The following is a 57,671-nucleotide window of genomic DNA, read 5'->3' as shown; positions in this document are numbered from 1 at the left end:
GGCTCAACGCGTGCAGCCACACCACATCACCACGCACCTCGACCCGGCGAACGTCCACTGAGGACAGGTGCGGGAACAACACCGGGACGCATCGGCAGCCATCAGCGCACGACGAGCCATGATCACAGACCTGACCCCGCTCCGCAGCCCCGGACCATCTCGATCACGAAATGTGGGCCAGAACCACCTCTGACTCCCCAAGCCACGCCGGGCTATTTTACGCTCAGGCGTGGATTCTGCCCCCCCGTTACCTTTTTGATCGTCCCCAGCCGGGGACTCCTTGGTCGCCCGGCCTGGTATGACTTACTGCCCCTGTCGTTCGGATGATCCGGGGGGTGTTGTCGCCAGGTCGGGTGGCGTCGGCGGACCGCTCATAGGGACCCGGCCGCCCCTGCCCGGGGTAGGTCTCTTCGTAACGTGGGTGCCGGCAGTCCGACGCTCAGACCGGCGACCGAGGCGATGCTGCGGTGAGGAGGCGGTGCGTGCACGGCGGGTACGGGGTGTTCCTCGGTCTGGACGTCGGCAAGGACGGTCATCACGCCGTCGGGCTGGCACCGGACGGCAAGCGGCTGCACGACGCGGCGCTGCCGAACACGGAGGCCAAACTGCGGGCGTGGTTCGGCAAACTCGGCCGGTACGGCACCGTGCTGGTGGTCGTCGACCAGCCCGCGTCGATCGGCGCGCTGCCGGTGGCGGTCGCCCGCGCCTGCGGGCACCAGGTCGCCTACCTGCCCGGTCTGGCGATGCGCCGCATCGCCGACCTGCACCCGGGCACGGCGAAGACCGACGCCCGCGACGCCTTCGCCATCGCCGACGCGGCCCGCACGCTGCCACACACGCTGCGCAGAGTCGACAGCGGCGACGAGGCCCTCGCCGAGTTGGAGGTGCTCGTCGGCTACGACGACGACCTCGCCGGCGAAGTCACCCGCGTCAGCAACCGCATTCGCGGGCTGCTCACCCAGATCCACCCAGCGTTGGAGCGGGTCCTCGGCCCGAAGGTCCAGCACCCGGCCGTGCTGGAGGTGCTCTCGCGCTGCGGCGGCCCGGCCGGGCTGCGCGCCGCTGGCCGGGCGAAGCTGGTCGAGATCGTCAAGCCACGCGCGCCACGCATGGGTGCCCGCCTGGTCGACCAGACGTTGGCCGCGCTCGACGAGCAGACCGTCGTCGTGCCCGGCACCGCCGCCGCGGAGAAGGTCCTGCCACGGCTGGCCGAGAGCCTGCGTGATCTGCTGCGCCAACGCGACCAGGTCGCGGCCGAGGTCGAGGGGATGCTCGATGACCACCCTCTTGCCGGGGTCCTGACCTCGATGCCCGGCATCGGCGTCAGGACCGCAGCCCGGATCCTCCTCGACGTCGGCGACGGCACCGCCTTCCCCACCTCCGGACACCTGGCCGCCTACGCAGGGCTGGCCCCGGTCACCCGCCGCTCCGGCAGCTCCATCCGCGGCGAGCACCCACCCAAGGGCGGCAACAAGCAGCTCAAACGCGCGTTCTTCCTGTCCGCGTTCGCCTCGCTTGCGCATCCACCCTCCCGGGCCTACTACGACCGCAAACGGGCCGAGGGCAAGAAACACAACGCCGCCCTCATCTGCCTGGCCCGCCGCCGCATCGACGTCCTCCACGCCATGCTCCGCACCCAAACCCCCTACCAGCCGAAACTGGCGGACGAACCCCGCCAAGCAGCTTGACAAAACCCATAGGGACACCCCCCCACGGAGAACTCACCCACCATCGGCTGCCGATAGCGTTCCTGGAAGCGCTCGCCCGCGGGTCGGGTTCACCGGGGATCACCCGGTTTCTCTTCTCGGAGACGGAGCGTAGCCGGTGACATCCTCACCCTGCCCAGCGACAACAGAGAGGACGCAGTCCTCTACCGGGAGACCTACCTCACCGACGAACCGGTCGAGGACCCATGGAACATGTCACGGCATCGCGAGATATTCGACAAGTACTGGCAAGCCGCGCTTGACCAAGCGGCGTTGACAGAGCACATCGCAGACCGCGCACAGTGATGCAGCGAGGCGGCGCCAACCTGGCCACGAAGGTGCCAGCGACGAGCAGGGCGTCGATGGACTCAGTTACAGCTCCGTCGCGACGGATGTCCTGACGCGCGATCCCGGCCACCGGGCGGGCTGAAGTCGGGAACGAAGACCCTGAAAGGGGAGTTAGGCGTCTCGGCGTATACGCGAGGCCGCTGGGCCCGGGAGAACGGCCCTCATCGAAGTCGTGCGCGCGAGCAGGGCCGTTCTCCTCTCACTTCGGCTCGTAGCCGGTCCGCTGCCATCTTTGAATCCGTCTCGTCCTCACTTGAGTCGGCATATCTGCGTGTGGCCCAGGTCTTGGAACCATCGGATGCAAAGGCGCGTTCGTACTCAACGCCATGCCAAGACGGGCATGGAACATGGTGTACCAACAATTAGATTCCCCGTCGGCGACGTGACGTCCTGTCAAACTTGAGCCAAGTTAATAAGCTCGCACACCTAAATTTCGTGCGCATCGTCCTCGGTGTCAAAGTCCAATACCGGGGTTCCAGTCATCGCGGTAGCGCTCGATCCGCCCTCGGCCCGTCCGATCACTTCTTCGATATGAGCGCTATACAACCAATTCAGCGTGCCTTCGCGCTGCAAGTCGCCGACTACTCGTACCAGCAGATCCTCGTCGTGGGCACGAACAGCGAGGTGGTAGTCGCTCGCCTGAAGCAGATGAACTCGGACCTTCTTCGGTATTGCGGATCCGACTGCCTCAACCCCCACTACTCCAGGTAAACCAGCGTCCTTCTTTGTCAGCAGATGGACACGGCCAATGACCACCGTCCGGGGTTGAGGTTCGGTGCTAACAAGCCGGGTGGCGGCCCTCTGGAGGACCGGTGTATCACGCCCGCTAAATACGAAGTCAATGTCAGATACAGTCAACCCCGCGCCCGATGGGTGCCACTCCACAAATATGTTCGCTTCTTCGGCATCCGTTGTCAGATTCACAAGGGCGTTCGCCAATTCGTACGACACCCCGCGCTCGACACCAGCGTCGAAGCCAGAGAACGATTGCGACGAGCGAAAGTGGTCTAGCGCTTCAACCGTTGCACCCAGGGCACTAACAATAGAGGCAGAAATTTCGTTGCCCTGCACATAGTCAACGCCAGGCAGGCCAATGGTGTGTTCCGAAGTCTGCCTTACCGGTATCGCTGTTTCCGAGGGCGCGTACGCGGTCACGACGTAACTGCCGGGTGCAGTTTGACCCATAAGTACCGCGTCAAGATACCGGCTGGCGAACTGGCCGTGCTTATTGCCAAAGTGGCGTGCCTTGGTAAGCAAGGCCTTAGCGCCGGCGACCAACGTAGCGCGAGCGGCCTGGATTAAAGCCTCGCCCTCACGCCACACAATTAGGCCAGACGGCGCGTCGCTCTCCTTGCGGAATCTGTATTCGTCCGTCACTGCAACACTGAGACGCGGAAGCAAGCGACCGCGCCACGTATCGAAATTTTCTCCGGCGATCTTGGCGAGCGCCTTGCGCATGAGTTCTTCGTACTCGGGGGCGCCTCTGTCGAGCGGAACAACCAGCGTTCGGGTGCCACCCGACGTATCGGACGGTGGCGAAAGCCTGTTGTAAATCGCTCGACGCCCACCTATCAACTGCCAACCCGCTTGCTCCAGCAACACCGTCAGACGCAGCGGGTCAACGTCGAGCGGCTGGACGCCGTCGCCGTTGACCCCAATCACAACTTTTCTCCTCTTTCGACCTTCTCAAGAATCTCGATGAGCGATTTCGCATTGAACACATTGGCCCGAGGAATCCGAAGGGTTGGCTTGGCGGCTTTCGGCACCTCTCGACCCTCAACGCTGATCCAATAGCAACAGTGATGCAATTTCATGAAATCATGCGAACAATCCGTCCAAAGCTCCTGCTTCGGATTAACGCTCATTACAATCAGTATATACTTGTCCCACCGGCGCACCATGGCGAGACGCTCAAAATACTCCCGCTTGTGAAACTGATAAGCGAACGTGGTTGGGGTGGACTCCGGCGCAATGCTTGTTGTGCTTTTGAGTTGCACCTTAATCTGAACTTCTTCACGAGGTAGCGCAAATGATCTCACGATTTCGAGATCCACTCCATACACATCTCGCGTAATGTTCTGAACCACGCATCCTGCGGTGGACGCGACGCCCTCAACGTAGGCAATCTGCAACTGTTCCATGCACGTTGTTAGCGTGCGGGGGTCGACGGCTTTCACGAGGTGGTTCGGTTCCTCGTCCGACATTGACGCCACCCACCACCTTCCGTCACGTGACCTCTCCATAGAGTAGCGGCGCCGGTGTCCGTCGCGTAGGCCCGAGAAGCTTGCAGGCTTCCACCCAAATGGATGGTCGGACTGTCTCACCGGCCGCCGGCAGCCGCCACGCAAACAAGCGCCACCAGCAGGAAGCCAGTAGCACTGGCTCGCCCGCGGGCTGGTTCAGCGCACACGATCCGACCGCGGGCCGTTCGTCCGGACCTCGGACGGGCCAGAGCGGTCGTGGCGCGCGCCGTGGAGGCGCCGTCCAGCGCGATGACGGTCGGATCGCAAGTAGCGCCGGCCACAAGATGGCGGTGCCTGTCGACCACGCCCCCACAGCTTGCGTTCGTAGTCTGGGCCCAACTGTCGCAACGCCAATGCAGTTCATGGCGCCGCTTCATGACCGGGAACCCGTAGACGAACCACAGTCCGGGCCGGCCCTCCACGGCCGATCCGGACTGCTCATGATTACCGAATTGGCTTCCCGCGCGGCGTGGCGATTACTATCGCGGGCCGCTGGATCCTTGACAGATGGTTTCGTCAGAGGCCGCTGGGGGCCTGCCGGCGCGGTTGCCGTTGCTGCGGGAGCACGCCGGACGTCGCGAGCGTGTCGTCGATGAGCACATGTTCCGGGTCGGGGACGATAGCGGACCGACGTTCCGGGTTCAGGTGTTCATCGCGTCCGGGTTGCGGCCGGTCGCGGTGGTGACCCAGCTCGACAACGAGGGGATGTCCCTGACGAACGGGGCCGAACGGTATGCCGCGGCTGTGTGGAAGCGGTATCTGCCGGCGGAGCTGCTGCCACCGATCTGGATTGCGCGGCAGCTAATGACCTACGGCACCTCCGAGATCCAGAAGGACCACGGGTTCAAGCATGTCGAGTTCGAGGTCACCGGCCATGGCGAGCTCGTCGCGCATTGGGGTCCCATCCTGAACGTCGACGAGATGAGCCAGCTGGTCGGCGGCCCAGTCGATTCCACACGCGGCGCCGGGTACATACGACGTGAACGGGAGGAAGACCCGACATACCGCTTCGTCCCGATGTCGGTCCTTTGGCTCGCCCGCCCTCGCCCTTTCCGGGAGAAGGCGTGCATGGCCACTGGTACACCGTGGTGGCGGCGGCTGGGCCGCCAGCTCGTGCGCCGCCGCACTGCCCAAACTTGTTGCTGGTATCACGGCGGGGACTGGCACAAGGTGTCGACGGTTGCGATCGACTTGGTCGACCGCGCCTACGTCGCCGGCGTGCCGCACGAGGACGTTGCGGACTTCGCGTTCGCGCAGGTCGACCGGTCATCGCTCACCGACTGGGAGGTGGAAGCCGTGTACTCGCTGCTGGCTTTCCCGATCGACCCGGGCCGCGGCCGCTGGCCACGCAACCGCGGATACGTCAACGGCCAGCACCGTGCCCAGGCCATGCTCGACGCCGGCGTCCGACGCACCCTGGTCGAACGGCTGGAGCAGACCTGAACGTGGACTCCGCTGACCTGAACCGGTCGATCGATTCGGGTCTTCGCTGACCGGTCGCGCTACGCCGGTCGGTCTAGCCGGACGTAGACGCCCGTTGCCCCGGGTGCAGTCGAACCGTGCGACGGGTTCGGTACCGGTGCCGACCGCGGCCCGCAGTTCGGCGGCGTTGGCAAGGGCGACGGGCCGCAGTTCGATGGTGTGCGGCCCGCAGGTGATGCTGTAGCCGGCGCGTTCGATTAGCAGGCCACCGGCGGGTGCCTCGGGGTCGGTGAGGGTTGCGATGAAGTCTTCGATCCGGTCGGCACGCACGGTCAGGCTCCGCCCGCGCCACGGTGACGATGTCGGTTTCTTGCCGAGCGGCTGCTCGACGTACACGCTGCCCTGGACCCGGATGCGGGCGGTCTACCGCCTGCTCGGCCTGACCCGCCGCTACGGAGACCAGGCGGTCAACGCCGCCTTGCGATAAGGCGCCGACCGCCCGACCCGTTCGCTCATCCGCGACCAGTTCAACGCCCATCTGGACGCTCGCCGCAGGCGACAGCATCGCGACACCACATCTGCCAACGGGCTCGGCTGGGTCAACGGTCGAGCGTACTGCTGTCATCGGTCCGCTGCACGTGGGCGCCGGTTACCGCATGTTCGCCTGCTCGTCGATGTCCCAGACCGCTTTCGAGACCTGACGTTCCATCGCTTCGAAGGCGTCTTCCAGGGCTGCGAACTCAGCGAACAACGCATGCTTGTCGTTCATGTTCTCCATCGCGGTCGCCCTTGCGATCCATGAGGCGACATCAGCCATCGTCAGCGGATAGTCGCGGCTCCGAAATACGGCATCGTCGAAGATCGCTTCTACGTCGTCGTCATCGACCTGCATCCACCGAATGGCATCGCCGGGGCGCATGCGGTTCATGCTGTTCTCCTCGATGTAACCAAGTCCGGATTCGATGTCTTCAAGACGTTCGAGCAGATGCGCGACCAGTGCCTCACGTACGGTCGCCAAATCGAGCCCAATGTCTTGCCGGAGCTGCCCGGCCGCTCGGTGGGGCAGGTCGAACGGGTCGTCGTGGCCACTGGAACCGTCTCGGAAACGTGAGAGTTCAGGACCGAATGGTCCGACAATGATCGAACCCGGGTTGTAGTGATCCAGCACCGTGCACGCGATGTCGAAATAGATCACTACCGCCGGATGGAGCACCTCGACGCGATGCTGGTCGCGGTGGTACGTCTCGTTCCGGTAGTCGTGCAGCTTCTTCAGCGCTGGCGCAACCTCGGCAGGCAGCAGGTGCCGCTCGACCAGGAAGTCAATCTTGTCACCGAACACGCGGTCGATCTTCTTGCGCTTGGCCGTCGGCGTCACCATCGGTGCCAGCCGCTGGATCTCAGTGGCGAGCTGGTCGCTGCTCGGCCCGCTGGTCGCGAACTGGCGCTGGATCGGGGTGCCGCTGTGCCGCCACGACTCCAGCCGGCGAAGCTGCTTTAGCTGATCGAAATGAAAACGCTCATGACGGAGTTCCGCTTCGACCATGCGGTGCATGATCAGTTCAACGGCACTGTCGAGGAGGATGAGCGCCAACCTGAGCTGGGGAATGCGTCCGATGACAATCAGGCGCTTGACCTCTTCAAACTGTACGATCACCAGCTCCAAGCGCTGCATCGTGGCCAGCCTCCCCGTGATCTCTGCCCGGCGGTCGAGCGTCCGCTCCTTCACGGTAAAGACCTGCACCGTCGCCGGCACTGGAGTTTCGGCCGGCAGTGTTACTGATGCCCAGACACCTCGGCGAACGGCTCAGGACGCGGCGATGGTGTCGAGCACGTACCGCGGGCCGGGGCGATCGCGGAGCGAGCCGTCAGATGGCCGTGGCGGGCCTGGATCCTGTGCCGGAACCTCGACGGCACGGTCCGTCACGTGGAGCGGACCCGGCGGTCCGGGCCAATGCCGAACGGGCGCCTCGGTCATGTTGGCGGAGGCCTATCCGAGCCGCCGGAGTCGTTGCCGTCCTTGCCTCGACTGCCAGCCGCAATCAAATCTCCTCGGCGCGCATCGCGAAGTCGAGGTCGCCGACGAACATCGCGATCCGTCCACGCCGGTCGATCAGCGCGTCGAACTCGGCGAGCGCCGGCCGGGCGTGCGGACCGACAGTGTGAAACGCCCGCCGGAGCGGCAGCGCGACGTCGCCGTAGGTAGGCCACGACCTCCGGTAGGTTCGACGCGACGCCAGCGAGGGCTTTCCGGTAGGGCTTCGGACCGGTCGATCGGCGGGGTCCGCCGGTGACCGGCCGGTGCACGACAAGGCCAACTACCGTGCACGCCGCCGCCCACAGCCGCAGCGGTCCGTCCAGACGCGCTGATCGGTACAAGGTCTTCTGCCCGTCGACCCAGGAACGAACGCATCCGCCTCACGTGGCACCAGGGATGATCACCGAAGTTCCAGCCGTCGGTTGGCTACAGAAACGAAGTCTCGCTCCCGCAGCCAATCGACAGATCACGCGATGTTGAGCACCTCTAGGACGTCAGCCGCTCCTGTGTCAGACACCTTGCGGCCGAAGTAGGTGTTCTGCGTCATGGAAACCTGGGCGTGCCCGAGCTGATCGGCGCCGGCGCGGGCCGACAGTCCGGCCTTGTCCATGAGCGTGGCGACGGTCTTGCGGAAGATGTGTGACGTGATGTCGGGGAGTCCGGCCCAGACAAAGGCGTCCTTGAGGTGATGGTCGACGTTCGACGGATCGCGGAGGGTTGCGACCGCGCTCGGGAAGACGAGCCGAAGCTCGCCCCAGGAAAGGTCGGACCTGGCCCAGCGCGCCTTCAGCAGTTGCTTGCACCAGGACGGGAGAACGAGCGTCCGGTATCCGGCATCCGTCTTCGGCTCCGGCTTGATGACAAGGCCTTGGCCCTTGATCCGGATGACTGTGCTCCGGACCTCGACGGTGCCCGCCTCCAGATCGATCGCATCCCAGACGAGCGCGAGGGCCTCACCGATCCGCAGACCCGTCGCCGCCATCACGTCGACCAGGTCGAGAAGGTCGCGCGAGATTGCCCGGTCGTCGTACGTCAACAGGGCCCGAAGTTGCTTGATCTCTTCGACAGCGAGCGCCTTCGCGACGCCCTTCTTCGGCTTGACGGAGATCGTGGCGGTCTCGCGTACCGGGTTCAGCTTCATCGCGTCGTGGCGGGCGGCGAACTTGCACACGTTCGAGAGAACGGTGCGCACGGTCTTGGTCAATGACGGGCCGTGGTTGTGCTTGACCGCGGTGAGGCACCGCTGGACGACTCCGATGGTCACCTCGCGGCAGCGCAGGCCGCCGAGGCTTGGGATGATCTGCTGGTCGAGGCGTTCCCGGTACACACGCTTCGTGCCGGGCGAAGCGTCCGACTCATCGAACTCCAACCACCACGCCTCGGCCACGACCTGGAGCTTGGTGTCGGGACTGATCTCGGCAGCGGTGTCCACCCACAGGCGGTCGCGGAGTGCTTCCTTCAGCGCCCGCCCGGCAGCCGCCTTCGATGTGGCCCATCGTTCGATTTGGCGTGTCACGCCGTCGTAGTCGCGGTACAGCGTTCGGGCTATGCAACGTTTGCCGCTGCCGTAGTACCGGATCTCCCCATGCGTGCCCAATGGAAGTGACGGCCTTGCCACCGGCGTAAGTTCCTATCCACCGGTCGTCGCCTGCCTTTGCGCACGTCACGACAACTGGATCACCCACATTTTACCCACATTAAACTGTGCAAAAAGCTGCACAATCATGAATGCCCGAGAGTCCGGCGAAATCACGTTTGGCCTGCTAGACAGCAGTGTCACGCGATCATGAAAGGCGCTGAAAACCACCGAAGATTAACCGGCAGGTTTTTGGTTCGAGTCCAAATGGGGGAGCTTTCACCAGGGCAAACGTCTCGTTGATCTATTGAGATCCGAGCAATTCCCATTTATCCGGGCGTCTCCTCGGCATGTCGTGCCTGTTGATCGTCGTGCGCGTGCTCGGCCACGGAGCGCGGTCCAATGCGTCGTGGATCACTCATCGACGGAACGCCGCGTCACCGGCGGTGACGACGGGTGTGCCCGGCATGAGACCGGCGAACGCAACAGCCGCCTCCGGTGAAGGAGATAGGCGTCGGTGATGGCCAGGTTCATGCCCTTGGCGCCCATGGTCGCCCTGGTCCCACGCCGGGGTGTGGCCGCACACCTGCACCGACCGGATGTGCCGACACAACGACGGCAGCCGCGCGCGTCGATATCGGCACTTCGGCCTAAGTGATTGCAAACTGTCATCACTTCTCCTAGGGTCAGGGGTGAGCAGTTGCAGATCGCCACCACTGGGAGGGCATGGTGCCGGGCCGGTTCGTGTACTGGATGAACGTGTCACTCGACCTCAAGATCGAGCGCGCGGCGGGCGAAGAAGGCGGCGGCGACTGGCTGCGCATCGGAGAACCGTTGCACCACGAGTTCAACGCCCGGGCCAGTGCGCTGACGCTCATGGTTCAGGGCCGAACGGTCTACGAGATCATGGAGACGTTCTGGCCGGCCGCCCGCGACGACGACACGCTGCCCGGCTACCTCCGTGAGTATGGCGAGATCTGGACGTCCAAGCCGAAGGTGCTCGTGTCACGCACCCGCACCGACGCACAGCACAACACCCGGATCGTCGGCCGCGACGGCGACGCGATCGGGGCGCTGGCGCGGCTCCGGGACGAGACCGACGGCGACATCGGGGTCGGCGGCGCCACGCTCGCCACGCAACTGCTCCGCGCGGGGCTGCTCGACGAGCTCCTGCTCTTCACCCACCCCGTCATCCTCGGTGCGGGCCGGCCACTGTTCGACGACACCGACAACACCGGCGAGCCCGCCGATGCCGAACTGGACCTGCTCGAGCATGGCTCCTTCGATCAGGGTGTCACCCTTCATCGATACGGGGTGCGGGCGCACACGACAGGAGAAGACACGTGACCGCCGGCGGCTTCTCGTCGAAACGGCTGGCGCGGGTGCGGGCGCTGCTCGAGCGTCACGTCGACACCGGTTTCGTTCCGGGCATGCTGGTGCTCCTCGCCCGCCACGGCGCGGTGCACGTCGAGGCGACCGGCAATCTCGCGTTCGAGGGTCCGGGGTCGAAGATACCGATGGCGACCGACACGATCTGTCGCCTGGGCTCGATGACGAAGCCGATCGTCGCGGCGTGTGCGATGACGCTGGTCGAGGATTGCACGCTGCGCCTCGACGATCCGGTCGACGAGCTCCTGCCGGAACTCGCGGACATGACCGTGCTCGCCGATCCCGACGGTCCGGTCGACGACACCGTTCCGGCGGCCCGTCCGATCACGCTGCGGGACCTGCTGACGTACACCGTCGGCACCGGCATTGTCCCGGCCGAGCCGGGAACGGTCCCGATCGCCGACGCGATGGGCGTGCTCTACGAGGCGTCGACGCCGCCCGACGAGTGGATGCGCCGGCTCGGCGCCCTTCCGCTCGTCCACCAGCCCGGCGAGCGCTGGATGTACGACACCGCCGCCACCGTCACCGGCGTGCTCATCGCCCGGGCCACCGGAAGATCCTTCGGGGACGCCCTACGCGAGCGGGTGTGCGATCCGCTCGGTATGAAGGACACCGCCTTCAGCGTCGCCGCCGGGAACCTCGACCGGTTGGCGACGGCCTACGAACGCGACAACGCCGCCACCGGTGAGCCCGTCGTCGAGGACGGTCCCGACGGGCGATGGAGCCGGCCGGCGGTGTTCGAACGGGGTGGCGGCATGCTCGTCTCGACCGCCGACGACTGGCTCGCCTTCGGTTCGGCCCTGCACGCGGGCGGCACCCACCGCGGCGGGCGGATCCTCTCCCGTCCGTCGGTGACGCTGATGACCAGCGACCACCTGTCCTCGGAGCTGAAAGCGGTCTCCGGGTTCTGGCCGGGCTATTTCGACGCCCTGGGCTGGGGTTTCGGGATGTCGGTCCGCACCCGCCGCACGCACCTCGGCCCCTCGGTCGGCGGCTACGGATGGCCCGGCTTCTACGGCACCGCCTGGTACAACGACCCCGCCGAGGACCTGACCGCGATCGTCATGATGCAGCGGGCCCACGCGGGCGACCAGCGGCTACCGATGTGGCACGACCTCTGGACCGCCGTCTACCAGTCGATCGACGACTGACAGAGCGAGCGGCGCGATCCCGAAAGAAACTTCGACGGGGTTTGTCGTATCGGGTCGGTTCTCTTCGTCGCCTTGACAGGAGACCGGCACAGAGCCGGTCGGCTTACCGCCGGAGGGCACCATGACCACCGTTCTGAACCCGACCCGCCCCGCCGTCAGCTCGCTGATCGTCACCGGAATCGCCGCAACCGCCGCAGCCGCCGTCGCCACCATGACCGTCGCCGCCACCGGCCACGCCGCCGGCATCAGCCTCGACCTGGCCGGCGAACCCATCCCCGTCACCGGCTTCGGCGTCCTGACCACCGTCTTCTCCCTCATCGGCCTCGTCCTCGCCGCCGTCCTGCGCCGCACCGCCACCAACCCCCGCCGCGCCTTCGTCCGCACCACCGTCGCCCTCACCGCGCTGTCGCTGGTGCCCGACGTCATCGTCGACGCCGCACCGCAGACCAAGGTGTTGCTGATGCTCACGCACCTGGTGGCCGCCGCCATTGTGATTCCGGCGGTCGCCCGCCGCCTGAACAGCACGCGTTGAGCGGGCGGCTGCCGGACTGGGCCCGCCGGATCGCTCAGTATCGCCCGCGCGGGCCCGATTGGTGCGGGTATGAAGGCTACCGGCGAGGGCCATCGGTTGACCCGCCCGTTGGCGCTCGCCGGTGGCCTGGTCGTGCTGTCGGCGGTGTGGTTCGCCGTCGGGCTGGTACGGCCGACGCCGACGTTGCTGGGGTGGCTGCCGGCGATGGTGAGCGTCCCGACCGCGGCCACCCTGTCGTGGCGGGCGGCCGGTCCCGCGGCGCCGCGGATGTTCTGGCGGTACGTCAGCGTCGGCGTGAGTCTCGTCGGGCTCGGCGCGGTGTTCAACGCCTATGACACCGTCGCGAGCGACAACCACAACCAGCACGTCTCCGGCACCACCTCGGCCGTGTATCTCGCGGGTCTGCTGACGATGATGGTGGGGCTGCTGCGCATTCCCGGTGTGCGGCACACCCGTGGGGCGTGGATCCGGTTCGGGCTCGACCTCGCGACGGTCCTCGTGACGGCGTTGACATTCGCCTGGCACCTCGTGGTGCCGCGCTGGGAGGACTGGTTCGGCGGCAGCGCCGGCGACACCTGGTCGGTGCTGACGGTCGTCGGCGGCGGGTTCATCTGCGTGCTGGCGTTCGTCAAGGTCGCCTTCACCGGCACCGGCCCGATCGACCGGCGGGCGTTGCACCTGCTCGCCGTGGCCGGCGCCGTCGGTGCGGGCGGCGGGTCGCTCGCGCCGCTGCTGGCGACCCGGCCGTGGCTCAACACCGGACACGTCGTCCTGCCCGCCACCTGCCTGGTGCTGTGTCTGGCGACCAACCGGCAACTGCACGCCGCCGCGGCCGGGGCACCGGCGCCGGGCCGGATGCCGGGCCGGCGGATGAGCGTCATGCCCTACACCGCGGTCGTCGCCACCGCGACCCTGTTGCTGTTCTCCGCGGTGCACCACGCCACCGACATCGTGATCGTGGCCGCCGGCGCGGTCACCGTGACGGTGCTCGTCGCCGTGCGGCAGGCGATGGCGTTGCGCGACAACGGCACCCTGCTCGAACAGCTCGACACCCGGCTGCGCGAACTCGACGCGTACCAGCGGCGGCTCGCCCACCAGGCCAGCCACGACGCGCTCACCGGCCTCGCGAACCGCACGGTGCTCCAACAGCGCGACGACGTCACCCCCACCGTGCTGCTGGTGGACCTGGACGGCTTCAAGGAGGTCAACGACAGCTTCGGCCACCGCGCCGGCGACCAGTTGCTCGTGCAGGTCGCCGACCGGCTGCGCACGTCGGTGCGCACCGGCGACCTCGTGGTGCGCCTCGGCGGCGACGAGTTCGCCGTCCTCCTCCCCCGGGCCGAACCGGGCGCCGGCGAGGAGACCGCCGCCCGCATCACCGCGGCCTTCGACGTGCCGTTCGTCGTCGACGACATCACGCTCGACATCGAGGCCAGCATCGGCATCGTCACCGCGACCGCCGGCGAGGACATCGACACGGTGCTGCGGCACGCCGACAGCGCCATGTACACGGCCAAGCGGCACCGCCTCCGGGTCACCCGCTACGACGAGACCCAGAGCCACGACACGGCCGCCCGGCTCACCCTGCTCGGTGACCTGCGCCGCGCCCTCGACGCCGGCGCCATCGAACTGCACTACCAGCCCAAGGTGTCGATCCGCTCCGGTGAGCTCGTCGGCGCCGAGGCCCTGGCGCGGTGGCAGCATCCGCAACGCGGAGCGGTGTCGCCGGCCGAGTTCGTACCGGTGCTGGAGGGCACGAGCCTCATCCACCGGTTCACCGACCACATCCTCAACCTCGCGCTGGGGCAGGTCCGCGAGTGGCTCGACGCCGGACACCGCGTACCGGTCGCGGTCAACGTCTCCACCCGGTCGCTGCTCGACACCGACTTTCCCGACACCGTCGCCGCCGCCCTGCACCGCGCCGGGGTCGACGGTGAACTGCTGTGCGTCGAGGTCACCGAGAACACCGTCATGCACGACCCCACCAACGCGATCGAGGTGCTGCGCCGGATCCGCGCGCTCGGTGTGCGGGTCGCCATCGACGACTTCGGCACCGGGTACTCCTCGATGGCCTACCTGAAGATCCTTCCGATCGACGAGATCAAGGTGGACCGCACGTTCGTCCGCGACATGGCCACCGATCGCAGCAACCACGTACTGGTGGGTTCCGCCGTCGACCTCGGACACAACCTCGGGCTCACCGTCGTCGCCGAAGGGGTCGAGGATCTGCCGACCGTCCAGGCGCTGCGCCAGCTCGGCTGCGACGTCGGGCAGGGTTACCACTTCGCCCGGCCGCTGAGCGTCGGCGACTTCGTCGCCTACATCACCCGCCGGGATCTGGCGACGAGCCGGCCGTAACTACCCGAACATCGCGGCGACCGACGCGACGAACGCGGCCACGTCGCCGCCGCCGACGAGCGCCGCGAGCGCCGTGTCGAGCTGGCTGTTCCGTTCGGTGTCGGCCACCACGCCGTGCGTCAGGGAGCCCACCACGACCGTGGCGGGGTCCTGCCACGCCGCCATCGCGGTGGTCAGATAGTCGTTGTATTTGCTCTTGTCGGCGTCGACGCGGGCCGCGATCGCGCGCTTCTGGACGCTGAACGCGTCCTGGCCCTCGGGCGAACCGCAGGCGGTGAGCCAACTCTCCGCCGCGGCGCGGTGCGGAGCGCCCTTCGGCAAGGTGAACGTGTCGCTGAGAAAGTTGAACACCCCAGCGGTACCGGGCGAGACCACCACGTCGTAGTCGGCCGTGAACCGCAGGCCCTTCGCCCGACCGAAGTAGGCGTCGGCCCAGTCGCCCATCACCGTGTACGCCGCGGTTCCCGCGACGACCTTGTCCAGCGCCGACTGCCAGTCGCCGCCGTACGTCTCGAGGTCGGAGACGTCCATGACCCGGCGGAACGTCTCCACCGCCGCCGTGACCTCGGCCGACCGCCACGTCGTGCGACCGTTCCACAGTCCCGTGTACCGCTCGGCGCCCAACTCCCCCAGCAGCACGTTCTCCAACAGGTGTTTCTGGGTCCAGCCCGGCCCGATCGACAGGGCGGTGAGGTTCTTCGCCTTCAGCGTCGTCGCGTCGGCGAGGAACTCCGCCCAGGTGCCGGGTGGCCGGGCGATGCCGGCGGCGCGCAGCGTCGCGGGGTTGTACCAGAGGAGATTGGACCGGTGGATCGCCACCGGCACCGCGTAGATCTTTCCGTCGACGGTGACCGCGTCGAGGAGTGCCCGGGGGAACTTGTCGAGCCAGCCGTTCCGCTCGTACAGGTAGGCCAGGTCCTCGACCTTGCCGGCGCGGACGTCGCTGGCCAGTTCCAGCCCGGCGTGGATCTGGTACGAGTCGGGCGGATCGTTGGCGTCCAACCGGCTGGCGAGAACCGCTCGCGCGTTGGTTCCGGCGCCGCCGGCGACGCTGGCGTTGATGAACTGGACGTTGGCGTTCTGCTGCTTGAAATAGGCGATGAGAGCGCTGTAGCCCTCGCTCTCACCCGGCCCGTCCCACCACGAGAAGACCTCGACCTTGTCCGGCTGATCCGACTCTCCCCCGCCGGTTCCGGACGAGCATGCCGAGACCGCGACCAAGGTCCCAAGGGTGAGCAACGCGCGGCGGTGCATCAACCGAGACTAGGCGGCCGCCGGGGTGCCGGTCTGAACATTCGCTTGACTGGCCGATTCCGCTACCGATTTGGACGGACGCAGGGAAACAGGTCCGCCATGGAGGAACGACCGGTGCACGACAGACGAACGGCCGACTTCGTGCGAAGTCGCGGCGCGCGCACGTTCACCAACCTCCGGATCAGTACCAAGATCGTGACCGTCGCCCTGGTGATCTCGTCGATCTTCGCCGCGATAGCCGTCGTCGGCCTCGTGAGCATCAGGAACCTCGCGGCGCAACAGGAGCACCAGTACCGCACGAACGTGCTGGCGCTGTCGCACATGACCGAGGCCCGCTCGGCCGTCGGTTCCCAACTCGAGGCCGTCGTCTCCCACATCCTGTCCGAGCCCGGCTTCTACCGGAACCAGTACGAGAACGCCATCAAGGAGACCGACCAGCGGCTGGACACCAACCTGGTCGCGCTGCACCAGGTGAACCTCGCGCGGTCCGAGATGCAGGCCCTGGAGTCGTTCGAGTCGCTGCTCGAGATGTGGCGCACGGCGCGCGACACGGCGCTGGCGGCCAGCCGGAGCGGTGACCGGCAGAAGGCGACGACGCTCCTCCTCGTCAGCTCCGAGTCGGTGGCGCGGAGCGTCAAGACCCGTGCCGACGCCGTGCTCGGCCAGCTTGTCGAGTCGGTGGCCACCGCGGCCCGGCAGTCGATGGCCAGCAGCAAGGCGACCGAGCGCTTCATGCTCCTGTTGCTGGTGGCCGGCGCCCTCATCGCGGTCACGCTCGCGTTGCTCGCCGCCCGGACGATGTCCCGTCCGCTCCGGGAAGCCGTCGACGTGCTGACCGCCGTCGGGCAGGGTGACTTCCGGAGACGGCTCGCGGTGCGCGGCAACGACGAGTTCGGGCAGATGGGTCAGGCCCTCAACGAGACCCTCGTGGCCCTGCGCGACGCGTTCGCGGGACTGCGTCACGAGGCGTACCACGACAGCCTCACCGGGCTGGCCAACCGCGCCCTGATCCGGCAGATCCTGACCGACGCGCTCAGCCGGCCGACCACGTCCGTCGCCCTGCTCGTCATCGACCTCGACGGGTTCAAGGAGATCAACGACACCTACGGCCACAAGGTGGGCGACCTGTTGCTGATCACCGTCGCCGACCGGCTCCGCAACGGGCTGCGGAGCACCGACGACACCGCCGCGCGCCTGGGCGGCGACGAGTTCGCCGTCCTGCTCGACGGTTTCGAGGACCCGGCCGGCGCGTACGAGGTCGCGGACCGGCTGCTCGCCAGCATCGGCGAACCGTTCACCGTCTCGGGCATCGAACTGCGGCCACAGGCGAGCATCGGCATCGCGCTCCGCCGCGAACACACCGACATCGACGACCTGATCCACGACGCCGACGTCGCGATGTACGCCGCCAAGGCGGCGGGGAAGAACAACGTGGTGCGGTTCGAACACATGACGGCGGCGCTGTAGACGCTTCCATTCACGGGGGTGGTCGGCGTAAGGTCGCCCCCGAAGCAGACGCACTCGCGGGAGCTCGATGCATCGGGCTGAGAGGACGGCTATGGCGCCGTCGACCGCATGAACCTGTCCGGGTAATGCCGGCGTAGGGAGCAGCAGTGAGCGAGTCGACCACCAGCCCCGCAGCCAGCCCTGTCACGGCGCAGTCCGAGGCGCCGCTCTCCTTGACCGAACCCCCGCCCCGCACGTTGAACCTGCGCGCCTGCCTGGGCCTGTGGGGCAACCTCGGCGTCAGCCTGCTGCTGCCGGTCGCGGCGATGTACGTGGTGCTGCCCGGGCGTCCGCTCGCGGCCACCATCACGGCGATCGTCGTCGGCGCGGTCATCGGCTCGGCGCTGCTGGGGCTCGGCGCGGCCGCCGGTGCCCGGGAGGGCGTGCCGGCGATGGTGCTGATGCGCGGCCTGCTCGGTGGGCGGATGTCGTACCTGCCGACGGTGTTCAACCTGGTGCAGTGCGTCGGGTGGGCCACGTTCGAGATCGTCGTCATCGCCGAGGCGGCCTCGCGCGTGCTCGACCTGCCGCGCTGGCCGTTCGTGCTCGCCGGCGGCCTGCTGGCCACGCTGATGGCGCTGCGCCCGCTCGCCGCCGCGCGGATCCTGGCGCGCTACGCCGTGTGGGCGGCACTCGCGGCGGTGGTGTACCTGTTCGTGGAGGTCGTCCGGCACCCGCTGCCGGAGATCAACGACTACGGCGCGGTGTCGTTCTGGGCGGCCGTCGACATCGTCATCGCGCTGCCGGTCTCGTGGTTCCCGCTGGCGGCCGACTACACCCGGCACGCGCGCGACGGCCGCTCGGCGCTGCTCGGCACGTCGATCGGCTACGGCGCGGCGACCGTGGCGATGTTCACGCTGGGCGCCCTGGCCCTGGCCGCGTACGGCGCGGCGGGGCTCGACGTGGTCGACGCGCTGCTCGCCGTCCCGTTCGGGATCGTCGCCGTGCTGGTCCTGGTCGTGGTCGAACTGGACGAGGCGTTCGCCAACATCTACTCGACGGCCGTGTCCGCGCAGAACTTCGCCGCCCGGCTCGACCGGCGGCTGCTGGCCGGCCTCGTCGGCGTCACCGCGACGGTGCTCGCGCTGACCTTCGACATCGCCGCCTACGAGCCGTTCCTGTTCCTCATCGGCGCGGTGTTCGTTCCGCTGGTGGGCGTCTTCGCGGTGGTGTACTTCGTGCTCCCCCGGGCCGGCTGGGACGTCACCACGCACGCGCCGGCCCGGCCGGCACTGCTGCTTCCATGGATCGCCGGGTTCGTCGCCTACCAGTTGACCCTGCCGACGTTCTTCGCCGGCACCGGCGCCGGCTGGACGGCGTGGTGGACCGCCCGGCAGGAGGACCTGGGCATCGACCCGGCCAACGGCTGGTCCGCGTCGCTGGTGAGCCTCGCGGTCGCGGCGGTGCTGACGGTCGCGGTGGAACTGCCCCGGACCCGGAACTACCGCCGCCGCGTCCATTCGTAGCCGGTGGTCTCGCTCCACATGAGGGTGTGCGGGAGCGACAGCGAGCGCGGGTCGAACGTCACCGTCCAGCGGCTGTCGTCGGCGGTCCGGATCTCGACCTCACGCGGTCCACTGAAACCGACCGCGGCGACCGCGCCCCGCGCGGACGCCGCGCCGCTCTGGTAGATCTCCACCAGGAACCGGTCGGCCTGGCGGCTGAGCGCGCCGGCCCGCGACCGGAGCCGGTACCGGTCGACGTGGAAGGTGGAACCGCGGGCCGTGTAGCGGACGGCGACGACCTCGAACCGTTCGTCGGCAGAAGCGGCAACGACGGCCGTGGCTCCCCGGTCGTACCCGGTGTCGTGCACCGCGTCGAACACCGGCCACGCGCAGAGCACGAGCATCGCCGCGACCAGCCACGCGGTGACGGCGTTAATGACCCGTCGCGGCCGGGCGACGTGGGCGGCGATCCCGAGGAGGACGACCGCCGCCGTCGTCACCCCGAGGAAGACGCCCGAGTCGGCGGCGGGCATGAGGTACACGTACCGCCACGGGTTCCAGCGGGCGACGATCGCCGCGACGATCACCAGGACCGCTACGACGGCGATCCCCCGGGCGCTCCGCGTTCTGGGAACCGGCACCGCCGCATTCTCGCCCGGAGTGGTCCGTACGGGTGACCCATAGAACACATGTACGATCCCGGGATGAGCGCCGACCCGGGGCTGCGGGAGGCCCGCCGCCGCTACGTGAAGGCCCTCGACGACCTTCGCCGGGCGCGTCAACGCTTCGTCGACGCGCGGGTGCCGATGGACCTGGCCGACCGGGAACCGCCCCGGTGGACGCCCGAGCAGCACGCCGCGGTGACCACCTACGCCAACGCCTGGGCGTGGTTCGTCGGCGCCAACGAGTCGTACTGGCACGAGCGCGACAAGGGCTAATCCGGACGGGGTACGACGAAGAGACCGACCGGCACCGCGACCCGCGTCGATATGCGCAGGCCGGCCCGATCGGACGCACGTGGGGTCCGACGCGGTCGGGCGCGCCTTCGTTGACTTCACCGAGAGTGCTTGGTGCGATACGCCGTCCCATTCGAACCATTCCGGGAGGACAGGCACATGCGTGCTTCCCGTCTGAGCCGGGTCGCGATCGTCGCAGCGTTGACCGTCGGGCTGACGATCGTCGGGCTACGAACGGTCCTGGCCGAGGCCGCCACGACGAACCTCATCAGCAATCCCAGCGCCGAGTCCGCGGGTCCCACCGGCAGCGCGCCGGCCGACTGGACGTTCAGCGCCTGGGGCACCAACACCGTCACCCAGTCCTGGAAGACCGGCGGCAAGGACGGCGCACGCAGCCTCGCCATCACCATGACGGCGCGCACCACCGGCGACGCCAAGTGGATGAGCGCGCCGATCCCGGTCAAGGCCGGCACCAAGTACGCGCTCGCGGACTGGTACATCAGCACCGTGACGACGACGCTGGAGGCCGTCTACACCGACGCCGCCGGCAAGGAGACGTACGTGTGGCTGGCCGACGTGCCGGCGAGCGCGGCGTGGAAGCAGGCGGCGGCGAGCTTCACCCCGCCGACCGGCGCGGTGCGCGTCTCGGTGTACCACGTGCTGGAAGCCAAGGGCAGCCTGCAGACCGACGCGTACACGCTCACCGACACCACCGTCTCGACGCCGCCGACCAACCCGCCGCCACCGGTCACCCCGCCGACGATCGCGATCAGCGCGCCGGCGAACGGCGCGACCGTCAACGGCACCGTGCAGGTCACGGCGACCGCGAGCAGCGACGCCACCGGCGTCACGTTCAAGGTGGACGACGTCGCGCTCGGCGCCGAGGACACCACCGCGCCGTTCGCGGCCACGTGGGACACGAAGACCGTCACCAACAAGGCGTACAAGCTCACCGCGACCGCGCGCAACGCGGCCGGCGGCCAGGCGTCGACCGACATCACGGTGACGGTGAACAACGCGCCGGTCGGCAACCCGCCGCCGCCACCGCCGCCGCAGCCGGGCAACCTGATCGCCAACCCCGGCCTGGAGACGGGTTCGGGCGCCACGCCCACGTCGTGGACGTCGTCGAAGTGGGGCACGAACACCACGAAGTTCACGTACCCGTCGGCCGCGCACAGCGGCAGCCGGGGTGCGCGTACCGACGTGACCGCGTACACGAGCGGCGACGCCGCCTGGCGGCCGAACCCGGTGACGGTCACCGCCGGCAAGTCGTACAAGTACACGGGCTGGTACCAGTCCAATGTGGACACCGAGGTCGACGTCGAGGTGACGATGACCAACGGCACCGTGCAGTACGCGTTCCTCGCCGCCGCACCGGCCTCGGCCGGCTGGGCACAGCTCAACGCGACGTACACCGTGCCGGCGGGCGCCTCGAAGCTCACCGTGTTCCAGCCGATCGCGAAGAAGGGCTGGCTCGTCAACGACGACGCGTCGCTCACCGAGTACACGCCCGCGAAGTTCGACCAGGCGCGGGTGAGCCTCACGTTCGACGACGCGTGGCGCTCGCAGTTCACCGCCGGCATCCCGGCGCTGAACAAGTACGGCATGAAGGCGACGTTCTACATGCTGACCGGCGAGACCGCCGACCCGCAGTACATGACCGTTGACCAGATGAAGCAGATCCAGGCCGGCGGGCACGAGATCGCGTCGCACACGATCGACCACCCGCACCTGCCGACGCTGTCGGCCGCCGAGATCGACCGGCAGCTGAAGGACTCGCAGGCGGCCCTGCGCGGCTGGATGGGACCGGGCGTGGCGAAGAACTTCTGCACGCCGTTCGGTGAGTACAACAGCACCGTGGTGAGCACCGCGAAGACGTACTACCGCTCGCACCGGTCCACCGACGAGGGCTTCAACACGAAGGACGCCACCGACGTCTACAACATCAAGGTGCAGAACATCCTCGGCACCACGACGCCGGCGCAGGTGGGCCTGTGGATCGACCAGGCGAAGCGGGACAACTCCTGGCTCGTGCTGGTCTACCACGAGGTGGGCGCGAACAGCGCGGTGGAGGACCCGACGTACTCGGTGACTCCGGCGAACCTCGACGCCGAACTCGCGCTCATCAAGGCGAAGGGCATCACGGTGAGCACCGTCGACAAGGCCCTCGACGCGGTCGTCCCGCAGCTCGGGTGAGGGTGGCCGACCGAATCGGAGCGGCGGCCGTGACGCTGGTGGCACTGTTCACCTGCGCCGCGGCCGCCGCGCCGCCGTTGTTGCCACCCGGCCCGGCGACCGTGCTCCGCGTCGCGCAGGCCGGGTACGCGGTCGGTACGGCGAAGACCGCGTACTTCATGGGTCCCTCGGCGGCATTCACGGTGACCGACGACGCCGGAGCCACGGTGCTCACCGGCACCACCGGACCGGACCGGGGGCGCTGGAACGCCGCGTACCCGTCCGTTCGTCCGATCGATCTGTCCAGTGTGGACACTCCCGGCCGCTACCACCTCGCTGTTCCCGGTGTGGCGCCTGTCGGGTTCGCGGTCGAATCCGACGTCGCCGCCCCGCTCGTCGCGTCGATGACCGGGTTCCTGCGGTCCCAGCGCGACGGCTCGCACGGCCTCGACCGGCGGGCCCAGGTGTACGAGTTCGCGGGCCTGGACGCGTCACCGTCCTATGTGGACGCGTCCGGCGGCTGGTTCGACGCGGGCGACTACCTGAAGCTGACCGCGACCACCTCCTACGCGCTGGTGTGCCTGCAGGTGGCCGACCGCGTCGCCGGCCCGGATCCGGCCAGGACGGCCGAGATCGAGCACGGCCTCGACTGGCTGCGCCGGATGTGGGACCCGGCGCGGGCCGTCCTCCAGGCCCAGGTCGGTCTCGGCGACGGCACCGCGGGGCTGGCCGGCGACCACGACGTCTGGCGGTTGCCGCAGACCGACGACGCCCGCACCGGCCCCGAACGGCTGCTCGCGAACCGGCCGGTGTTCGCGGCGAACCGTCCCGGCGAACCGGTGAGCCGCAACCTCGCGGGCCGTACGGCGGCGGCCTTCGCCCTCGCCGCCCGCCGGTATTCCGACACGGAGCCGACCCAGGCCCGGGAAGACCTCGACCGCGCCGCCGCCGTGTACGCCGCCGCCGGCGGAGACCGGCTGGTGACCGCGTTCCCCGCGGACTACTACCCGGAGACCTCCGGCGCCGACGACCTCGAACTCGCCGCGGCCGAGCTGTTCCACGCCGGCGAGGCACTCGACGACCCGCGCGCCGGGCAGTGGCACGCCGACGCGCGCCGCCTGGCCGCGCGCTGGCCCGACGACGCGGCCGACGAGCCGACGCTGCACCTGTACGACACCACCGCCCTGGCCCACCTCGAACTCGGCGACGACGACCTGGTCGCCGACGTCGGCCGGCGGCTGGACGTCGCTCGGGACAAGGCCGCCGCCGACCCGTTCGGCGCCGGCGCCTACTACACCGAGGGCGACGCCACGGCCCGCATGTTCGGCACGGCCGCGACGGCCGCGCTCTACGCCGGGGTGACGGGCGACCCCGACGCCGTCGACGACGCCTGGGCCCAGGTGCAGTGGGTGCTCGGCGTCAACGCGTGGGGAACGTCCTTCGTGGTCGGTGCCGGCGCCGTGTACCCGAGGTGCCCACAGCACCCCGTCGCGAACCTGACCGGCACCGCACCGGCCGGCGCCGTCGTCGCCGGCCCGGCCGCCGTGGCCGACTTCGCCGACCTGGCCACCCCCGACGGCGCGAAGCCCTGCCACGCCGGCGCGTTCGAGCGGTTCACCGGCCGCGGCGCGAGGTATGTCGACGACGTTGCGGCGTGGCCCAGCGTCGAACCCACCCTGGACGCCACCGCCACCGCCATCCTCGCCCTGGCCCTCCTCACCCGCTGACGCCCGTGGGTGCGCGGCGGCGCGTTACGCGGTCGGGTCGGTGGCCATGTCGCGGTGGAGCACGGCATCGCGCTTACCGCCGCGGCGTTTGGCCTGCAGGATCAGCACGCTCGCGAGCACCGCCGCCCCGCCCACCAGCTGCACCGGGCTCAGCCGCTCGCCGTACAGCACCGCGGCCACGGCCACCACCACCGCCGGCTCGAAGCAGGAGAGGATCGCCGCCGTGGAGGCGCCGACGGCGCGGACGCCCAGCAGCAGTACCACCAGCGGAACCACGGTGGACACCACGGCGAGCACGAGGATCCAGGCCAGGCCGGCCACGGGCGGGACGGCGAGCGAGCCCGTCACCGCGCCCCACCCGGCCAGCGTGACGGCCGACGTGGTGCACACGATCGCGGTGAGCATGAACAGGTCGAGGCTGGCCGGCTGGGCCTCGGCGGCGGTCAGGTACAACGCGTAGCAGACCGCGGCACCCAGGGCCAGCAGCACGCCGAGCGTGCCGGCCGTGCCCATCGTGCCACCGGTGTTGAGCAGCAGCACCAGGCCGGCGCCCGACACCCCCAGCGCCGCCATCCGGCGCCGGTCGGGCGACTCGCGCCGCAGCGCGACGGCGAGCACCATCGTCAGCGCCGGGTAGACGTACACCAGCAGCACCACCAGTGACGCGTCGGCCGCCGCCAGCGCGCCGAAGTACAGCGCCGCCTGCAGCGCGTACGCCAGCCCCAGCCCCACGCACACCAGAACCAACCGCGGTGACGGCACCGGGGTACGCCGGACGAGCACGATCGCCCACAGCACCACCGCCGCCACCCCGAACCGGCCGACGAGCGTCGTCGGTACGGAGACGCCCACCGCGTACGCCTCCTTGGCGAAGATCGCCGACAGGCCGAAGCAGGTGGACGACACCAGACACAGCACGACACCACGCCCGAACGAGGAACCCATGCCACCGACGCTAAAGGCCGACAGACAACAGGGGTAGCCTGTCTTTCCTTGATGATCTATAGGATATTCCTATGCTGACGCTGCATCAGCTCCGCTGCTTCCTGGCCACCCTCGAACACGGCTCGTTCACGGCCGCGGCGGCGTCGCTCGGTTACGCCCAGCCGTCGCTGTCCGAGCAGGTGCGGCTGCTCGAACGTCAGCTCGACACCACCCTGTTCCGCCGGGTCGGCCGTGGCCTGGTGCCCACCGAGGCGGCCACGGCGCTGCAGCCGCACGCCGCCGCCACCCTCGCCGCCGCCGGTGAGGCCGAACGCGCGGTCGCCCGCATACAAAAAGTGCTCACCGGCACGGTCCGGTTCGGGATCTTCCGCACCGCCCGCTTCTACCTGGGCGCCGACATGGTCGCCGACGTCCTCGGGAAGCACCCCGGCGTCCGGCTGGAACTGGTCGGCCAGAACTCGGCCGAGATCGTCGAGCAGATCCGCCGGGGCCGGCTCGAGGCCGCGCTGGTCGCGCTGCCGGTCGAGGACGAGACGCTGACGGTCACCCCGGTGCTCCGCGACGAGGTGGTGTTCGTGAGCACGGAGCCCGACCGGCGGAAGGCCCCGGTGACCGCCCGCCAGCTCGCCGGCTACAGCCTGGTGCTGCCCGACGTCAGCTGGCGCGAGCACGACACCACCCGCACCCGGCTCACCGCGATCATGCAGGAGGCGGGCGCCACGCTGCGGCCCCGGGTCGAGGTCGAGGACGCCGAGACGGCGCTGGAGATCGCCGCCAGCGGCCTGGCCGACACGATCATCTCGCGCGGCGTGCTGCTGCGCCTCGGCGACCGGCTCCCGCCGACGCTGGGCTGGGCGTCGTTCCGGCCGATGATGTACGAGACGTACGCGATCGTCCACCGTCCACCGGCCGAACTGTCGCCGGCGACCCGCGCGGTGGTCGAGATCGCGGCCACCCGCATGAGCGCGTTGGCCGCGGCCGTGCAGAAGAAGCTCAGGTGACGGGTGTCAGCCCGCCGGTCCGCTCGGTGATCCGCCGCGCGCAGTCCCGGACCATCGGGCCGAAATGGGCGACCGTCTTCTCGTTGAGCTCCGACGAGAACCCCAGCGCGCACACCACCAGCGCCACCCGCCCGGTGGCGTCGAACACCGGCGCGGCGATGCCGGACTGGCCGAGGTCGTACTCGCGCACGCTGATCCCGTAGCCCCGCTCCCGCGTCCGGTCGAGCTCGACGAGCAGCAGGTCGGGGTCGGTGATGGTCTCGGGCGTGAACGGCGGCAGCACGTGCTTGTCGATCAGACTCCGGTCGCCCCAGGCGAGGAACGAGCGCATGATGGCCGGCGCGGCGAACGGGAACGTCTCGCCGAGACCGACGGAGATGTGCACGCCCTTGCCGCGTTCGGCGCGCGCGATCACGGTGTAGCCGTCGCTGCTGTTGCGCGACACCGCGAACGCGAGGAAGCCGAGCCGGCGGCTGACGTCGTTGAGCTCCTCGCCGAGGACCGCGGTCAACCGGTCTTCGACGCTGGGTGCGATCGCCAGCAGCCGCGGACCGAGCGACCAGCCGCCGCGGTCGCCACCGGTGACGGTCCAGCCGGCCCGCTGCAGGGTGCCGAGAATGCTGTAGGCGGTGCTGCGGTTGAGCCCGAGTTCCTCGATCAACGCACCGGACGGGACCGGCTCGGGCCAGTCGCGCGCGATCCGTTCCAAGAGGCGCACGGCGTTGACGACCGCCGGTACGTCACCGGTCATGGGGCGCCCTCGCCTTCAGTCAGAACGTCGGATCGATGTTAGTGTCCTCGATACAGAACATCATGTCCTCCATGGAGGTCACATGGCGGCCCGCACGGTTCATCATTATCCGACGACGATCGCCGCGGCGTGTGCCGCTCTTGCCGCCGCCGATGCCGGCCTGGTCTACGGCGGCGGCACCGCCGTGCAGATCATGCTGAAGCACGGCACGTTGGCCGCCTCCGACGTGATCGATCTCGGTACCGTTCCGGGCCTCGGCGGCCTCCGCGAGACCGACACCGGCCTGCGCGTCGGCGCGCTCGTCACGCTGCGGCGGATGGAGACCGACCCGCTCGTGCGTGCCGTCGCACCGCTGGCCGCCGAGGTGTACCGGCAGGTCGCGCACCCGCGGATCCGCAACACCGCCACCGTCGGCGGCAACCTCGCCGACGGCGACCACCGCCTCGACCCGCCGGCCGCGCTCATGGTGCTCGATGCCCGGGTCGAACTGGTCTCCCCCGCCGGCACCCGCACGCTGCCGGTCCGCGAGTTCTTCGTCGGCGCCGACCGGACCGCGCTCGCCCGCGGCGAGATCATCACCGCGATCGAGATCCCCCGCCAGCCCGCCGGTTCCGGCGCGCACTTCGAGAAGTTCCGCAGCCTCGCCGCCGGCGACCGGCCGTGCGCGTCCGTCGCCGCGCTGGCGATCGGCGGCCGGCTGCGCCTCGGCCTCGGTGCGCTGGCACCCACGCCGGTGTGCACGGAGATCGCCCTGCCGCCGGAAAGCCCGGCCGCCACGGTGGCTGAGGCCGCGCGGGCGGCCGCCGGGCCACTCATCAAGCCCATATCGGACGCGCGGGGCAGTGCCGCCTACAAGAAATCCGTCGGTCTGGTGGCGGTGGCGACCGCCGCCACCAGCGCGTGGGCGAACCGATGAGCGGGCCGGCCGTCGGTGCCCGCTGGGCCCGCGTCGACGGGCGCGCGAAGGTCCGCGGGGAACTGCGCTACGCCGCCGAGGTGCCGGCACCGCCGTGCCTGTCGGTGGCGGTGCACCGGAGCACGCGTCCGCACGCCCGGATCGCCGGCATCGACACCGGCGCGGCCCGCGCGCTCGACGGCGTGGTCGCCGTGATCACCGGTGCCGACCTGTACGCGCTGGTCGGCGACCGGCTGTTCACCGGCCCGGCGTTCGCCGACCAGCCGTGCCTGGCCGTCGACAAGGTCCGGTACGTCGGTGAACCGGTCGCGGCGGTCGTCGCGTCGTCGATCGCCGACGCCCGCGCGGCAGCCGCGCTCGTGACGGTGGAGTACGAGGACCTCGAACCCGTGCACGACGTCGACGCGGCGATCGCCGGGGGCTCGTACGTCCACGACGAACTGCGGCCGTCGGCCGTCTTCGGCGACCTCGCGCACCTGAGCGGCCGGCGCGGCACGAACGTCAACTACGAGTACCGGTTGCGCTCCGGCACGCCGGCCCCGGCCGGCGGGTCCACTGTGGACGGCGACTTCTCGTGCCCGCCGACCCACCACGTCCCGATGGAACTGCCCTACGCCGCGGCCTGGTGCGAGGGTGACCGGCTCGAAGTGCTCGCCACCACGCAGACCCCGTCGTACGTCCGGCAATCGCTCGCCGACCTGCTCGGCCTGCCGCTGCACCGGGTCCGGGTGCGCACCGCCCCGCTGGGCGGCAGCTTCGGCGCCAAGATGTACGACCGGCTCGAACCGCTCGCCGCCGTGCTCGCCTGGACCCAGCGGCTCGCCGTGCGCGTGCCGGTGACCCGCGAGGAGGCGTTCCTGCTCACCACCCGGCACGGGTGCCGGGTCACCGGCAGCATGACCGCCGACGCCGACGGCAATCTCCTCGACGCCACCGCCGACGTGCGCTACGACACCGGCGCCTACGCCGACATCGGCCCGCGCATCACCGCCAAGTCGGGCATGATGGCACCCGGCCCGTACCGGATCGGCCGGGTCGACGTGCGCTCGCGCTGCGTCTACACCAACAAGCCGTCGGCCGGCCCGTTCCGCGGCTTCGGCGTGCCGCAGGTCACCTGGTTCCACGAGTCCACAGTGGACGAACTGGCCTACCGCACCGGCATCGACCCGGCCGAGTTCCGCCGCCGCAACCTGCTCCGCGAGGGCGACCTGTCGCCGTCCGGCACACCGATGCACAGCGCCGACTTCGTCGGCTGCCTCGACGCGGTCACCGGCGCGATCGGCTGGGACACGCCGTTCACGCGGGTCGACGGCCGGTTCCTGCGCGGCCGCGGGGTCGCCGTCGGGGTCAAGGCGGTGCTGACGCCGACGATCGCCAACGCCACCCTGCAGCTCAACCAGGACGGCACCGGCACGCTGCTGATCGGCACCGTCGACATGGGGCAGGGCAGCGACACCATCATGGCCCAGATCGCCTGCGAGGTCCTCGGCCTCGGCGCGGGCGCGATCCGGGTGGTGGGCACCGACACCGACGTCACCCCGTACGACACCATCACCGCCGGGAGCCGCTCCACGTACCACACCGGCAACGCCGTCCGGCTGGCGGCGGAACGCATGCGCGACAAGCTGATCAAGCTCGGCATGCAGGATCCGGCCGACATCCCCGACGTGCTGCAGCGACACTTCGGCGCCCGGGGAACGACGTTGACCACCGAGGCGTCCTTCACGACGTCGTGGCAGCCGTACGACCCGGAGACCGGCACCTCGCCGAAGGTGACCGAGCACTGGTTCGCCGGCGCCGCCGCGGCCCAGCTCACCGTCGACACCGCGACCGGCCGGGTACACGTGGAGCACCTCGCCGTCGCCGGTGACGTCGGCCGGGCGATCAACCCGACACTGGTGGAGCAGCAACTCGTCGGCGGCGCGCTGATGGGGCTCGGGCACGCCCTGTTCGACCGGCTCGTGTTCGACGAGGGACGCATCGTCAACGGGAACCTGCTCGACTACCAACTGCCGTCGGTGCTCGACATGCCCGACCGCCTCACGCCCGTCATCGTGGAGAACCCGCACCGCGACGGGCCGTTCGGTGCCAAGGGGGTCGGTGAGACGGCGGTCATCCCGCTCGCGCCCGCGATCAGCAACGCCGTGCGCGACGCCACCGGCGTCCGGTTCACCGAGCTTCCCCTGACGCCCGAACGGATCCTCGAAGGGCTGGCGCGATGAGAGCGATCGAGCTGACCGTCAACGGCCGGCGCCGGCGGCTCACCGTCGCCGACGACGCGCTGCTGCTCGACGTGCTGCGCACCGACTTCGGCGTCACCAGCGTCCGCGAGGGGTGCGGCGTCGGCGCGTGCGGCGCGTGCACGGTCCTGGTCGACGGGCACTCCGTCAGCAGCTGCCTCGTCCGCGCCGTCCGCTCCGACAACACCGACGTGACCACCGCCGACGGCCTCCCCGCCGACGACGACGTGGTCGACGAGTTCGTCGCCGCCGGCGCGATGCAGTGCGGATACTGCATTCCCGGCTTCGTCCTGATGGCGCACGAACTGCTCGCCGAGAACCCGAACCCCACGCACCGACAGATCGCCGAGCACATCGCCGGCAACATCTGCCGGTGCGGCACCTACCCGGAAATCTGCTCCGCGATCGGCGCGGCCGCCGCCCGTCGCCGGGGCACCGAGATGGGAACGCAGCCATGATCGTCTGGACCACGCAGGGAAAGCTGAACGTCCACCGCGCCGGCGAGGCGGGCCAACCGGTCGTTCTGCTGCACCCGCTCGCCCTGTCCGGCGCGGTGTTCGACCCGTTCGCCGCGCACCTCGCCGCCGCCGGACGCACGGTGCTCGCCACCGACACCCGCGGCCACGGCGAGTCCGGCTGGGACGGGAACCCGTTCACCATCGAGGATCTGGCCGACGACACCGCCGCGATGGTCGACACGCTCGGCGTCGGGCCGGTCGACGTCATCGGCCTGTCGATGGGCGGCAGCACCGCCCTGGTGTTCGCCGCGAACCACCCCGGCCTGGTCCGCCGCCTGGTCGTCGCCGACGCGTCGGCCAACTACGGCTCCGACCGCGTGCAGGTGTGGGCCGACCGCGCCGACCGCGCCACGACGTTCCCCCGCGAGGAACAGCTGTCGTTCCAGTGGGACCGCTGGTTCACCAGCTCGTTCCGCGCCACGAACCCGACCGAGGTCAACCGCGTCAGCCAGATCTTCCTCGCCACCGACTCGGCCGCCCACGCCGCGGCCGCCCACGCCCTCGGCGCCCTCGACGTCGCCGACCTGCTGCCCGAGATCGCCGCCGACACGCTGGTGCTGGTGGGCGACGAGGACTACGCGACGCCGCCGGCGATGTCCGAGGAGATCGCCAAGGCGGTCCCGTCGGCCCGGCTGGAGATCCTCGAACGGGCCCGGCACCTCAGCCTGGTCGAGCGGCCCGACGTGTGGCCGCTGATCGCCGATTTCCTGGAGTAAACAACCGATTCGCCGTCCGGGGCCGTCGTACATGCGAATGCGTGTATCTCGACCGGAAGGCTTTCTCGATGACAGTCCGGAAGTTGGGTTGGGTGCTGACGGCGGTGCTCGCCGTCGCCACCTTCGGCGTGCCCGCGGGCGCGGACCCCGGCGGCGGGGACCGGGGTGGGCGGGGCGCACCGGCCCCCACGTCGCCGACCGCGGTGCCGGTCGGTAAGACGTACCGCGTCACGCTCCTGACGGGTGACGTCGTCACCGTCACCGGCCGCGCGGCCGGCTGCCCGGCGGTCACCGTGCAGCCGGCGGCCAAGAGCGGCGCCCTCACCCGGCACTGCGGCCCGGACGGGCACGTCACGGTCGTGCCGTCGGCCGCCGCGCCGCTGATCGGCTCGGTGCTCGACCCGGCCCTGTTCGACGTGACGACGCTCGTGCTCAACGGCTACGACGACGCCCGCTCCACCGACCTGCCGCTGATCGTGCGGCCGGGCACCGGCCTGGCGCGGTCCGCGGACCTCACCGCCGGGCTCACCGCCAAGCGGACGCTGCCCAGCATCGCGGCCGTGGCCGGCCGCGCGCCCAAGGGCGGCGGCGGAGCCGACCTGCTGAGGTCGCTCGCCGCCGGCGCACCGGCCGCCCGGTCGGCCGGCACCGGATCGAAGGTCTGGCTGGACCGCAGGGTCCGCGCCACCTCACTGTCCTATGTGGACCACGAGCGGCTGGACGCCAACCTGCGCCAGGTCTCCGCGCCACAGGCGTGGGCCGCCGGGTCCACCGGTAAGGGCGCCCGCGTGGCCGTCCTCGACACCGGCGCCGACTTCACCCATCCCGACCTCGCCGGACGCGTGGTGGAGCGGGCCGACTTCGTCACCGACGGCGGCGACGCCGTCGACCACTTCGGCCATGGCACCCATGTCGCGGCCACCGCCGCCGGCTCCGGGGCGGGATCCGGCGGCGCCCGGCGCGGCGTCGCCCCCGACGCCGACCTGCTCGTCGGCAAGGTGCTCGACGACGAGGGGTACGGCTCGAACTCCCAGGTGATCGCCGGGATGGAGTGGGCCGCGGCACGCGCCGACGTGGTGAACATGAGCCTCGGCGGCTACGAAGCCAGCGACGGCACCGATCCGCTGTCACAGGCCCTCGACGCGCTCACCGCGAAGACCGGCGCGCTGTTCGTGGTCGCCGCCGGCAACGACGGTCCCTACGACGGGACCATCTCCGCGCCCGCGGCCGCCGCCTCGGCGCTCACCGTCGGCGCGGTCGACCGCACCGACACGGTCGCCCCGTTCTCCAGCCGCGGGCCGGTTCTCCGCACCCGCGCGGCCAAGCCGGAGATCGCCGCGCCGGGCGTCGACATCGTCGCCGCCCGCGCCGCCGGCACGACGCTCGGGCTGCCGGTCGACGACCGCTACGTCACGGCCTCGGGCACCTCGATGGCCACCCCGCACGTCGCCGGTGCCGCCGCGCTGCTCGCCGGCCGGCACCCCGACTGGTCACCCGCGCAGGTGAAGGCGGCACTGGTCGGCGCCGCCGACGCCGCCCGGACGACCGACGCCTACACGGTCGGCGCGGGCCGGCTCGACGCCGCCGCCGCGCTCGACGGCGTGGTCGCCGGGCAGGCGGTCGTCAACCTCGGCGGGTCGACCCGGGAGACGGCCCTGTCGTGGGCGAACACCGGTGCCCGGCCGGCCGACGTGCGGCTCGACGTCGCGGTCACCGACCACAATGGACGGTCGGCGCCGGCGGGCACGGCCCGGCTGTCGGCGACCCGGCTGTCGTTGGCACCCGGTGCCGCCGGCACGGCCACCCTCACCGTCGACCGCTCCGGACCGCCGGGCCTGTACACCGCGCTGGTGACCGCCCGTGGCGCCGACGGCGCCGTCCTCGCCCGCACGCCGGTGACGTTCGAGATCGAGGCACCGACGCACGAACTCACGATCACCAGCGGGTCGCTGCCGGGCGTGCCGGCCGGCGAGGGCTGGCTGACCGTCGCCGTGGTGAACCTCGACGACCCGGCGGTGTTCCAGACCGCCCTCTACGGGTCGCCGGGCGACTCCGTGTCGGTCAAGGTGCCGGCCGGCCGGTACAGCGTCATGGCGTCGTACATGTACTTCACCGGCGGCGCGGGCGACACCGCGGCGCTGGTCGGCGATCCGGACGTGGAGATCGGTGCCGCCACGACGGTCTCCGTCGATCCGGCGCGCGCCCGCCGGCTGAGCTCCACAGTGGACGGTGTCGCCACCGAGGCGACCGCGGTGGGCGTCACCTACATCCAGACCGCCCGGCGCGGGCCCGAATGGTCCGACTACGCCTTCGCCTGGGGCGAAGCGGCCCGCACCTGGAACGTCTACCTGGCGCCGAACGACGGCGCCGGCATCGGTCGCTTCCGGGCGATCGCCTCGTTCGGAATGACGGCGCCGGACAGCTTCTACGACATCCTGCACACGTGGGAGAAGGTCCCGGCCGACCCGACCCACCGCGTGACCGGCGCCGAGAAGGCCAGGCTGGGCCGGATCGACCACCGGTTCCACCGGATCGGCACCCCGACGGCGCACAAGCGGTACGGGTACAGCGACGAGGGCATCTACCTCGCCGAGGGCTGGACAGAGAACGTCCCGGAGACCCGCACCGACTACGTCACGCCGGGCTTCATCTGGACGGACGAGGCCTTCTACGCCGACGGGATCGTCACCCAGGAGGCGTCCCGCCGCGTCGAACCCGGTGGCCACGAGACGTTGACGTGGGCCCGGCAACCGCTCCGGTCGGACTGGTTCGACGATCCGGCCTTCTCGTCGAGCGGATGCACGCCGCTGGCGCCGACGCGCACCCGCGGCACGATCGTGGTCGAGCTGGTGACGCTGACCGACCAGCACCAGCGGTTCGACTGCCTGAGCGGCTGGCCGCAACCCGGCATGACCCGCTCGCTCCGCCTGTACCGCGACGGTTCCCTGATCGGCACGTCGCCGCAGAACTTCGGTGTCTTCCCGGTTCCGGCCGGCCCCGGCGACTTCCGCCTCGCGTTCGACGTCGAGACGGGACCCACGATCGGCACCCCCGCACGGATCAGTTCCGAGTGGGCGTTCCGCTCCAGCGGCCCGTCGGGCACCGGCACCCAGCCGTTGCCGCTGCTGTCGGTCGACTACGAACTCCCGCTGGACGCGGCGAACCACCCGGTGGCCGGCCGGCCGGCGCTGTTCGACGTGCGCCAGGCCGTCGGCGTGAAGGCCCAGCAGATCACGTCGTTCCAGCTGTGGACCTCGCTCGACGACGGCGCGACGTGGCAGCCGGCCACCGTCGCCCGCACCGCCACCGGCCGCTACTCGGCGGCGCTACCCACCCCGGCCGCCGGCCAGGCGGTCTCGCTCCGCGTGGCGGCCGCCGGCTCCGCCGGCAGCCAGATCACCCAGACGGTGACCGCCGCCTACCGCGCCTGATCCCACGCGATCTTGGACTCCGGACGGTGCCCTGGCACCGCGAGGAGTCCAAGATCGCGCGGGGGTCAGTTGTTCTCGGGGGACGTGAGATGCGCCTCCTCGGCGAAGGCGGCCAGCACCTCGGCGGGCAGGCTGAACGCCAGCGGGGTGCCGGGGTTCACCGTGAGCTGTTCGGCGCCGGCCGGCCACCGCGCCACCACGTCGAGGAACGGGGCGGTGGTGGTCGGAGTGCCGGGCGGGGTGTGCTCGGCCGCGCTGTAGACCTCGATGGTGGGGACGCCGTCGACCGGGGCGATGCGCCAGGTGCCACGGTCGGCCACCACCAGCACGTCGCCGTCGACGAGGCCGGTGATGTAGTCGTCGACGTACGCCTCGAGTTCCTGCTCGGCCGCGGCGTCGACGGCGGCGGCGTTGGCCGGGTCGGTGAGCTCCATCAGCTCGGCCATCTCCGCACCGGTGGGCACGGCGATCTCGCCGGCCGCGGCGCGGGCCACCGACTCGGGGTCGAGCCAGGCGTCGATGGGGGTGCCGAGGTTGAAGCCCAGTTGCAGGTCGCTGTCGGCCAGGCCCACCCGCAGGGTGTCGTAGTCGCTCTCGACGTAGCCGTTGGCGATGTGCCCGACGCACACCTGCAGCGTCTCGACCGAGGTGAACGCCAGCAGGTAGGTCACCTCGCCGCTGTCGAAGGTGACGTAGTCCTCCGCTTGGGCCTCGGTGGCCGTGTCCGGATCGGCCACCGTCTGCGGAAGGAACAGCGGCGCCGTCATCAGGGTGCGGAAGAACTCCTGCCGGTCGTCGCGGTCCAGGGCGGCCAGCAGCCGCGTCTCGACGTCGTTGGCGGGCCGCCACGGCGGCCCCTCGTCCGGCTGCCCAGGGGTCGGCCAGGGGGTCGGCTCAGTCACCGGCGCGATGATAGCCCCCCTTACAGTGGTCGGCATGTCCGCACCACGGGCCCGTAGCAGCGCCGAGGCCCATATGTTCATGGCGCTGCATCCGTGCGGGGCCTGCGGTGACGAGAAGTTCACCAAGGCGGTGCGGATGATCGTGGACGGCGATGCGCTGATCACCCGGTACACCGGCCCGTGCCGTACCTGCCATGCCGGTCGCGACTTCCGGTTCCGCATCGACGACGAGTTCGCCGATGCCGAGACTGCCGGCGGCGGGCGGACGCCGCCGTTGACCGCGGGCGAACCGGAATTCGGGCGGGCCGAGGCGTCCGAGATCATCGACGCGGGGCAGTGGCTGCAGTGCGCCGACCGGATCATCGCGGCGACGCCGGCGGCGATCCTGGGCGTGTCGGAGGACGAGTGGCGCCGGCGGCGGTACATGTTCAAGGCCGCCGCCGAGTCGGTCGGCGAGGTCCTGAAGTTCATCCCGGCCGGCTCCGACGACGTCCCCCCGGATTCCTTCTGGACCGACGACGGCCGCGACGTCCGCGACCGCGGCCCCGACCGCTTCCGGCGCGACAAGCTCGAACACCTCCGGCTGGCCTGCCTCGATCTCGCCGCCCGCTTCGCCGGCTAAGTGGGTCCGGACCCGTATTCTTGCCGATGTGAACGTCCCGGCCGCGCGAAGCCACAACGAGGCGATGATGTTCGTGCAGTTGCGCGACTGCGCGGGGTGCCGCGGGCGTAACCGCGACCTCACCGACACCGTCGACATCCGCGACGGTGACGCGTTCGCCGAGTACACCGCGTTCTGCCGCGACTGCGCGAACATCGACGTGTACACGTTCCGGTTGCCGGAGTCCGATCCGCAGGGGGGCGAAGCGGGGGTGGTCTTCGGCGGCGAGGAGCCGTCCGGCATCATCGACGCCGGCGAGTGGTTGGCGTTCGCGCACACCACCTCGGTGGGTGGTCCGGTGGAGCCCGACGGGCTCTCCGATCCGGAGCGGGCGCGGGCGGCCCTCGCGATGGAGGCCGCCGCCGCGGCGGTGCGGGAGGTCGTGAAGTTCATCGAGCCGGGCGAGGAGCGGTTGCCCCGGTCGTCGATGTGGACCGATCGGGGGCGGGCGGAGTTCGACCGCGATCCGTGGCGGTTCAGCCGGGCCAGGCTCGCGGTGATCGAGAAGGCCTACCGGGACGCGGCCGGGCGGCTCGCCGGCGGCCGTCCCATCTGGCAGTAGCAACGGGGATCACGAGGGGGGACGAGCGGTGGGGGCGATGGCGCTGCCCTATGTGCGCACCTACAACGAGGCCATTCTGTACATCCGGCTGCGGCCGTGCGGATGTGGCGAGACCGAGGTCCGGTGGCAGGACGTGGCCCTGACGCTCGACGGGGAGCCGGCCCGGTACTTCACCGGTGCCTGCGAGAACTGCGGGCGGCCGCGGGAGTTCACGCTGGCCATGCCCGAGCAGGCCCAGCCGCGCAACGACGTGGTGTTCGGCGAGGGCGCCACCCGCTCGGAGGTCCTCGATCCGGGCGAGTGGCTCAGCGTGTCGGACCTGTACGGCCAGCGCGCCGAGGAGGTGCTTTCCGACGGTGAGTTCGGCGCCGAGGACGTCAGCGTCGTCCACTACACGTTGTCCGCCCGGGTGTCGGCGGTCGACGAGGTGCTGAAGTTCCTGCCCGACAACGCCGACGTGGTCCCGGAGTGGTTCTTCCGGAGCGTGCCCGGCCGGGCGGCGTTCGAGGCGGCACCGGGCCGGTTCGGCCGCGACGCGCTGCTCGCCGAGCGGACGGCGTTGTGGGAGAACCTGGAGCGGTTCGTCAAGGACTACTACGGCGACGGCACCGGACCCACGGACAGCGATGCCGGCTGACACCGCCCGCGTCGACTACCGGGTGGGGAGCGAGTTCGACCCGGATCAACCGCACGGACGGTACGAGCTGACCCTCTTCGCCGACGGCGGCGCGACGCTGCGCCACCGGCACCGGGGCGTCCACCGGTCGTGGACCGCCCGGGTCGACGCGGTGGTCTGGCCGCGTCTGATCGGCGCGCTGCGCGGCAGCAGTTTCCCGCAGCTGCCCCGCCCCGGCACCCGGGGGCCGATCCAGGAACTCGAGGTCAGCGGCGTCGAGCCGGCCGGTGGGATCTGGATGCGGCGCGGCGACGGCGAAGCGCTCGGCCTCACCGACGCGTTGCGCGTCCTCGACTCGCTCGCGCACCAGGTGAGCAACGGCGCGATCCGGGGCGACGGCACGCTGCCCCGGATCGTGTACGGGGTCACGGCCGGCGGCGGCGAGGAGCCGACCCCGATGGAGGTGGCCGCGTTCGGCACGCTGGGGCTGCGGCACGTCGGCGGCACGGTGCGCGTCGACGGCACCGTCGCGGTGGTCGGCGTCCCGGACGGCGCGCCGGTGACCACGCTGCCGTCGACCGGCGCACCGCCGCGCGCCGTCGCGTTCGGTGAGATCGGCCTGCCCGGCGAGCCGCAGCCGGTGGTCGTGACCGGCGGCGACGACGGCGTCATCCGGTTGTGGACGCCCACCGGCACGCTGCTGGCCCGGCAGACCCGGCATCCGGCGCCGGTGACCGCGATCACCACCACCGTCGACGACGCCCACCTCCAGGTGTGGTCGGGCGACCTCGCCGGCGGGCTGCTGCAGCGCGGTCTGCAGCCGGACCGGCCGGTGCTGAACTGGCCCGGTTCGTCGGCCGGGATCACGGCGCTGGGCTGGGCGGGCACGCCGACCTACCAGATGCTCGTCGTCGGGACGGAGGACGGGCGGATCGCGCGCCGGTCGCTGTTCGACCCCGCGGAGATCGAGGTGTGGTCCGGGCCCGAGGGGCCGGTCACCGCGCTCGCGCTGATCGGCGCCGACGACGACTTCCTGATCGCGTCCGCCGGCACCGACGGGGTGATCCGGCTGCGCACCGGCCTCGAAGGCAAGCCCGAACCGGACCTGCCCGGCCACGGTGCGACCGTCACCGGGCTGGCGTTCGGGCTCATCGGCGAGCAACTGGTGCTCGGCTCGTGCGGCCTCGACGGCACCGTGCGCACCTGGGACGCGACGACGCGCGAGCCGCTCGCGCAGTGGCCGGCCGGCGACGACTGGCCGTCCGGTCTCGCCGACGCGCGGACCGGCGACTCGCAGCGGTGGGCCACCGGCGGCGCCGACGGCGTCGTGCGGATCTGGGCCGCCGACACCGGCGCGGAGGTGCTGGCGTTGGCGACTGGGGACGCCGCCGGGGACGCCGGTGCCGTCCTGTGCGTGGCGACCGCGCTGCTGCCCGGAACCACGCTCGTCGCCGCCGGCCACCAGGACGGCACGTTCCGTGTGTGGAACGCCGTCGACGGCACGCTCGTCGGCGCCGACCGGTCCTCCGACGATCCGGTGACCTCGGTGGAGTTCGGCCGGGACGGCCGGCTCAGCGTGTTCGTGTGCGGCACGCTGAATGGTTCGGTGCGCGTCCACGACCCGAAGACGGCCGGGTTGCTGCGCGTGCTCACCCCGCACACCGACCAGGTGCTGTCGCTGGCCGTCGGAACGGCCGGGCCGCGGGCCGAACCGGTGGTCGTCTCCGGCGGCGCCGACGGCACGGTACGGGTCTGGTCGGCCCGCACCGGGTGGCCGGTGCTGTGCCTCGACCGGCACACGGCCGGGCACACCGACCTGGTCACGGTGGTGGCGCTGGGTACGGTCGGCGGGCACGCGGTGGTCGCGTCGGGCGGCTACGACCGCACGCTGCGGATGTGGGACATCGACACCGGCCGGCCGCGGTGGCGGATCGCGACGCCGACGTCCACCGTGTACGCGCTGGCGATCGGCGACGCGGTGGTCGTCACCGGTGGTCTTGACGACTCCGTGCGGATGTTCACGGCCGACGCCGGCGCGTTGCGGATGGCCACCGCCCGGGTTCCCGGCCTGGTGACGAGCGTCGCGGTCGGTGCGTGGCGGGGTGCGCCGGTGGTGGTGGCCGCCGGGGCCGGGGTCGGCGTCCGGTGCTGGACCCGGCCGGGCGGCGAACCGGTGCCGGTGACGCCGCCGCCGTGGCCGGTGCTGTCGGTGACGCTCACCGTCGCGGGCGAGTTGTGGGCGATCGGCGCAAGCGGCGTCGCGGTGATCGAACCAGCCGTGATCGAACCAGCGGTCGTCGAGCCCGCCCGCGTCGTCGACCCGTCTCGCCCGGATGAGCGAGGATAGGGTGGTCGACCACCCCTGACCCGGCGGAGCCTTGACGAACATGACGCGCACCCTGAACGTCTCCACCACCCAACCCGGTGCATACCCGACGATCCGGGACGCGCTGGAGGCCGCGAGCGACGGCGACGTCGTCTCGATCGCGGCGGGTGACTACGCGGAACCGTTGCGGCTCGACAATCGCAAGATCACGCTGGTGGCGGTCGACGCGGGCACGGTCACCATCGGCGTCCGCAACTCCAACGACCCGACGGTCGTGTGCCGCGGCGGCGAGGTCACGCTGCGCGGGCTGCGGATCCGCTCGGCCGACGCGACCGCGCTCCAGGTGGTCGCCGCGCAGGTGAAGATGCTGAAGTGCGAGGTGGGCGGCGGGTACGGCGCCGCGATCTCGGCCACGCAGGGTGCGGCGCTCACCGCCACCGACGTCAAGGTGACCTCCGGCCAGTTCGGTGTGGTGTTCGAAGACGCCGGCGGCATGCTCGACAAGTGCGAGATCACCAACATCTCCGACGACGGCCTGATCGTCCGGGTCGGCTCGAACCCGACGATCCGTAACTGCACCATCGCCAACTGCGGCTACCGGGGGATCTACGTCTACCACGCGGCGAAGCCGAAACTGGAGCGCTGCGAGGTGACCCGCACCGGCGACGCCGGCATCGCGGTGGCGTCGCAGAGCGCGCCGACGATCCTGTCGTGCTGGGTGCACGAGACGCAGGGGGTCGGCATCCGCTTCGAGCGCGGCTGCCGGGGGTCGATCGAGGGGTGCCGGATCGAGCACGTGGCCTCGCCGGGCACGGTCATCGACGAGGGCGCGACCGTCACGGTGATCGAGGCCGGTGACGGCGTGCACGCCAGCCGCGTCGGCATCAACGCGATCGAGGGCGCCACCCAGCAGGACGAGGACCGGGTCGAGCGGCTGCTCGGCGAGCTCGACTCGATGATCGGCCTCGCCGGGGTGAAGGCCGAGGTCCGGGCGCTGATCGACGAGATCCAGGTCAACGAGTGGCGGCGCAGCGCCGGCCTGTCGGTGGGCGCGGTCAGCCACCACCTGATCTTCACCGGCGCGCCGGGCACCGGTAAGACCACCGTGGCACGCATCTACGGCCAGCTGCTGAAGGCGCTGGGCATCCTGCCGAAGGGCAAGTTCAAGGAGGTCACGCGGCGCGACCTGGTCGGCCAGTACATCGGGCACACCGCCGAGAAGACCACCACGGCCTTCGAAGACGCGCTGGGCGGGGTGCTGTTCATCGACGAGGCGTACGCGCTGTCGCGGCACAGCGGCATCGGCAACGACTTCGGCCAGGAGGCGATCGACTCGATCGTCAAGCTGATGGAGGACCACCGCGACGCGATCGCGGTGATCGTCGCCGGGTACACGGGCGAGATGATGGACTTCCTCGACGCCAACGCCGGTCTGGCGTCGCGGTTCGCGAAGACGTTCGAGTTCGAGAACTACACGCCCGACGAGCTGGTGCTCATCGCCCAGCGCATCGCGAAGCTCGACGACTACGAGCTCGCGCCGGGCGTCGACGTCGGCCTGCACGAGTGGTTCGTGCAGATCGAACGGGGCGAGAGCTTCGGCAACGCGCGCGAGGCCCGCCGGTTGCTGGAGGGCATGCGCAAGGCCCAATCGGGACGCCTGCGGGCGCTCGGGCGGGTGCCCAGCCGCGACGAACTCCGCTCCCTGGTCCTCGACGACCTCCTGGCCGCCGCCCGCTGACGCCTGCCGGTCCGGTGGACGCGTTACTGGGCCGGCGGGGTGTAGGCCAGCTGGACCAGGCCGGCGCCGCTGCGGCGGGTGATCAGCCACCCGCGGCCGGCCGGCATGATCGACGGCTTGATGTTGCCGATCAGCGGACCCTCGTCGGGCGGGCCGGACATCAGGATGCCCGGCGACGCCAGGTCGCGGATCCGCGAGATGACGGGGTCGAACATCGCCCGCCCGGCGCCGCCGACCCGGCGGGTGATGATGACGTGCAGGCCGATGTCGCGGCCCTGGGCGAAGTATTCGAGCATCGGCAGCAGCGGGTTGCTCGTCTGCGTCGCCACCAGGTCGTAGTCGTCGACCAGCAGGTAGAGGTCGGAACCCTTGTACCAGCTGCGGTTGCGCAGCTGCTCGGGCGTGACGTCGGGGCCGGGCAGGCGCTTCTCCATCACCTGTGCGGCCTCGGCGATCAGCGCGGTGCTCGTGGGACCGGCGGTGCCGTACCCGATCAGGTGCGGGGTGTTGATGAGACCGAGCAGGCTGCGCCGGTGGTCGATGATCATGATCTTGGCCTGCTCGGGCGTGTACCGCTCGACGATGCCGCGCGCCAGGCTGCGGAGGAAGCTGCTCTTGCCCGCCTCGACGTCGCCGAGCAGCAGGCAGTGCGGCTCCGCGTCGAAGTCGAGGAAGACCGGCTGCAGGTCGCTCTCGGCGATGCCGATCGGGATGGCGTTGCGCGACGGCGCGCGGGCCGGCGCGATCGCCTCGTACGGCAGCAGATCGGGCAGCAGCCGCACCGACGGCGCGTCCTGGCCGGTCCAGTCGTTGCGGACCGCCTGCACCAGCTTGGTCATGCCCTCGGCGGTGTGCGTCGGGTCCTGCTGGCCGTCGAGTCGCGGCAGGCCGGCGAGGAAGTGCAACGGGCCGGGGATCAGGCCGCGGCCGGGGGTGCCCTCGGGCACGTTCAGCGCCTCGCGCCGGTTGATCATCGAGTCGGTGGAGTCACCGAGCCGCATCTCCAGCTTGGTGCCGAACATGTCGCGGATCGCCGGCCGGAAGTCCATCCACCGGTTGCAGGCGACGATGAGGTGGATGCCGAAGCCCAGCCCGGAACTGGCCAGTTCGGTGATCGCCGGTTCGAGGTCGTCGAAGTCGTTGCGGATCGTCAGCCAGCCGTCGATGACGAGGAACAGGTCGCCGAACGGGTCGTCGCCGAAGTCGCCGTCGCGCTTGCGCTGGCGGTAGGTGGCGATGCTGTCGATGCCCTCGGTGGCGAACCGCCGCTCGCGCATCCGCATGATCGTGCGGGCCTCGGCGACCGTGCGGCGCACGACACCGATGTCGTTGCGGGTGGCCACGGTGCCCACATGGGGCAGGTCACGCATCGCGTTGAGACCGCCGCCGCCGAAGTCGAGGGCGAAGAACTGCACCTCCTGCGGCGTGTGCGTGAGCGCGAGGCTGGCGATCAGCGTGCGGAGCAGGTTGCTCTTGCCGCTGCGCGGCCCGCCCACCACGGCCGTGTTGCCGCCCGCGCCGGCCAGGTCGAGCACCAGCAGGTCGCGTCGCTGCTCGAACGGCTTGTCGACCACGCCGCCGATCGCGGTGAGGGAACCGACCATCTCGGGCGCCGACACGGTGAGACCGCGCTGGCTGTGCCGCACCAGCGGCGGCAGCATCTGGTCGAGCGTCGGCGGCTCGGACAGCGGCGGCAGCCACACCTGGTGGGCCGGCACGCCCTTGCCCTCCAGCCGCGCCACGAGCACGTCGAGCAGCGTCTCGCCGCGCACGTCGTCGTCATCCTCGGACTGTTCCTGCTGCGGCGTCGGGTTCTCGTCGACCGGCGGCGCCACGTACTGGCTCGTGTACGCCCGCACCGGCTGCGGGTTGCGGCGCAGCGACCCGACGTTGGTGTCGTCCCACTTGCGGTAGACGCCCGACACGTACGCGGCCCGGAACCGGATCAGCTCGGTGGTGTCGACCTTCATCAGGCCGTTGCCGGGCGAGCGGGGCAGTTCGAACGCGTCGGGGACGCCGAGCACGGCCCGGCTCTCCATCGACGAGAACGTCCGCAGGCCCAGCCGGTAGGACAGGTGCGAGTCGAGACCGCGCAGCCGGCCCTCGTCGAGCCGCTGCGACGCGAGCAGCAGGTGGATGCCGAGCGACCGGCCCACCCGACCGATCTGCACGAACATGTCGATGAAGTCGGGCCGGGCGGTGAGCAGCTCGCTGAACTCGTCACAGATGATCAGCAGGCTGGGCAGCGGGGCGAGCGGGACGCCGGCCACCCGGGCCCGCTCGTAGTCTCGCTGTGACGCGTAGTTGCCGGCCCGGCGCAGCAGCTCCTGCCGCCGGGTCAGCTCGCCGGAGATCGCGCCGAGCATGCGGTCGACCAGCGCGAGCTCCTCGCTGAGGTTCGTGATGACCGCGCTGGTGTGCGGCAACCGGTCGAGCGTGGCGAACGTCGCGCCACCCTTGAAGTCGACCAGGACGAAGTTGAGGTTCTCCGGGTGGTGGGTGATCGCCAGCGAGATCACCAGCGTGCGCAGCAGTTCGCTCTTGCCGGAACCGGTGGCGCCGACGAGCAGCCCGTGCGGACCCATGCCCTCCTGCGCCGACTCCTTCAGGTCGAGCTCGATCGGCCGACCGTCGGTGCCGACCCCGATCGGGATCCGCAACCGGTCGCGGTTGGGCCGGTTGCTCCACAACCGGTTGACGTCGAACTCGTACGGGTCGCCCAGTTCGAGCAGGTCGGCCAGGCCGATCTCGCCGCTGACGAAGTGGTCGCCGGCGACCGGTTCGACGTCGTTGCCGGACAACCGCAGCGGCGACAGTTCCCGCGCCAGCACCTCGATGTCCTCGGGGTCGCAGACGTCGGCCTTGCCGATGCTGGTGGTGCCGTCCATGGTGATGGCGGTCAGCGCGCCGTCGTCGGCCACCTCCAGCACCACCGTGGCGTCGTCGAGCAGCCGCGGCGGCGGGTTCGCCAGGTCGATGACCGTGACGCCGTCGACACCGCCCTCGGTCATGAGGTGGTCGGAACCCACGGTGGTTCCGCCGTCGATCACGACAAGAATATGGGGGGACGAGGTGGGGCCGGCGCCGACGTTGAACCGCGGCCGGTTCACGAGGGTGTCGTCGAGCATCGCCTCCAGCGCCGCGACCCCCGGTGCCACCAGCCGCATCGGGCCCACGCCGTCGTGCTTCTGGGCGTGCAGCGCCTGCGGCAACCACTTCGCCCACTCCCAGAACGGGCGCTCGGCCTCCGACACGCAGAACCCGACGATCGCGTCGTCGGGTGCGTGGAACGCCGCGTACTGGGCGACGATCGACCGGACCAGGCTCCGCGACGGCTCGTCGGACCCGCGCACGTAGATGCGGGCGAAGTCGCGCAGGGCGACCGCGACCGGCAGGTCGGGCACGATCGAGTAGGTGGTGACGAACCGCCGCAACGCCATCGCGCACAGTGGTTCGAGTTCGTCGACCGGGCGGGTCTGCGGCGGGATCAGCGGCGTCGCGATCTCCTGCGGCCCGAGCCCGATGCGGACCACACCGAAGTCACCGTCGTCGCGCCGGCGCTCCCACAGCCGGGCACCGCCGACGGCCGACCACAGACCCTCCGGATCCGGGTGCCGGTAGAACAACGCCTCGCGCTGCTGGGTGATCGTCTTGACCACCTGCACCCGCAGGTGACTCAGCGTGCGCATGTACTGGCGGCGCGCCTCGATCATCTCGGCCTTGTTGGGCCCGGAGGTCTGCGTCGCGAACTGCACCGCGACCATGCCGAGGATGGAGGCGCCGTACATGCCGCCGGCGATGTACGCGAGCGGACCGCGGGCGCCGACACCCATCATCAGACCCATGGCCGCCGTACCGGCGATCATGGGCAGGATCATGAGCATCTGCGACCAGCGCCGGTTGGTCGGCGGTGGGTTCTCCGGCGGTGGGTCGAGGATGACCTCACCGGACGGCACCACGGGCGCCGCCCGTCGGAGCGGTCGCTTGATGATTATCGTTGCCACAGGTCCCCCGCATCGACGAGCCCGCCGACGGCCCACCTGGCGACGACCGGGGCCGGCACTATCGCCGGCAATCATAGACGCACACGTCGGTTCCCGACCGCATCGACGGTCGGCGCTACGGCTGGGCTCGCAGGTCCGGGCCGTTGGTGGGGGCCCATGCTATGTTGGCCGCGTCCGTCCGGGGGAGGAGGAGGCACTGCATGACGGCCTCCGTAGGTGTAGGGCTGGCCCGGGTCACGGTCGCCACCCCGCAGCGTCGTATCGACGTCGCTCTGCCGGAAACGGTGGCCCTCGGCGAACTGCTCCCCCACCTGTTGCGGCACGCCGGTGAAGGCATGGCCGACGAGGGTCCGCAGCACGGCGGCTGGGCGCTGCGCCGGTCCACCGGATCCATGCTCGATCCCAAGCGCAGCCTCGCGATGCAGGCCGTGCGCGACGGCGAGGTGCTGCATCTCGTCCCGCGCCGCACCGAGTGGCCCGAGCTCGCCTACGACGACGTCGTCGAGATCATCGCCAGCGGCTCGCGCCGCGCGGAACGGTCATGGGGACGGCCGGCCACCCGGCGCTTCGCGCTCGTGCTCGTCGCGTTCATCCTGAACCTCGCGCTGCTCCCGGTCGCCATGGCCCGCGAGCCGTGGGCCGTGCCCGGCGGCATCGCGCTCGGGTTCGCCGCGGTCCTCGTCGCGATCGGTGTCGTGCTCGCCCGCGCCACCGGTGACTCCGGCGCCGGAGCCGTCGTCGCCGGCTGCGCCGTCGGCTGGGCCGCCATCGGCGGGTTCCTCGTCGCGGGCCCCGACGACCGGCTGCCGGCCGACTTCGGCGCCGCGCAGGTGCTGCTCGGCGCCGTCGCCGTCATCCTCGTCGGCGTGCTCGGCTACGTCGGCGTCGCCGCCTACGCCCAGATCTTCGCGGCCGCGCTCGCCGGCGGCATCCTCGCCACCGTCTCCGCGCTGCTGTGCCTGGCCGGCATGGACCCGCAGGGAGCCGCCGCCGTCTCGCTCACGATCGCGATCGGTGGCCTGCCCGGATACCCGCTGTTGTCGGCGTGGCTGGGCCGGATCCCGATGCCCGAGCTGCCCGAGCGGGCCGAGGAGATGCTCGAAGACCGGCCGACGCCGCGCCGGTCGGCCGTGTTCGCCGCCGCCAGCCGCGCCCACCAGTTGCTCAACGGGCTGCTCCTGGCCGCCTCGGTGGCCACGCTCATCTGCACGCTGATCGTTCTGGCCGAGCCGTCGCGGTGGGGCGTGCTGCTCGCGATCGTCGCGACCACCGCGATCCTGCTGCGGGCCCGCCTCTTCCCCACCCCGCGCCAGCGGCTGCCGATGCTCGTCAGCGGCATCGCCACGGCCGGCGTGCTGGCGTGGGCCTACGTCGACGACGAGTCCCCCACCAGCCGCATGATCAGCTGGATGGTGATCACCGGTGTCATCGCCGGCTTCGTGCTGGCCGCCGGCCTCGTCTTCAGCCGCCGGTCGCCGTCGCCCCGCCTGGGCCGCATCAGCGACATTCTCGACGTGATGGCCATCATGGCGTTGCTGCCACTCGCCTGCGGGGTGGTCGGGCTGTACCAGTACCTGCAGGGGATCTTTGCCGGGGTGGTGTGAGTCGTGGCCACGCGTCGGGACCAGTTCCAGTCGTACCAGTTCCTCGTCCAGCGGGTGCTGTCGGCGTTCGTCATGCGCGAGACCGATCCGCCGCAGTCGCCGCTGCGCCGCGGCGTCGGCGCCATCTTCGGCGGCGCGATGATCGCGATCATCCTCACCGCCGGCTTCGCCGTGTTCGGCCTGATCACGAAGATCGGCAGCGGCAAGTGGCAGGTGCAGGGCGCGGTGGTGATGGAGAAGGAGACCGGTGCGCCGTTCGTCTACAAGGACAACGTGCTGTACCCGATGGTCAACTACACCTCGGCGATCCTGGCCGCGGAGGTGCCGAACAAGGTGTTCCGGGAGTCGCGGCGGACCCTCTCGAAGGTCAAGCGCGGCACCATGCTCGGCATCCCGAACGCACCGTCGTCGCTCCCCGACGCCAAGAACACCGTCGGCGGCCCGTGGACGCTGTGCGCCGTCCCCGGCCTCGACGTCGCCGGCCGGGCCGCCACCTCCACGTCGCTGATCCTCGGCACCTCGCTGTCCGGTCGCAAGCTGGGCGACGACGAGGGCCTGCTGGTGCGCGATCCGGCCAGCAACACCATCCACCTGGTCGCGCACGGCCACCGGTTCGAGATCCGCGACCACGACAAGACGGTCGTGTCGTTGTTCGGTGCGCAGACCGCGCCGACGCTCGCCTCCGCGGGCTGGATCAGCGGCCTGCCCATCGGTTCACCGATCACGCCGATCCCGGTGGCCGACGCCGGCCAGCAGTCCAACATCACCGGGCGCAAGGTCGGCGAGCTGATCGTCGCGCAGACCGGCACCGAGCAGCAGTTCTACATCGTCATGAAGGACGGCCTGGCGGCGATCACCGAGCTGCAGAAGGCCATCTACGCCGGCCAGGTCGGCACCGAGCCGAAGTCCATCACCGTCTTCGAGGCCAACAGCGCGCCGAAGAGCGGCCAGCTCACGGTGCCCACCGGCGACGAGGCGCCGCCGGCCCGTCCGCCGAAGCTCGTCACCGCCGCGGCCATCGACGCCGCCTGCGCCCAGTTCCCCAACGCGAAGTCGACGCCGACGATCGCGGTCGTGCGCGGTGCCCCGCAACTGCTGGCGGGCAACCCCACCGCGGGCGCGACGCCGACGGGCGCCCCGCTCGCGGACCGCGTCTACGTGCCGCCGGGCAAGGCGGCGCTGGTGATGGCCGTCCCGTCCGGCTCGGCCAGCGTCGGCGCGCCGGGCATCGTCACCGACATCGGCATCCGGTACCCGATCGCCAGCCCCGAGGTCATCACGGCGCTCGGCTATCCGCCGACGCGTTTCGTGGCGATGCCGGCCAGCCTGGTCAGCCGGATCCCGTACGGTCCCACGCTCGACCAGCAGGCCGCCCGCACGCCCGTCGACCAGCGGGTCCGGCCCGCCGGCGGGTGACCACGGCGCGGGTACACGCCGACTACGCACCGACCGTTCGTCGGTTCCGGCTGGTCAGGCTTGCGCCGAGCGGTTACCGTGGATCCGGAAGATCGGTGTCTGTCGCATCGATGCCGTGGAAGCCCTCGTGAAGGGGTTGGAACACACTCCGAGCACGGGGGCTCGTCTGACGAAACGGGGTGTTCCTCCTTGGCGCCTACCGCCGTAACCGCAGCCGCAGTCAACAAGGCCGCCAACGCGGCCGATACCGCGGCAGCCGACATCCGGAAGCAGGTCAACACGACCGTGGGCAACATGTTTGCCCAGGCGTCGTCGTTCACCGGAGCAGCCGGAACCACCTTCCGGCGAGTGCTCGGTGACTTCTCCGAGGACATGGACAAGTTCGTCCTCCAGAAGCTCGAGGAGCTGAGTGCCGGTACCCGCACCGCGGCAACGAAGCTGTTCGGCACCGACGAAGCGAACGCTTCGGCGGTCGCCAACGCCGGCGCGAGCCCTTCGGGCGGCGGCGGCGTCACCTCGGGTCTCACCTGATCCCGACCGACTACGACATCGAGGGAATCACATGTCCGACGGCGATCTCGCGTACGAGCACTCACAGATCGAAGCCATGTGTGCGGAGCTCAAGCGGCTCGTGAACAGCATCGACACCCAGCTCGCACAAGACGTCGAAGCCGAGTTCAAGGTCCTCCTGCAAGACAGGAACTTCGCCGGTCTGGCCGCGGGTGCGTTCAACACCGCGTCCACGGCGTGGAACGGCAAGTGCGTGGAGTACAGCGGCACGCTTGACCGGCTGCAGCTGGCCGTGCACAACGCCAGCACCGACCTCAACAAGGAAGACTCCAGCCTGCAGAGCCTGTTCAACGCCTGACGGGCGCCACAACAGCTCAGCGACAAGCACACCACACGCCCCGCCCGCCGGTCCGGCAGGCGGGGCCAGTGTTTGTCGAGGCCCGGTTCCGTCAGGTGGTCTCGCGGTCGGCGAACAGGCGGACCGGCGGAGACGGCTCCTCGTCCTCGACCCGCTGCACCGGTTGCCGGGTGATCCGGGGCCGCCACCGGCGCCGCCGCCCGCGCGGCACGGCCGCTCCCAGCCCCACCAGCGCGAGCGCGACCAGCACCCCGATTCCGGCGAGCAGCCGGGCGAGGTTCCCGCTCGACGACCAGGACCGCTCCCGGGCGACGTCGCTGGCGTCGTCGCGGTCGAACCCCGGCAGCACACCCGGCTCCGCGTCGGTCAGCTGGTCGGCCAGCGCGCCGTACGGGTTGACGATGCCGTTGCCGTAGGCCGTGCTGTCGATCCCGCCGGGTGCCGGCGCCGCGGTGGCCGTCAGCCGCTGCGTCACCTCGGCGATCGACATCGTCGGCCACCAGCTGCGCACCAGCGCGGCGGCGCCGGCCACGAACGCGGCCGCGTACGCCGAGCCGTCGACGAGCGTCAGCCCGCCACCGCGCTGGGTGCTCACCACCGCGGCACCGGGAGCGACCAGGTCGATGAACGGCCCCCGACCGCTGTTCTTGGTCGCCATGGTGCTCTCCTCGATCGCGGCCACGCCGATCACGCCCGGCAGCGAGGCCGGGTACGGAACGCGGTTGCCGCCGTTCGTTCCGCCGTCTTCGCCGACCGCCGCGACGATCAGGACGTCGGCGGCGACCGCCGTCGCGACCGCGGCGGCCAGGTCGGGGCTGGGCAGGTAGGCCGCCATCGGAACGAGGATCACCTTGGCCCCGCGCGTCACCGCGAACCGGATGCCGTTCGCCAGCCCGGCGACGCCCGCCGAGGGGCCGCTCGTCTCGTTGTCGCTGACCCGCACCGGAAGCACGGTCGCCTGCGGCGCGATGCCGTGGAAACCGATGTTGGGTTGGGGCTGCGCGACGATGATGCCGGCGGTCTGTGTGCCCCGGCCGGCGCAGTCGGACGCGCCGTTGCCGCCGGGCGCGATGAGGTCGGTGCCCGGCTCTACGCGGCCGGCCAGCTGGGGGTGGCCGGCGTCGACCCCGGAGTCGAGCACCGCGACCCGCACGTTGGCGCCGCGGGTCAACGCCCACACCCGCTCGACGTTGAACATCCGCTGCGGCCACGGCACCGGCGCGAACGCCGTGCCCGGGTCGGTGCAGTTCGGTGCGGCCACCGCCGGCGCCGCCGGAACAGCGACCAGCCCGGCCGCCGCGACAGCCGCGACCGCCCACGCCCGTACCGCCGGACCTCTCCTCACACCTGCCCCGTTCCCCCGTTTTTGCCCTATTCCGCGATGACCTCGTTGCCTGCCGCCGCCGCCTGCGCGAGGAACTCGTGCAACTGCCGCGCGTTCACCCACTCCGCCTTGATGGACTCCCGGCGCACGGCCACCGGGCTCTCAACGTACCGGCTGCTCCACGGTAGCTTGGGCGTCAGCTCGGTGACGGTCTCGTCGCTGAGCTCCCAGTAGCCGCCGGGCCGGGTGGCCAGGTCGGGGATGCGGCCGGCGGCCTCGCTGAACGCCCGCAGGCGGTCGCCCGACCAGTGCGGCGGATCGTCGGCCCAGCCCTCCTGGTGCAGCCGGTCGAACTCGGTGAGGGCGTCGGGATCGGCCTCGCCGAGCAGCACGCGCGCGGTGTGCACCACGTCGTCGGCCTTCGGCAGGATGTCGACGCGCCAGTCGTCGATGTCGAACTCCTCGTCGTCCCAGTGTTCGACCATCCCGGGACGCCCAGCGATCCACTTCACGGGCGAAGCCTAATACCGCGACGCCCACCCGGTAGGGTCGACGCATGCCGCTACGACTCGCGCGGACGAACGCCGAGGCACACCTGTACATGGAGCTCAATCCATGTGAGAACTGCGGAGAGCGCGAGTTCGAGCCGACCGACACCATCATCCTCGCCGAGGGTGATCTGGCCAGCCGGTACAGCGGCACCTGCCCGCGGTGCGGTGTGTACCGCGAGTTCGTCTTCCGGCTGCCCGACGAGGTGATCATCCCCGATCCCGAGGAGCCGGTCTTCGGTGACGACAGCCCGTCCACGCTGATCGACGCGGGCGAGTGGCTGTGGATCGCCGACCTGATCGCCCGCAGCACCCCGGCCGAGCCGGAGGACGGGATGACACCGGCCGACCGGCAGCAGATCCGGCTCGAGCTGCGCACCGCCGCCGCCGCGGTCGGCGAGGCGGCCAAGTTCGTGCCGCCGGGCGCCGACACGGTGCCGGCCGACGCCGTGTGGAGCCCCCGCGGCCGGGCCGTCTACGACGACGAACCGGGGCGGTTCCGGCTGTCCCGCCTCCAGGTGGTGCAACGCACCTACCGGAACATCGCCGACCGGTTCCAGGACGCCAACGCATGAGTGAGCGCAGCGAGCGAATCATCAACTCAGTGTTTGGGTCATGCGTCGCGGAGCGCAGCGGAGCGACGGCATGACCGACCCGTTGGTCTTCCCGGTCGGGCTGCTGGTCGGCACGTACCAGGATCCGGGTGACGCCGACGGGCACCACCACGAGATCCGCCGCGGCGCGCAGATCCACGAGTTGACCGACGCGGAGTTCGTCACCTGGATGTTCGCGCACGGGGCGCCCGAGGGCGTCGACGGACCGTGGACCGAGCCGGCGCTGCTGCGTCACCTCGCCGCCCAGCGGCTGCCCCGGCCGGCCGAACTCGTCGACGGGCTGCTCACCCGGCGGCTGCTCGCCGAGGTGCCGCCCGACGACGCCGTCACCTTCGCCCGCACCCACCGGGTGGTACCGACCATGCTCGGCCTGGGCAACTCGTCCGACGAGCCGGGCCTGTACTCGATCGGGCTGCTCGGCCAGGAGCGGATCCGCGTGTCGCGCCTGGTGTTCGAGCTGTGGACCTGGGGTCACCTCGACGAGGACCTGTGGCACGCCTGCGAGACGATCGCCGCCCTGGAGAAGGCACCCGACGCCGCGCCACCGGCCGACGGACCGGGCGAGATCCTCGACGGGTTCCTCGGCACGCTGCACGGCCTCCTGAACGCCCAGGCGGCGTACGTCGACCCGGTGGAGCGGTCATGACGGCCTGGGTGTTTCCGGTCGGGCACTACCTGGGGCCGTTCGTCCCGGGACACGACGAGCCCGCGGAGTCGCACCGGATCCGCATCGGCGACGAACTGGTCAAGCTCGTCACCGAGACCGAGTTCATGGCCTGGGGACTGGCCCACGGTCTGCCCGACGCGGTGTCACCGGTGTCCGGTCGGGTCTGGACCCGGGCGGTCATGGCCGCCATCGCGGGCGGGCGCGGCACCACCGACCTCGCCGACGCCGTCGACGGGCTGCTGGCGCTCGGCGCGCTGGTGGAGGTGGGGCCCGACGCCGTCGATCCGGCCACGTTCGCCCGGAGCCACCGGCTGCGGCCGCTGTTGGCCGGCCTCGGCACCACGGCCGCCCGGCCCGACCGGTACCGGATCGGCGTGTTCGGCGAGGAGCCGGTCGCGGTGGTCGACGCGCAGGTGTTCGACCTGTGGCAGTGGGCGCCCCGCGTCGACACCCTGTGGGACCTCGACGAGTTGCAGGCCGGTACCGCACCGCTGCTCGGCGACGACGCCGACGGCGTACCCGGGCTGCTGCACCGGGTCCACACGCTGATCGCGAACGGCTGCGGCTACCTCGACGTGGCGGCCACGTCGACGTAGGCGGCGCTCACCGCGAGCAGCCGGTGCAGCGCCGCGGTCATCGCCGCCAGGGCGGCGTCGGGCGCCTCCGGTGCGGCGTCGGCACAGGCCTCCCGCAGCGTCGGAAACTCGGTGCCGCGCTCCCACACCGCGAGGACCGTCTCGTCGACGCTCACCGCCCGCTCGCCGACGCCCAGCGCCAGCCCGTCGTCGCCGTAGCGCCAGCCGATGCCGAACGTCAGCGGCACCACGCGGTGCCGGTCGGCGAACGCGTCGTCGACCTCGGCCAGCAGGCCGTCGCGCAGCAGGATCGGGACCGCCGACGCCGCCAGGTTCCGCGGCTCCGGTAGCACGTCGAGGATCCGGTCCCGGGTCCACAACACCGGTTGGGCGAGGTTGGTGAAACTGTGCGCGGCGAACCAGACCGCCGCCTCCTCCGCCGAGTCGAGCGGCTCCGACCCGCGCCCCACGCGCACCCGGTGCCGGGCCTGCCCGACGCTGTCGTCGTGCACCAGCCCGAGGTAGTGCCCGACCGGAACGATCGCGGTGGTCACGCGGCACCGCCCGGGCTCGCGGCCGGGTCGGCGCCCGGGCCTGCCGCCGGGCCGGCGACCGGGCTTGCGGCCGGGCTCGCGGACGGGGCCAGCGTCGCGTCGAGGCAGGCGACGTTCGGCGCCAGCAGCGCGTGCAGGTCGCCGACGACCGCGGCCACCAGGACGCGCGGGTCGCGGTCACCGAGCGGCAGCCCGACCGTCGTGGCCCGCACACACGCCGCGTACAGGTCCGGTTCGAGGCCGGCCCAGGACCACACGTAGAAGATCTCCGAGGAGAGGGACACCAGCGGTGATCCGGGGAAGCCGATCCAGAACGTGCGGCCGTCGGCGCCGCCGTTGCCGAGGCCGACCGCCTGCGGCAGCAGCCGCACCGACCGGGCGAACTCCTCCACCGGCCCGTCGAGCTCCCGCAGCAGGCCGACGCCGAGCAGCCGGTCGGCGATCCCGTCGACGTCGGTGTCCGCGGACCGGTCCGGCAGGTTGGCGCGCATCGCGGCGCGATCCCACCGGTCCAGGTCGGGCGCGCCCGGCACGCCGTGCGCCAGCGCCCACACCAGATGCTCGTCGGCGGACAGTTCCATCCGCCGACCGCCGATCCGCACGACGTGCTCCAGCGTCGGACCCGACGGCCGGTCGATCGGCAACATCCCGAGGTAGCGCCCAACCGGAAAGACGAGCCGCCCGGTCACGACTCGTACTGTTCGACCAGACGGGTCAGCTCGACCAGCACCCGGCGGCGCTCCGCGAGCGTCAGCTCCAACCGCTCCCGGCCGAACCGGGACGGATCGGCGGTGCGGACCGCGCGCCCGCGCTCGGACGTGAACGCCTCCACCGGCACGGCCGCCGCGCCCGGCGGCAGGAACTTCAGGATCTCCTCGGTGGTGGCGGCGGCGTCACCGGCCGCGTCCCACGCGTCGCCGACCTGCTCCGGCGACGCGCCGCCCGGCAGCTTCGTCGCCTCCGCGGCCGACTCGCCCAGCTCGTAGAACTCGCCCGGATCGATGATCGTGGACGGTTCCGGGCCGCCGAGAGCCGGCGGCGGCAGGTTCGGGTCGAGGACGACGAACTCGAACCGCCGCCGCGTACCGCAGGCCGGGCAGTCGCCCTCGTACGACGAGATGCGCTGCCCGTCGCGCTCGGCCGCCTCGTGCACGGTCCACGGGAAGTAGGGCTCGCCGCACCGTTCGCACGGATGCAGATCCATGTACATGTGACACTCGGCCATCGCACGCGCTACCAGCACGGGTTCCCCACCTCCGGGTCGCTCGACGGCACGCGCCGCCGCGCCGCCGTTATCCTGGCTGATGTGATCGCGCCACTTGCCCGGACGCCCGCCGAAGCCAACCTGTACATGGACATCAAGGCGTGTCCCAGTTGCGGTGGCAACGGATTCTCGGGCACGAGTGTGGTCATGCTACAAGACGGTGAAGTGTACGAACGCCACACCGGAACCTGCCAGGAGTGCGGCTCGCCGCGCGAGTTCGTCTTCCGGATGCCGCGCGACCCGGAGTTGCGGCTCGGCGCCGCCGACTTCGGCGGCCCGGAGCCGTCGGAACTGCTCGATCCCGGCGAGTGGATGACCGTGGCCGATGTCGCTACCGGCCGCGACGGCGGCCCGTCAAAGAGCGACCTGGCGTTCGCCGCCGCCGCTGTCGAGGAGGCGCTCAAGTTCGTGCCGGCCGACGCCGACGACATCCCGCCGCACGCCTTCCACAGCCTCATCGGACGCGAGGCGTACCAGCGCATGCCGGCCCGGTACAGCCGCGGCCGGTTGTCGGCCATCGCCGCTGCGCTCCGCGAGCAGGCGGCCGCGCCGTACCGCACCCCGCCGGACCTTCCGTAACTCACGAAGCCGCTGGCCTCCGCAACCAGGTGACCGGGCCGTCGAGGGGCACCCGGACCGACCACAACGTGACGTCCGGATCGGTGGCATCGGGATCCTGGCGCGCCGCGTAGAACGACAGCCAGAAGTCGCCCTGCTCGTCTTCCCAGGTGCGCGGCGAGGGCCAGGCCGGCGAATCGACGATCACCTCGCGCGGACCCGGAGCCGGCCAGTGCCGCGTGATCAGGATCTCGGCGTACGCCAGCGGATCCAGCCCGCCGTGCCGCAGCGCCCGGCCGAGTTCGGCCAGCGCGGGCGGATCGTCGAGGTCGATCGGCGTCTCGTCGTCGAGCAGGAGGAACACCCGCTGCGGAACCGACCCGGAATGGTCCTCGTCTTCCCGGGTGACCGTGACGATGCCGGCCACCCCGGGCGCCTCGGAGATCCGCAGCCAGCCCCGGACGACCTCCACGAACAGGATGCGTTCGGGCGTGCGCACCGACACGGACGGTCCGTCGGGAAACGCCTTGGCCCAGGTGATCTCCTCGTCGGGAGGGAGCACCAGGCCGGCGAGTTCCACCAGGGTTTCCGTGCTGACCATCGATTCCCCGTTCCGTGTGACGCGCACCGGTCACCAGCCTACGGCGGCGTCGGCCGATACGATGCCCGACGATGGTCGACGAGCAGCGGTTGGTGTTCCCGGTCGGGCAGTTCGGCGGCATGGTCCGCGGCGACGGTCCCGGCGACGTCCGGTTCAGCATCCGGCGCGGCGACGCGGTGTGGACGGTCGAGTCCGACCCGGGCACGCTGTGGCTCGACGCGCACGGGCAGCTCGAGACGCTGGCCACCACCGCGTGGACGCGGGCGGCGGTGCTCGGCAACCGGCGGAGCCTGGCGCCGGTCGAGGAGGCGAAGGCGTACGGGCAGCTGCTGGGCCTGAAGCTCGTCGCGGAGATCGATCCCGACGACCCCGAGGCGGTCGACTTCGCGCGCACCCACCGGCTGGTGCCCCGGGCGCACGGCATGGGAAACAGGTCGGACGACCCCAGCCGGTTCCTGGCCGGCTTCCCACCCGACCAGGTGGCCACGTTCACCTGGCACCAGTGGCGGCTGTGGCGGCAGAGCCACCTCGAACCGTCGCTCTGGGACGGCTGCCGGCGGATGGTGGCCGACGAGCAGGGCGCCGGCCGCACCCTCGACGCCCGCGACCTGCTCACCGGCGCGCTGCGCGGCCTGCACGTCATGCTCGGGCTCCAACTGGCGTATCTCGACGTGGCCCGGGGAGGAGGAGCATGAGGGACGAGGATCTGCTGATCTTTCCCGTGGGCCACGACCTGGGCCCGTTCTTCCCCGCCACCGGCGAGACGTTCGAGTACTACGAGGTCTGCGTCGGCTACCAGGTGTTCGGGCTGCGGACCAACTACGACTACGCCGTGTGGATGCGCGCGCACGGTCCGGTCGACGAGACGCCGCTGACCTACGCCGGCTACCGGCGCAACCTGATCAGCGACCGCATACCGGACGCGGGTGCGCGCGCCGCCCGCCTCGCCGCCGACGGGCTGCTGTGCCGGGTGCCGCCGACCGGCGCCGGTGCGGTCGAGTTCGCCCGGGCGCACCGGCCGATGCCGCTGGCGACCGCGATCGGTGACGTCGGACCGGACATCCCGGCCGGCACGTACGCGCTGGGCCGGCCGACCACGGTGTTCCACTACGCCGACGAGGTGGAGTACTGGTTCTGGCTGTGGGGCGGGCACTTCGACAACCTGTGGCTGGCCGTCGAGGCGTTCGCCCGCACCGACCTGGGCGCCGCGACCGGCGCCGGCGACCCGGAGCGGTGCCTCCTCCCGGCCCTGCACGCGGTGCAGGGTCTGATCAACCACTCACTGCTGTTCCTCGACGCGGCCTGGGACCGGCGGTAGCTCGTACACCCCGCCGTTGCCGGCCGGCCGCAGCGCACCCCGCCGGACGTGCTCCTCGCACGCCGCGGTGAGCTCCTCGACGCCGAACCGGATGCCGGTGCGGTCGGCCAGGAAGTCGCGCAGCGCGTACACGTCGACGACGTCGAGCAGCCCGTCGGCGGGCCCGGCCGGCCGGTCGGCGGGCGCGTAGCCCTTCCCCTGCAGGGTCAGCGGCGTGTCGTCGGGGGCGAACACGTCGTAGCCGTTGCCGTGGATGTCGTAGCGCAGCCCGCCCGCGCACTCACCGCGCCGGGCCAACCGCCCCATCCGGGCCAGCATCGCCACCTCGGAGATGAAGCGGACGTCGAACTCCGCGCACATCGTCGCCCGGGCCGCCGCGGCGAAGTCCAGTGCCCGGCCGACCAGGTCGAGGAGGTCGGGCGGCCGCACCGGTGCGGGCTCCGGTTCGAGCTCGCCGAGCCGGGCGGGCGCCACGGGCGGCGCCGGCTGGAGGTACGCGCAGAACGAGTAGATGTCCGGCGCCACGACGTCGACCTGTTCGGGTTCGCGGTCGGTCGCGATCTCGTCGAGGAAGACGATCTCGTCGAGGCCGGGAAGATCCGCGCGGACG

52 protein-coding genes and 1 riboswitch (2 of these 53 cut by a window edge) are annotated in these 57,671 nt (G+C 70.9%); of the genes, 33 read left to right on the top strand and 19 right to left on the bottom strand.

Annotated elements, in window-relative coordinates; genetic code table 11:
• Nucleotides 1-22: the start of an ISL3 family transposase gene (locus Vau01_RS50800; RefSeq protein ID WP_239152614.1), read on the bottom strand. 1,502 nt of this gene lie to the left of the window's left edge; 22 of the gene's 1,524 nt are visible here — the first part of the coding sequence; the start codon lies at nt 20-22; the stop codon falls past the left edge of the window.
• Between the two features lie 460 nt (nt 23-482).
• Between Vau01_RS50800 and Vau01_RS50795 the strand changes: the two genes are divergently transcribed.
• The gene (locus Vau01_RS50795) at nt 483-1,688 is read left to right on the top strand and encodes an IS110 family RNA-guided transposase (protein ID WP_204008467.1); all 1,206 of its coding nucleotides are present in this window, start codon (nt 483-485) and stop codon (nt 1,686-1,688) included.
• A gap of 792 nt (nt 1,689-2,480) precedes the next feature.
• Here Vau01_RS50795 and Vau01_RS50790 read toward each other — a convergent pair.
• Together Vau01_RS50790 and Vau01_RS50785 are read right to left on the bottom strand one after the other, a co-directional pair.
• The gene (locus Vau01_RS50790; RefSeq protein WP_204008465.1) at nt 2,481-3,716 is read right to left on the bottom strand and encodes a hypothetical protein; all 1,236 of its coding nucleotides are present in this window, start codon (nt 3,714-3,716) and stop codon (nt 2,481-2,483) included.
• Nucleotides 3,713-4,258, bottom strand: a complete 546-nt coding sequence (locus Vau01_RS50785) for a DUF4365 domain-containing protein (RefSeq protein WP_204008463.1) — start codon at nt 4,256-4,258, stop codon at nt 3,713-3,715. The genes Vau01_RS50790 and Vau01_RS50785 overlap by 4 nt, the downstream gene beginning before the upstream one ends.
• 591 nt (nt 4,259-4,849) lie before the next feature.
• Here Vau01_RS50785 and Vau01_RS50780 point away from each other — a divergent pair.
• Nucleotides 4,850-5,740, top strand: a complete 891-nt coding sequence (locus Vau01_RS50780) for a hypothetical protein (protein ID WP_204008461.1) — start codon at nt 4,850-4,852, stop codon at nt 5,738-5,740.
• A 280-nt stretch (nt 5,741-6,020) separates the two neighbouring features.
• Nucleotides 6,021-6,206 (top strand): hypothetical protein, encoded by a 186-nt coding sequence (locus tag Vau01_RS50775; protein ID WP_204008459.1) that lies wholly within the window; start codon nt 6,021-6,023, stop codon nt 6,204-6,206.
• Between the two features lie 162 nt (nt 6,207-6,368).
• Here Vau01_RS50775 and Vau01_RS50770 read toward each other — a convergent pair whose 3' ends face one another.
• The 3 genes from Vau01_RS50770 to Vau01_RS50760 all read right to left on the bottom strand — a co-directional run bounded on the left by Vau01_RS50770 (nt 6,369) and on the right by Vau01_RS50760 (nt 9,372).
• Nucleotides 6,369-7,445, bottom strand: coding sequence for a hypothetical protein (locus Vau01_RS50770; protein WP_204008457.1), 1,077 nt, complete (start codon nt 7,443-7,445; stop codon nt 6,369-6,371).
• 313 nt (nt 7,446-7,758) lie between these two features.
• Nucleotides 7,759-8,028, bottom strand: a complete 270-nt coding sequence (locus Vau01_RS50765; RefSeq protein WP_204008455.1) for a hypothetical protein — start codon at nt 8,026-8,028, stop codon at nt 7,759-7,761.
• Between the two features lie 192 nt (nt 8,029-8,220).
• Nucleotides 8,221-9,372, bottom strand: a complete 1,152-nt coding sequence (locus Vau01_RS50760) for a site-specific integrase (protein ID WP_204008453.1) — start codon at nt 9,370-9,372, stop codon at nt 8,221-8,223.
• A 687-nt stretch (nt 9,373-10,059) separates the two neighbouring features.
• On the opposite strand from Vau01_RS50760, the gene Vau01_RS50755 reads away from it, so the two are divergent.
• From Vau01_RS50755 to Vau01_RS50740, 4 genes are all read left to right on the top strand, one after another.
• Nucleotides 10,060-10,677 carry a dihydrofolate reductase family protein gene (locus tag Vau01_RS50755; protein ID WP_204008451.1) on the top strand — a complete coding sequence of 206 codons (618 nt, stop codon included), beginning with the start codon at nt 10,060-10,062 and terminating at the stop codon, nt 10,675-10,677.
• Entirely contained in the window at nt 10,674-11,870 is a 1,197-nt protein-coding gene (locus Vau01_RS50750; protein ID WP_204008449.1) for a serine hydrolase domain-containing protein, read from the top strand. The genes Vau01_RS50755 and Vau01_RS50750 overlap by 4 nt, the downstream gene beginning before the upstream one ends.
• Before the next feature lie 121 nt (nt 11,871-11,991).
• The gene (locus Vau01_RS50745; RefSeq protein ID WP_204008447.1) at nt 11,992-12,402 is read left to right on the top strand and encodes a DUF6069 family protein; all 411 of its coding nucleotides are present in this window, start codon (nt 11,992-11,994) and stop codon (nt 12,400-12,402) included.
• 69 nt (nt 12,403-12,471) lie between these two features.
• The gene (locus Vau01_RS50740) at nt 12,472-14,760 is read left to right on the top strand and encodes a putative bifunctional diguanylate cyclase/phosphodiesterase (protein ID WP_204008445.1); all 2,289 of its coding nucleotides are present in this window, start codon (nt 12,472-12,474) and stop codon (nt 14,758-14,760) included.
• On the opposite strand, the gene Vau01_RS50735 is transcribed toward Vau01_RS50740, so the two are convergent.
• Complete coding sequence (locus tag Vau01_RS50735; protein WP_204008443.1) at nt 14,761-15,981, bottom strand: ABC transporter substrate-binding protein; 1,221 nt, start codon at nt 15,979-15,981, stop codon at nt 14,761-14,763.
• A 147-nt stretch (nt 15,982-16,128) separates the two neighbouring features.
• Here Vau01_RS50735 and Vau01_RS50730 point away from each other — a divergent pair, with 147 nt between their 5' ends.
• Both Vau01_RS50730 and Vau01_RS64865 read left to right on the top strand, forming a co-directional pair.
• On the top strand, nt 16,129-17,481 hold the full coding sequence (locus Vau01_RS50730) for a diguanylate cyclase domain-containing protein (RefSeq protein WP_204008441.1): 1,353 nt from the start codon (nt 16,129-16,131) through the stop codon (nt 17,479-17,481).
• 46 nt (nt 17,482-17,527) lie between these two features.
• A riboswitch (TPP riboswitch) is annotated at nt 17,528-17,639 on the top strand.
• Nucleotides 17,628-18,986: a purine-cytosine permease family protein gene (locus Vau01_RS64865; protein WP_204008439.1), complete on the top strand. Its 1,359-nt coding sequence runs from the start codon at nt 17,628-17,630 to the stop codon at nt 18,984-18,986. (Overlaps the previous riboswitch by 12 nt.)
• Here the strand turns inward: Vau01_RS64865 and Vau01_RS50720 are convergent.
• Nucleotides 18,962-19,606: a hypothetical protein gene (locus Vau01_RS50720; RefSeq protein ID WP_204008438.1), complete on the bottom strand. Its 645-nt coding sequence runs from the start codon at nt 19,604-19,606 to the stop codon at nt 18,962-18,964. The genes Vau01_RS64865 and Vau01_RS50720 overlap by 25 nt on opposite strands.
• 63 nt (nt 19,607-19,669) lie before the next feature.
• Between Vau01_RS50720 and Vau01_RS50715 the strand changes: the two genes are divergently transcribed.
• From Vau01_RS50715 to Vau01_RS50705, 3 genes are all read left to right on the top strand, one after another.
• The gene (locus Vau01_RS50715) at nt 19,670-19,903 is read left to right on the top strand and encodes a hypothetical protein (protein ID WP_204008437.1); all 234 of its coding nucleotides are present in this window, start codon (nt 19,670-19,672) and stop codon (nt 19,901-19,903) included.
• A gap of 177 nt (nt 19,904-20,080) precedes the next feature.
• Complete coding sequence (locus Vau01_RS50710) at nt 20,081-22,117, top strand: polysaccharide deacetylase family protein (RefSeq protein ID WP_204008436.1); 2,037 nt, start codon at nt 20,081-20,083, stop codon at nt 22,115-22,117.
• Nucleotides 22,118-22,146: 29 nt separating this feature from the next.
• Nucleotides 22,147-23,823 (top strand): glycoside hydrolase family 9 protein, encoded by a 1,677-nt coding sequence (locus Vau01_RS50705; RefSeq protein WP_204008435.1) that lies wholly within the window; start codon nt 22,147-22,149, stop codon nt 23,821-23,823.
• Nucleotides 23,824-23,847: 24 nt separating this feature from the next.
• On the opposite strand, the gene Vau01_RS50700 is transcribed toward Vau01_RS50705, so the two are convergent.
• Nucleotides 23,848-24,768 carry a DMT family transporter gene (locus Vau01_RS50700; RefSeq protein ID WP_204008433.1) on the bottom strand — a complete coding sequence of 307 codons (921 nt, stop codon included), beginning with the start codon at nt 24,766-24,768 and terminating at the stop codon, nt 23,848-23,850.
• 71 nt (nt 24,769-24,839) lie between these two features.
• Here Vau01_RS50700 and Vau01_RS50695 point away from each other — a divergent pair, with 71 nt between their 5' ends.
• Entirely contained in the window at nt 24,840-25,769 is a 930-nt protein-coding gene (locus Vau01_RS50695) for a LysR family transcriptional regulator (protein ID WP_204008432.1), read from the top strand.
• Here Vau01_RS50695 and Vau01_RS50690 read toward each other — a convergent pair.
• Nucleotides 25,762-26,520 (bottom strand): IclR family transcriptional regulator, encoded by a 759-nt coding sequence (locus Vau01_RS50690; protein WP_204008430.1) that lies wholly within the window; start codon nt 26,518-26,520, stop codon nt 25,762-25,764. The genes Vau01_RS50695 and Vau01_RS50690 overlap by 8 nt on opposite strands.
• An 82-nt stretch (nt 26,521-26,602) precedes the next feature.
• Between Vau01_RS50690 and Vau01_RS50685 the strand changes: the two genes are divergently transcribed.
• The 5 genes from Vau01_RS50685 (at nt 26,603) to Vau01_RS50665 (ending at nt 34,341) form a co-directional block, all read left to right on the top strand.
• Complete coding sequence (locus tag Vau01_RS50685) at nt 26,603-27,436, top strand: FAD binding domain-containing protein (protein ID WP_204008428.1); 834 nt, start codon at nt 26,603-26,605, stop codon at nt 27,434-27,436.
• Nucleotides 27,433-29,658, top strand: coding sequence for a xanthine dehydrogenase family protein molybdopterin-binding subunit (locus Vau01_RS50680; RefSeq protein ID WP_204008427.1), 2,226 nt, complete (start codon nt 27,433-27,435; stop codon nt 29,656-29,658). Before Vau01_RS50685 ends, Vau01_RS50680 begins: the two co-directional genes overlap by 4 nt.
• Nucleotides 29,655-30,134 carry a (2Fe-2S)-binding protein gene (locus Vau01_RS50675; RefSeq protein WP_204008426.1) on the top strand — a complete coding sequence of 160 codons (480 nt, stop codon included), beginning with the start codon at nt 29,655-29,657 and terminating at the stop codon, nt 30,132-30,134. Before Vau01_RS50680 ends, Vau01_RS50675 begins: the two co-directional genes overlap by 4 nt.
• Nucleotides 30,131-30,910, top strand: coding sequence for an alpha/beta fold hydrolase (locus Vau01_RS50670; protein WP_204008425.1), 780 nt, complete (start codon nt 30,131-30,133; stop codon nt 30,908-30,910). The genes Vau01_RS50675 and Vau01_RS50670 overlap by 4 nt, the downstream gene beginning before the upstream one ends.
• Before the next feature lie 68 nt (nt 30,911-30,978).
• Entirely contained in the window at nt 30,979-34,341 is a 3,363-nt protein-coding gene (locus tag Vau01_RS50665; protein WP_204008424.1) for a S8 family serine peptidase, read from the top strand.
• A 65-nt stretch (nt 34,342-34,406) separates the two neighbouring features.
• Here the strand turns inward: Vau01_RS50665 and Vau01_RS50660 are convergent, their stop codons facing one another.
• Nucleotides 34,407-35,243, bottom strand: coding sequence for an SseB family protein (locus Vau01_RS50660; RefSeq protein WP_204008423.1), 837 nt, complete (start codon nt 35,241-35,243; stop codon nt 34,407-34,409).
• A 34-nt stretch (nt 35,244-35,277) separates the two neighbouring features.
• Between Vau01_RS50660 and Vau01_RS50655 the strand changes: the two genes are divergently transcribed.
• Genes Vau01_RS50655 through Vau01_RS50635 form a run of 5 tightly spaced genes read left to right on the top strand, consistent with a single transcriptional unit; the run spans nt 35,278 to nt 41,146 of the window.
• On the top strand, nt 35,278-35,865 hold the full coding sequence (locus Vau01_RS50655) for a hypothetical protein (RefSeq protein WP_204008422.1): 588 nt from the start codon (nt 35,278-35,280) through the stop codon (nt 35,863-35,865).
• Nucleotides 35,866-35,893: 28 nt separating this feature from the next.
• Nucleotides 35,894-36,466 (top strand): hypothetical protein, encoded by a 573-nt coding sequence (locus Vau01_RS50650; protein WP_204008421.1) that lies wholly within the window; start codon nt 35,894-35,896, stop codon nt 36,464-36,466.
• 37 nt (nt 36,467-36,503) lie between these two features.
• Nucleotides 36,504-37,103, top strand: a complete 600-nt coding sequence (locus Vau01_RS50645; RefSeq protein ID WP_204008420.1) for a hypothetical protein — start codon at nt 36,504-36,506, stop codon at nt 37,101-37,103.
• A complete protein-coding gene (locus tag Vau01_RS50640; protein ID WP_204008418.1) occupies nt 37,093-39,429 on the top strand; it encodes a WD40 repeat domain-containing protein in 2,337 nt (778 codons plus the stop codon). Before Vau01_RS50645 ends, Vau01_RS50640 begins: the two co-directional genes overlap by 11 nt.
• Nucleotides 39,430-39,469: 40 nt before the next feature.
• Complete coding sequence (locus Vau01_RS50635) at nt 39,470-41,146, top strand: right-handed parallel beta-helix repeat-containing protein (RefSeq protein WP_204008416.1); 1,677 nt, start codon at nt 39,470-39,472, stop codon at nt 41,144-41,146.
• A 23-nt stretch (nt 41,147-41,169) separates the two neighbouring features.
• On the opposite strand, the gene eccCa is transcribed toward Vau01_RS50635, so the two are convergent.
• Complete coding sequence (gene eccCa, locus Vau01_RS50630) at nt 41,170-45,150, bottom strand: type VII secretion protein EccCa (RefSeq protein ID WP_204008414.1); 3,981 nt, start codon at nt 45,148-45,150, stop codon at nt 41,170-41,172.
• A gap of 200 nt (nt 45,151-45,350) precedes the next feature.
• Here eccCa and eccD point away from each other — a divergent pair, with 200 nt between their 5' ends.
• The 4 genes from eccD (at nt 45,351) to Vau01_RS50610 (ending at nt 49,038) form a co-directional block, all read left to right on the top strand.
• Nucleotides 45,351-46,754, top strand: coding sequence for a type VII secretion integral membrane protein EccD (eccD, locus tag Vau01_RS50625; RefSeq protein WP_204008412.1), 1,404 nt, complete (start codon nt 45,351-45,353; stop codon nt 46,752-46,754).
• A gap of 3 nt (nt 46,755-46,757) precedes the next feature.
• A complete protein-coding gene (gene eccB, locus Vau01_RS50620; protein WP_204008410.1) occupies nt 46,758-48,170 on the top strand; it encodes a type VII secretion protein EccB in 1,413 nt (470 codons plus the stop codon).
• Between the two features lie 189 nt (nt 48,171-48,359).
• On the top strand, nt 48,360-48,701 hold the full coding sequence (locus Vau01_RS50615) for a WXG100 family type VII secretion target (protein WP_204008408.1): 342 nt from the start codon (nt 48,360-48,362) through the stop codon (nt 48,699-48,701).
• Nucleotides 48,702-48,732: 31 nt separating this feature from the next.
• Nucleotides 48,733-49,038: a hypothetical protein gene (locus tag Vau01_RS50610; RefSeq protein ID WP_204008406.1), complete on the top strand. Its 306-nt coding sequence runs from the start codon at nt 48,733-48,735 to the stop codon at nt 49,036-49,038.
• A 91-nt stretch (nt 49,039-49,129) separates the two neighbouring features.
• On the opposite strand, the gene Vau01_RS50605 is transcribed toward Vau01_RS50610, so the two are convergent.
• Nucleotides 49,130-50,383, bottom strand: coding sequence for a S8 family serine peptidase (locus Vau01_RS50605; protein ID WP_204008404.1), 1,254 nt, complete (start codon nt 50,381-50,383; stop codon nt 49,130-49,132).
• A gap of 26 nt (nt 50,384-50,409) precedes the next feature.
• Nucleotides 50,410-50,874, bottom strand: a complete 465-nt coding sequence (locus tag Vau01_RS50600) for a hypothetical protein (RefSeq protein WP_204008402.1) — start codon at nt 50,872-50,874, stop codon at nt 50,410-50,412.
• Between the two features lie 44 nt (nt 50,875-50,918).
• On the opposite strand from Vau01_RS50600, the gene Vau01_RS50595 reads away from it, so the two are divergent.
• From Vau01_RS50595 to Vau01_RS50585, 3 genes are all read left to right on the top strand, one after another.
• Entirely contained in the window at nt 50,919-51,485 is a 567-nt protein-coding gene (locus Vau01_RS50595) for a hypothetical protein (RefSeq protein ID WP_204008400.1), read from the top strand.
• Between the two features lie 70 nt (nt 51,486-51,555).
• Entirely contained in the window at nt 51,556-52,170 is a 615-nt protein-coding gene (locus tag Vau01_RS50590) for a hypothetical protein (protein ID WP_204008398.1), read from the top strand.
• A complete protein-coding gene (locus tag Vau01_RS50585; protein ID WP_204008396.1) occupies nt 52,167-52,787 on the top strand; it encodes a hypothetical protein in 621 nt (206 codons plus the stop codon). The genes Vau01_RS50590 and Vau01_RS50585 overlap by 4 nt, the downstream gene beginning before the upstream one ends.
• On the opposite strand, the gene Vau01_RS50580 is transcribed toward Vau01_RS50585, so the two are convergent.
• Genes Vau01_RS50580 through Vau01_RS50570 form a run of 3 tightly spaced genes read right to left on the bottom strand, consistent with a single transcriptional unit; the run spans nt 52,757 to nt 54,563 of the window.
• Nucleotides 52,757-53,320, bottom strand: a complete 564-nt coding sequence (locus Vau01_RS50580; protein ID WP_204008394.1) for a hypothetical protein — start codon at nt 53,318-53,320, stop codon at nt 52,757-52,759. The two genes, Vau01_RS50585 and Vau01_RS50580, sit on opposite strands and share 31 nt — an antisense overlap.
• The gene (locus tag Vau01_RS50575; protein ID WP_204008392.1) at nt 53,317-54,009 is read right to left on the bottom strand and encodes a hypothetical protein; all 693 of its coding nucleotides are present in this window, start codon (nt 54,007-54,009) and stop codon (nt 53,317-53,319) included. The genes Vau01_RS50580 and Vau01_RS50575 overlap by 4 nt, the downstream gene beginning before the upstream one ends.
• Nucleotides 54,006-54,563 (bottom strand): hypothetical protein, encoded by a 558-nt coding sequence (locus Vau01_RS50570; RefSeq protein ID WP_204008390.1) that lies wholly within the window; start codon nt 54,561-54,563, stop codon nt 54,006-54,008. Before Vau01_RS50570 ends, Vau01_RS50575 begins: the two co-directional genes overlap by 4 nt.
• Nucleotides 54,564-54,626: 63 nt before the next feature.
• Here Vau01_RS50570 and Vau01_RS50565 point away from each other — a divergent pair, with 63 nt between their 5' ends.
• On the top strand, nt 54,627-55,163 hold the full coding sequence (locus Vau01_RS50565) for a hypothetical protein (RefSeq protein WP_204008388.1): 537 nt from the start codon (nt 54,627-54,629) through the stop codon (nt 55,161-55,163).
• Nucleotide 55,164: 1 nt separating this feature from the next.
• Here the strand turns inward: Vau01_RS50565 and Vau01_RS50560 are convergent, their stop codons facing one another.
• A complete protein-coding gene (locus tag Vau01_RS50560) occupies nt 55,165-55,743 on the bottom strand; it encodes a hypothetical protein (RefSeq protein ID WP_204008386.1) in 579 nt (192 codons plus the stop codon).
• A gap of 71 nt (nt 55,744-55,814) precedes the next feature.
• Here Vau01_RS50560 and Vau01_RS50555 point away from each other — a divergent pair, with 71 nt between their 5' ends.
• Nucleotides 55,815-56,438: a hypothetical protein gene (locus tag Vau01_RS50555; RefSeq protein WP_204008384.1), complete on the top strand. Its 624-nt coding sequence runs from the start codon at nt 55,815-55,817 to the stop codon at nt 56,436-56,438.
• Nucleotides 56,435-57,061 carry a hypothetical protein gene (locus tag Vau01_RS50550; protein ID WP_204008382.1) on the top strand — a complete coding sequence of 209 codons (627 nt, stop codon included), beginning with the start codon at nt 56,435-56,437 and terminating at the stop codon, nt 57,059-57,061. Before Vau01_RS50555 ends, Vau01_RS50550 begins: the two co-directional genes overlap by 4 nt.
• On the opposite strand, the gene Vau01_RS50545 is transcribed toward Vau01_RS50550, so the two are convergent.
• Nucleotides 57,023-57,671, bottom strand: the 3' portion of a protein-coding gene (locus tag Vau01_RS50545; RefSeq protein WP_204008380.1) for a DUF6406 domain-containing protein. Its footprint extends 620 nt past the window's final position; 649 of the gene's 1,269 nt are visible here — the last part of the coding sequence; its start codon lies off the right edge, out of view; the stop codon is at nt 57,023-57,025. The two genes, Vau01_RS50550 and Vau01_RS50545, sit on opposite strands and share 39 nt — an antisense overlap.

It is taken from the genome of Virgisporangium aurantiacum, assembly GCF_016863635.1.
In the GTDB taxonomy this organism is placed as follows: domain Bacteria; phylum Actinomycetota; class Actinomycetes; order Mycobacteriales; family Micromonosporaceae; genus Virgisporangium; species Virgisporangium aurantiacum.
Note: the sequence above shows the minus strand (reverse complement) of the source record. Positions and strands in the feature narration are given on the sequence as shown.

Excerpts from the sequence above, each read along its gene's own strand:
- Vau01_RS50785 (WP_204008463.1), bottom strand. The coding sequence starts at position 4,258 with ATGTCGGACGAGGAACCGAACCACCTCGTGAAAGCCGTCGACCCCCGC.
- Vau01_RS50775 (WP_204008459.1), top strand. The coding sequence starts at position 6,021 with ATGAAGTCTTCGATCCGGTCGGCACGCACGGTCAGGCTCCGCCCGCGC.
- Vau01_RS50745 (WP_204008447.1), top strand. The coding sequence starts at position 11,992 with ATGACCACCGTTCTGAACCCGACCCGCCCCGCCGTCAGCTCGCTGATC.
- Vau01_RS50740 (WP_204008445.1), top strand. The coding sequence starts at position 12,472 with ATGAAGGCTACCGGCGAGGGCCATCGGTTGACCCGCCCGTTGGCGCTC.
- Vau01_RS50715 (WP_204008437.1), top strand. The coding sequence starts at position 19,670 with ATGAGCGCCGACCCGGGGCTGCGGGAGGCCCGCCGCCGCTACGTGAAG.
- Vau01_RS50710 (WP_204008436.1), top strand. The coding sequence starts at position 20,081 with ATGCGTGCTTCCCGTCTGAGCCGGGTCGCGATCGTCGCAGCGTTGACC.
- Vau01_RS50700 (WP_204008433.1), bottom strand. The coding sequence starts at position 24,768 with ATGGGTTCCTCGTTCGGGCGTGGTGTCGTGCTGTGTCTGGTGTCGTCC.
- Vau01_RS50695 (WP_204008432.1), top strand. The coding sequence starts at position 24,840 with ATGCTGACGCTGCATCAGCTCCGCTGCTTCCTGGCCACCCTCGAACAC.
- Vau01_RS50690 (WP_204008430.1), bottom strand. The coding sequence starts at position 26,520 with ATGACCGGTGACGTACCGGCGGTCGTCAACGCCGTGCGCCTCTTGGAA.
- Vau01_RS50685 (WP_204008428.1), top strand. The coding sequence starts at position 26,603 with ATGGCGGCCCGCACGGTTCATCATTATCCGACGACGATCGCCGCGGCG.
- Vau01_RS50680 (WP_204008427.1), top strand. The coding sequence starts at position 27,433 with ATGAGCGGGCCGGCCGTCGGTGCCCGCTGGGCCCGCGTCGACGGGCGC.
- Vau01_RS50675 (WP_204008426.1), top strand. The coding sequence starts at position 29,655 with ATGAGAGCGATCGAGCTGACCGTCAACGGCCGGCGCCGGCGGCTCACC.
- Vau01_RS50670 (WP_204008425.1), top strand. The coding sequence starts at position 30,131 with ATGATCGTCTGGACCACGCAGGGAAAGCTGAACGTCCACCGCGCCGGC.
- Vau01_RS50665 (WP_204008424.1), top strand. The coding sequence starts at position 30,979 with ATGACAGTCCGGAAGTTGGGTTGGGTGCTGACGGCGGTGCTCGCCGTC.
- Vau01_RS50655 (WP_204008422.1), top strand. The coding sequence starts at position 35,278 with ATGTCCGCACCACGGGCCCGTAGCAGCGCCGAGGCCCATATGTTCATG.
- Vau01_RS50645 (WP_204008420.1), top strand. The coding sequence starts at position 36,504 with ATGGCGCTGCCCTATGTGCGCACCTACAACGAGGCCATTCTGTACATC.
- Vau01_RS50640 (WP_204008418.1), top strand. The coding sequence starts at position 37,093 with ATGCCGGCTGACACCGCCCGCGTCGACTACCGGGTGGGGAGCGAGTTC.
- Vau01_RS50635 (WP_204008416.1), top strand. The coding sequence starts at position 39,470 with ATGACGCGCACCCTGAACGTCTCCACCACCCAACCCGGTGCATACCCG.
- eccD (WP_204008412.1), top strand. The coding sequence starts at position 45,351 with ATGACGGCCTCCGTAGGTGTAGGGCTGGCCCGGGTCACGGTCGCCACC.
- Vau01_RS50610 (WP_204008406.1), top strand. The coding sequence starts at position 48,733 with ATGTCCGACGGCGATCTCGCGTACGAGCACTCACAGATCGAAGCCATG.
- Vau01_RS50595 (WP_204008400.1), top strand. The coding sequence starts at position 50,919 with ATGCCGCTACGACTCGCGCGGACGAACGCCGAGGCACACCTGTACATG.
- Vau01_RS50590 (WP_204008398.1), top strand. The coding sequence starts at position 51,556 with ATGACCGACCCGTTGGTCTTCCCGGTCGGGCTGCTGGTCGGCACGTAC.
- Vau01_RS50585 (WP_204008396.1), top strand. The coding sequence starts at position 52,167 with ATGACGGCCTGGGTGTTTCCGGTCGGGCACTACCTGGGGCCGTTCGTC.
- Vau01_RS50560 (WP_204008386.1), bottom strand. The coding sequence starts at position 55,743 with ATGGTCAGCACGGAAACCCTGGTGGAACTCGCCGGCCTGGTGCTCCCT.
- Vau01_RS50555 (WP_204008384.1), top strand. The coding sequence starts at position 55,815 with ATGGTCGACGAGCAGCGGTTGGTGTTCCCGGTCGGGCAGTTCGGCGGC.
- Vau01_RS50550 (WP_204008382.1), top strand. The coding sequence starts at position 56,435 with ATGAGGGACGAGGATCTGCTGATCTTTCCCGTGGGCCACGACCTGGGC.